Origin of the sequence: Nonomuraea antimicrobica (genome assembly GCF_039536965.1) — a bacterium.
Taxonomy (GTDB): domain Bacteria; phylum Actinomycetota; class Actinomycetes; order Streptosporangiales; family Streptosporangiaceae; genus Nonomuraea; species Nonomuraea antimicrobica.
Genome location: NZ_BAAAZP010000124.1, coordinates 57,672 through 114,533 on the forward strand (window position 1 = coordinate 57,672; position 56,862 = coordinate 114,533).

A 56,862-nucleotide genomic window follows, 5' to 3' on the forward strand; every position below is an offset into this window, starting at 1 on the left:
TCGCCGTCGACGCGACGCAGCACTCGGTGGTGAGCCCGGTCACGGTGACCCGATCGACTCCGGCGCCTCGCAGCATCGACTCGAGCGGGGTGTCGATGAAGGCGCTGTACCTCTCCTTGCGGACCACGGTCTCTTCCGCGATCGGCTGGACCCGGTAGAGCTCGGCGAGCTCGGTGCCCTCCGCGCACGCGTCGAACCCGAACGCGGCAGGTGAACCCCGGAACTTCCTGTTCGCCTCCCACGGCGCATCGGGCCGGGTCGTGTTCCGGATCCAGTAGATCGGCACACCCACCGACCGCGCGTCGTCCACGAGACCGGCGATCTGCTCGACGGCCGCCTGAACGCAGGCCACGGCTTCCGCCGAGACGCCGTGACTCCTCAGAAACTCGGGCCGGGCGAAATAGTGCTGGACGTCGACGACGAGGAGAGCCTCGGCACTTGCCCGTGTCATGAGCCGTCTTTCTAATCGTTTAGATACGAGACTTCGGCACCATATCGCCGGCCGAGACCCTCGTCAACATGGACGTGCCGACCCGGTGCGGATGGCCGAAACTGCGGGAGTTCTGGACCGTTCGGGCCTGGGATGCGGCACGTTCACATGGCATTCAGCTCCGAACGTGACCATTTGCGACGTTTGCCCCACAAATCAACAGATGGGGTGATGATCCCCAAAAGGGGCCTCGAAGAGGGGAAGCACGTGTTCGGGGTGTGGCGAAGAAGCAGGAAGACCGGCCGGTTCAGGTTACCGGCCGCCCTGCTGAGTGTGATGGTGCTCACGGGCCTGGTGAGCGGGTTTCCCGCCCAGACCGCGCAGGCGGATCCGATTGGATCGCCGGGATACCGGGCGCTCGCCGGCGTGGGGTCGGCGACGACGGAATGGCTGATGAACGCGTTGGCGGACGCGGTGACGGTGAACGGGCAGAAGGTTCTGGGGTCGTACAACGCGGCCAGCCAGAGCGCGTCGCCCACGATCACGACCAAGGATCCCACGACGCATCCGGACTGCACCCTGAACCGCCCGGCGACCGACGCCGGGGGGCAGAGCGCGCTGCGGTACTCGATAGCGGCGGAGGACGGGTGTCTCGACTTCGCCCGGCTGGCGGGCGAGCCGAGCAGGTTGTCGATCTCTCCGGTCGACGGGGTGACCTACCTGCCGTACGCGCTGGACGGGATCACGTTCGTGACCAACCGGAGGGCCTCCCTGCTCGGGAAGAATCTGAGCTTCCTGCGCGAGGTGTACACCTGTGGCGCCGGTTCGGCGGGATGGCATCCCCTGCTGCCGGCGTCGGGGTCGCAACTGCGCGGTGAGTGGCTGGCGGCTCTCGACATCCGGGAAGACGACGTGCGCGGCGGGAAGTACCCGTGCGTCAAGGACGTCAACGCGGGCGTGCCGAACCGCGAGAACGACGTCTCGCTCGTGGCGGCGGACCCGAACGCGATCATGCCGGTCTCGATCGCGCAGTTCGTGCAGAACAGGTGGCCCGACATCCGGATGGGCCGCATCGTGCAGGCGCCGGAGGGGGACGGGCGGGGCCCTGTGGTGTCCAACACCGCGGCGTTCCCCGACGGGGTCAGCTACACCACCCATACCTTCTCGGACCTGCCGGACATGACCTCCGATGAGTTGAAGGACCTTTACCAGTGCCGGATCACGAGGGTCCGGGGGAGGCCGGCGACGCCGTTGCTGCCGGCGGCGAGTTCGGTACGGTCGGCGTGGCTGATGCGGGTGGGCATCACCGAGGCCGACCTGACCGCGGGCCGGTACCCGTGCATCCGCACCACCACCAGCGACGGCTCCCCGATTCCCGTCGATGACGGGCGGTCGCTGGGACTGACGGACGTCATCCCGCACTCCATCTCCGAGTACATGCGCCAGATGTTCGGGTCCAGCGGGGTGGCCGCCGACTACCGCGCCGGACGTGTGCTGGGCGGGCTCGCCCAGGACCAGCAGAGCAAGGTGGTGAAACGACCGTTCGTGTTCAACCCGGAGTACGGCAGGCCGCTGGTGCACAGGATGTACAACGTGCTCCCCGTGAACAAGCAGCGGACCAGCCCCTGGCGGGAGGTCTTCACCGGCCCCACCTCGCTGATCTGCCAGAACACCGCGATCATCGAGACCTACGGCTTCGCCCCGCTGGCCCAGGAAGCCTGTGGCGGCGGCGCTGAGCTGCTTTCCGACCCCGCACCGCCCAGCTACCGGATCCGCAACGTCAAGAGCGGCAAGTGCCTGTCGAACGGCACCGGCAGCGTCGCCGACGGCGCACAGCTCAGCCAGTGGACCTGTGGGTCCGGCGCCGAGCAGCAGTGGACCTGGACCGGGATCGACGGGCGGCAGCTCAAGAACTCCCTGAGCGGCAAATGCCTGGCGATCGGCGGTGGCAGCACCGCCAGCGGCGCGCAGGCCATCCAGTGGACCTGTGGGTCCGGCACCGAGCAGCGGTGGATCCTCGAGGCCGACCCGGCGGGCGAGAGCTACGTCAAGAACGCCAAGAGCAGTCATCGGCTGACCGTTTACGGCGGCGGCCTCACCGACGGCACCAAGGTGGTCCAGTCGACGGCGGCCGGCAACGCCGCAGAACAGCACTGGATCCTGGAGACCGCCACCACCGTCACGCCGGGCGACGACGTCCTGATGTCGACGGCACCCTCGGGCTTCAAGGCAGGAGCCCCGATGGACAAGGCTGCGGAGAAGGCGGCCACCCCCACGGCGGCGGGGAACGAGTGGGTCAACGTGATCTATCCGAAGCGGCTGGTCGACATCCGCAACGGCAGGTGCCGCATGCAGGGCTACTGGAACTCGAAAGCCCTCAGGCCGGGCAGCGAGCCCGTCGGTGGCGTCTTCTTCGACACCCGGGCCTATGTCGTCGGCCCCAAATGCGCGGTCACCATGCACCTGCAGATCATCGACTACGAGATGAGGGGTCTGGGGTTCTACATCGCCGACCACTACTACGACAGCAGCAAGCCGTCCAGCTCGGGCAAGAACGAGCGCTGGATGTTCTGGGGCCCCATCGCCGGCGGGAACTACCACATCAGGGTCGGCACTGTTCCCTATCTCCTCACCTACACCCTCAAGGACATGACCACCGGTGGTATGGCCTCGGTCGGGGCGATCTGGGGACCGAAGGCGAACTGGTGCGACGGCTGGAACCAGCCGGGCGCCTGCCCCACCACGACCTGAGGAGCCGGATGACGCCACCACGACGGGTGTCGCCGTCGTCGCCGGAGTCGCGATGCCCGGTTTCCCCGTCGTAGGGGCCTTCGTCGCGGTCTGCAACACGCCGCGGGGTGCCGGACACTTACCAAGGTGTCCGGCACCCTTCGCGAGGAGACTCTGTGACACCTCATGATCGCTTCGAGGCGATCTATGACTCGTACTATCCGGCCATCCATCAGTACGCCGCCCGCCGTACCGATTCGGCCGACGACACCGCCGACGTCATCTCCGAGACGTTCCTCACCGCCTGGCGACGCCTCCACGAGGTCCCCGACGGTGAGCGGGCGCTGCTGTGGCTGTACGGCGTGGCCCGCCGGGTGCTGGCCAACCAGCAACGCGGCGCCTCACGCCGAGCCGGGCTCGCCGACCGCCTCCGTGACGAACTGGCCGCCGACCGGCCCGTCACCCCGGTCGATCTGGAGCACGTCCGCGCCGCCTTCGAGGAGTTGCCCGAGGGTGATCGCGAGGTGCTGGCGCTGGCCTGCTGGGAGGGGCTGACCAGCGAGCAGATCGCCAAAGTCATGGAATGTACGGCTGTCGCCGCCCGCACCCGGCTGCACCGAGCGCGCAAGCGGCTGGCGGCGCGGCTCGATCGGCCGGCGGTCTCGACGATCTCGATGGGGGAAGCATGAGCGACGTCGACAACCTGATGAGAGCTATCGACCTTGTCCCGCACGCGCCCGAGCAGGGGCCGGGCGCGCGAGAGTTGCGCGCGGCCATCATGGCGACGCCGGTTCCGCGCCGTCGGCCGTTCCGGTGGCTCGGCGGAGGCGGAGCCCTCGGGCTGCGGCGTGCCCGCCGGCCTGTTCTGGCCTCGGCCGTCATCGCGGCGGCGGCAGCGGTCGCGATCGGCGTCGGCCTGCCCTCCGGCGGTCCGGCGACCGAGTACGCCAACGCGGCGGTCTCCATCAACAGGTCCGACGGCTATTTCGCCGTCACCATCACCGACCCCACGGCCGACCGCCGGCGCTTCGAGGAGGCGTTCGACGCGGTCGGGCTGAACGTCACGGTGAAGATCATCCCGGTGGCGCCGGACGACGTCGGCAAGCTGATCGGCCCGATCGTTCCCGAGGGCTTCAAGTGGCACGGAAGCATAGGGACGCAGACCCTGACACCTTGCGCGTCGGCGTTCTGCGGCAAGGTCTGGATGCCCTCGGACTTCCCCGGCCGCGTCGTCTTCGGGATCGGCCGCCCCGCCGAACCCGGCGAGCCCTACGCCGAGGACCCTGCCTACGACCCCACCGGGGAGGAGTCTCTGGAGGGCTACCAGGTTCACGGGAAGACGGTGCAGGCCGTGCGCGCCGAACTGCACCGGCGTGGCTTGAAGGTCGGCTATCGCCTGCTGTGGAACTTTCCCGACGGCGGCTTCTTCGATCATCCGGTCTCCGCGGACCGGATCAAGGACGACTGGATCGTCAGCGGATCCCGCGACCACAGCTCCGACACCATCGACCTCTACGTCCTCCCCGGTCCCGGCGCCGGCTCCGCCCCTGACCCGCTGACGGTCGCCACACCTCAGTGGTACGACGACCTCACCGACTGAGAACGGCCAGACTGATCACTGGGGGCTGTCAGACGACGCGCGGATCCGGCTGCCCCCACGGTGACCGCGCCAGGGTAGATCATCGTGGACTATGCTTTCGTCGCATGACGCGGTTCACGACAAATGAGCGTCAATCCGGCGTCGGCTTCCGGAGCGCTGTGAGGGGCGTGTAATGGCTCCGCGGAAGACATCGGCCGAGCCGGGGCTGCTGGCCACGGAGTTGCGTAGGTCACGGGAGCGGGCCCTGCTGACGCAGGAGGAGCTGGCGCGGCGTGCGGGGCTGAGCGTGGGCACCGTACGCGGTCTGGAGTCGGGCCGGATCCAGCGGCCCCGCCTCGGATCGGTGCGCGCGCTCGCCGACGCGCTGGCACTCCCAGAGCCCGCCCGTGCCGCGCTGATCGCTCTCGCCCGTGGCGAGCCCGTCAGTCGGCCCGACGGCGAGCCCGCTGCCGATGATGGCTCCGTTCCGCCCTCCCCTGTCACGCGGCCGGCGTACGCAGGGGTGCGCCCGGCCCAGCTCCCGGCGGGGGTGGCCGGTTTCGCCGGGCGCGTCGAGCCGCTCAGGATCCTCGACGAGACGGCCGGCAGGCCGTCCGCGACGATGGTGATCGCCGGCACGGCCGGCGTGGGGAAGACCACGTTGGCCGTGCACTGGGCGCAGCGGGCCCGCGACCGCTTTCCCGACGGTCAGTTGTACGTGAACCTGCGCGGCTTCCACCCGGCCGGATCGCCGCTGGACCCGGCGGTGGCGGTGCGCGGATTCCTGGACGCCCTTGAGGTGGCGCCGCAGCGGATCCCGGCGACCGAGGACGCGCAGGCCGCGCTCTACCGTAGCCTGCTCGCGGACCGGCGCCTGCTGGTGGTGCTCGACAACGCCCGCGATGCCGAGCAGGTCCGCCCGCTGCTGCCCGGCTCGCCCGGCTGCATGGTGCTGGTGACCAGCCGCGACCAGCTCTCCAGCCTGGTGGCCGTCGAGGGCGCCCAGGTGATCAATCTGGACGTGCTGTCCGCCGACGAGGCCCGCGACCTGCTCGGACGCCGACTGGGCGACGAACGCCTCACCGCCGAACCACAGGCCGCCGACGACCTCATCGCCGCCTGTGCGCGGTTGCCGTTGGCGCTGGCCGTCCTGGCCGCCCGCGCGGCGATCCGCCCCGACTTTCCCCTCGCCGCCCTGACCGACCAGCTCTCGCAGAGCCGTGGCCGGTTGGCGCCGTTGAGCGACGACAGCGCGTTCACGGACGTGCGGGTGGTGTTCTCCTGGTCCTACCGCACGCTCAGCGACGCGGCCGCCCGGCTGTTCCGCCTGCTCGGCGTGCACGCGGGCCCCGACATCGACGTCGAGGCCGCGGCCCGCCTGACGGCGATGTCACCGGCCCGCGTAGCTCCGGTGCTGGCCGAACTCGCCCGCGCCCACCTGATCGGCGAGCCCACACCCGGCAGGTACGCCTTCCACGACCTGCTCCGCGCCTACGCGACCGAACTCGCCGGCAGCACAGACTCCGACGAGGAGCGGCGCGAGGCGGTACGCCGCGTGCTCGACCACTACCTGCGCACCGCGCACAGTGCCGCGCTGCTGCTCCAACCGCACCGCAAGCAACTCGATCTGCCGCCACCGGTCACCGGGGACGACACTCCGTACGTCCTGGCCGACCTCGATCGGGCCATGTCCTGGCTGACCGCCGAACACGGCACCCTCATCGCCTCCGTCGAGCAGGCGTTCGACACGGGGTTCGACCGCCACGCCTGGCAGCTCGCCTGGAGCATGCGGGACTTTCTCCAGCGGCGGGGGCACTGGCACGACCTCACCACCGTGTCCGGCACCGCTCTACGGGCCGCGGACCGGCTGGGCGACCGGGCCTGTCAGGCGTACGCCTACCGGAGCCTGTCCCTCCCGCACGTCAAGATGCGCCGGTTCGACGAGGCGCGCGCGTACCTGCTGAAGGCCCTCGACGGGTTCGCCGCGGGCGGTGACCTCGTCGGGCAGGCCGACGTCTCCCGTACGCTCGGCTGGGTCCTGTGGTCGATGGACCGTCGCGAGGAGGGGCTCGGCTATGCCGAGCAGGCCCAGGAGCTCTACGCGCGAGCCGGGGACCGGGCGGGCCACGCGGACGGCCTGAACAATCTCGGCTGGCTGCACGTGCAGTTGGAGGATCACGATCGGGCACTCGTCCTGTGCCGGCGGGCGCTGGCCCTCCAGCAGGAAATGGGTGACCGCCGCAGCGAGACGGCCACCTTGCACACCCTCGGTTACATCCACCACCTGCTCGGCGAGCATCGGGAGGCGATCCCGTGCTACGAGCGCTCGGCTGAGCTGGCTCGCGCGTTCGACGACGGCGCTCGGGAGGCGGAGGCTCTCGCCCACCTCGGCGACGCCCATCACGCCTTGGGCGATCGCCGGGCCGCCGGGGAAACCTGGAGGCGGGCTCTGCGCATCTTCACCGAACTCGAAAGAAGCGAGGCCGCCGACGTCCGTGCCAAGCTCCGCGCCCTGGACGACGACGCACCGCCGCGTACCTGACCTCGGTGGAAAGGCGCATCAGCGCCCCAGAACACAAAGCGGCATTGACCCGTGGCGCGCCGTACCGCACAACGGCGAATAACTCACGTCAGACCATTTCAGGATTTTTTCACAGCCATTCAAGTGCCTCACTCCAAGATGGCCTTCCGCAAAACGAGGCGGACGCTCGGCAGCCGGCCATGGGACCGGTCCGCCACGAGACGTACGACCTCGTCGAGCCGTAAAGGAGTGCAGTGTCATTATTCAGCGGTAGGCCGCTTCGCCGGCGGGTCACGGGCGTTGTCGCCCTGGCCCTCGTTCCTCTGATGGTCGCGGTCGGTGTGGCCTGGGCCGAGGTCACCGACAACATGTTCCCCACCTCGAACACGAGCCCGTTCTGCGTGAAGGGGATGCACACGACTCCGTGTCAGACCGACAATCGCGACGTCTCCTACTACATGGACAGCAGCGGCGAATTCATGCTGGAGGCCACCGACCGGACCGACGTCCAGAACGTCATGGCGAACCAATACGCGCCGACCGATCTGGTCATCGCCTACGACTCGACTCCCGTGTTCTCGGGATCGGGAGAGACCGACATCGTCTACCAGGAGGGTTCCGCGGGGATCTCCGACAGCGCCGACGGAATGGCGTGGTGCGACGCCTTGGGCGGTGACATGGTCGACTGCGACCAGCAGGTGGTCCGCATCAGGGGCAACGGCTATTACACCCCTTCGCTGGTGTGCCATGAGACCGGTCATGCCGTCGGCCTCCAGCACGGCAACGTCGCCAGCCCGCAGATCAGCCGGACGGATCCGGCGCTGGGCTGCATGAAGACCCCGACGGGCGGCACCACGACCCTCGGCGCCAACAACCGCGGCCACATCAACAACACCTACTAGGGGGAACCGTGAGACGTCGATTCCTTGTCCTCGGTGCGGGAATGGTGGCCGCCGTCGTCACGGCCGCGATCGTCACCAGCGGAGCCCTGAGCGCCACCGCCGGCGGCGGCGCCCCGGCACAGCCGCGAGAGGTGGTCATGGCACACGCCGACGACCGCCTGCCCAGCATCACCGCCGCCGACTGGGTGACCTACGCCGACCACGTGGTCGTCGTCAACGCCGTGTCCGAACAGCGGCTGCCGCCGGCCCAGATCGAGATCGAACGCGGCGAAGGGCTGATCGGCCGCAGGGTCGACCTCCAGGTGAAGGAGGTGCTCTGGTCGCGCGACGGGGCACCCCATCCCGCGCCGCAGAGCTGGGCGTACAACGCCAGCGGGTTCACCTTCAACGACGGCGACACCAGCGCCCTGTCACCGGTCGCACTGGAGGGCCGGCCGCGCATAGAGGCGGGCCACCAGTACATCCTGGCGATCGTCTGGGAGGACGCCCGCTGCTCCGAGGGCGACGAGCCCGAGCCAGGCAGGTGGCTCGGTCTTGGGGAAGGCTCAGAACTCCCCTACGACGGCGATGTCATCGGCCAGGGCGAGCACGAAGGACGGCTCCAGACCGTCGAAGGCGCCCGCACGCTGGCCGGGGCGGCCGGACCGGACGTCGGGATAGAAGAAGAACTGGTCGGCCAGAACGCGGCGGCGCTGGCCGCCACGCTGAAGACGGCCACACCGGGCCAGAGACAGCAGCCCAAGGCCCCGGCCGAGAACAGTTGCCCATAGGAGTCGCCAACCGCCGGGACGCACCTCGTCCGCCCCAAGCGCCTTTGTCGGAATGGGAGTACTCCGTCCTGTCGTGCGCCTCAGCGCGCTGCGGGCTCTGAACGACCTTCCCGGTCACCCACTAGGCCAGGAGGGAGCCATAGGCGGTCGAGTGTTCCTGCCCGGACATGAAGGACAGGAACTGCCTGACGAAGGCGCTGCGTGAGTAGTTGTCGGCCTTGCCGGTCAGATCGCGGTGGAAGGCCGTACGGAACAACTTCTGGTATTCCTGGACGTCGATCGCCTGGTCGTCGTCGACGTCGGTGACATCGAACAGGACGTCGGCGACCTTGATCAGCCCGGAGCTGGGCAGGGAGGTGGACGCGGCGGCGTATTCCTGGCGGGTGACGCGTCCGTCGCCGTCGGAGTCGAGGTTGGCCTGCAGCTCCCGCCACCAGGCGGCGTAGGCGTTGTAGAGCCGCTCCTCGTCCTGTTCGTCCAGGTCGAGCCGGGTGGCGATCTCTCTCGCCATGGCCGCCAGGTCGGGCCAGGCGATGTGGCCGTCGCCGGTCTGGTCGAGCACCTCGGCGAAGAACCGGTCAGCCGAGTGGACGGCGCGGTCATCCTCGTCGGGGGCCGGGGTGACGAGCCTGATCAGGGCCGCGGCCTGGCCCGCCTTGCGGCGTACGCCCTGCCACAGCCCAGTCTCGCTGGAGTGGTCGGGATCCAGCAGGCTCATGAGGGATTCGACGCTCACCCAGTCGTTCGGCAGCAGGCGGGAGGCGACGCCGGTGCTCAGGTAGGCACCGTGCATGAGCGCCCGCGCGCCCGGGAAGTCGGGCAGTGCGAGGCGCCGGCAGAGCGGCTCGGGGAGCGACGCGATGGTGATCGCGGCGGCCACCGGGCCAGCCACGGCCCGACTCGCGGCCCACACCGCAGGGCTGCCGCGCAGCAGGGGCGGCGCGGGCACGTTGGCGAACAGCCGGTAGAGGATGACGCGCACCGCCTCGGTGTTCTCCAGGCGATGGTGGACTATGTCCTCGAAATAGGGCCAGAACTCCCGCACCGTCGGGGGAAGATGGTCGCTGTTGCCCTCCATCAGCGCCAGAACCGTGCGGAACTCGGCGTAGAGCTGCTCGGTCGCGGCCCGGTCGAGCGACTCGCCGCTCAGCCGGTACATCGTCACCGACGATTCGAACAGGGTCGCCGCCACCCAGGCACGCGCTTCGGCGTTCGCCGCGTCGTAGCGGAGTCCTTGCGGGTCGGTGCCGGCGATGCGGGCGTGCAGGCGGTTGAGGCGGGTCGCCTCCCTGCGGCGTACGTGCTGGTCCGGGTCGAGCAGCCGCTGCGTGCTCGTCAACGTGTTGCGCAGCCGCCGCCACGGGTGGGTCACGAACGTCGAGTTGCCGATCAGCGCCGCGCCGATCTGCGGATACGCGGCTTCCAGAACCGTGGCGCGGGCCACCGCGAGCCCCCATCGTGCCTCGTTGGTGAGGCGGCGCAGCATCGAGTCGGGCCCGAAGACGTCGAGGGTCTCCTCTGCGGTGGTGGGGGTCATCGAGATTCCTCTCCCGTGGTGGTGGTCGGCCGGCGGACGTCGCCGAACCGGCGCTGGCGCCATCGGTAGGCGTCAAGGCATTCCCAGAGGTGGGTCGCGCGGAAGTCGGGCCACAGCACCTGGGGGAAGACCCATTCGGCATAGGCCACTTGCCAGAGCATGAAGTTGGAGATGCGCTGCTCACCGGAGGTGCGGATGACCAGGTCGACATCCGGCGTGTCGGGATAGGGAAGGTGCTGGGCGAAGGACGCCTCGGTCACCTGTTCGGCGGGGGTGGCGGTGCGGATCAGTGAGCGGGCGGCTTCCACGATGTCACGGCGTCCTCCGTGGTCGAAGGCCACGGTGAGCGTCATCTGCCTGTTGTCGCCGGTGAGCGTCATCAGGTCGGTGATGTCCTGGACCAGGCGGGGTGGAATGCGCGGATCGGACACGCCCAGGAACCTGCACCGTACGCCGCGGGCGTGCAACGCCGGTGCGTGTTTACGGATGGCCCGGCGCACGAGGCGCATCAGGATGTCGACCTCGCCCGCCGGTCTCCGCCAGTTTTCGGTGGAGAAGGCGTAGAGGCTTAACCACTTGATGCCCGCGGAACGCGCCGCCTCGATGACGTCGATCACGGCGGCCTCTGCCGCCTCGTGTCCCGCGGTGCGGGGCAGGGATCGCTGCGCGGCCCACCGCCCGTTTCCGTCCATCACGCACGCCACGTGACGCGGCAATTCGCCAATGCTCTTCATAGCTGAACGTGACTATATCATTACCTTATGTATTGTCGAGCGTCACACGTCCTAGCCGTCAGCGCTGGGGTGGAGGGGGGCGCTGCCGCTCTCCGCCGTCGAGCCTCGCCGGAGAATGTCGAGCCCGACAGCCGCGACCGCGGCTGTCGGGCTGGATGGCGAACCCGGTCCGTTCGCCGTCGCGGGTATCCGCCGTCAGGACCGCCGCTTGGGGCTTGACGACTGGAGGGCCAGCGTGGCGAGGTGGCGGGCGATGCCGTTGGTGTCAGTGTCCTGCACGTTGCTGAGCACGACTACCACGATGTCGTCGTCGGGCAGGTACATGTTGCTCGCCGCGTAGCCCTGGAGCAGACCCGGGTGGTAGCGGAGCCGGTGCCCTTGGAGCCGGTCGACGAGCCAGCCGAAGGCGTACGCGCTCGACGGCAGGTTGAGGCAGCCGTCGGCGGGGCAGCGCGCCTGCGGCGTGAACGCCTCCCTGACGGTGGCGGGTGGCGCGACCCGGTATGCGCCGAACGACCGGTCCCAGCGGGCGATGTCGTCGACGGTGGCGTAGATGCCGGTGGCGGAGAACGCCTGGGAGCCGTTGATGGGCGCCGCCGGTTGGCCGAGCGTGAGATATCCCTTGGCGTATCCCGGGGGCGGGTTCCCCCTGCTGTAGCCGGTGTGCTGGAGGTGCAGCGGGCCGGTGATCTCCCTCTCCAGCACGGCCCCGTACGGCCTGCGCGTCACTGCCTGGATGACCGCCCCGGCCAGGACGTAGCCGGAGTTGCTGTACTCCCAACTGGTGCCGGGCTTGAAGTCCAGCGGCAAGTTGACGAACCGCTGGATGAGCTGCCGGGTCGTGGTCGGTAGCGAGAGCTTGCGGTAGAAGTCGGGCAGTCCCTGGATGTCGGGGATGCCGGAGGTGTGCGTGAGGATCTCGCGGATCGTGATGGGCCGCCACGCCGTCGGGCAGGCGCTGATGTACTCCGGGACGAGATACGGGCAGACCCGGTCGTCCAGGCCGAGCAGCCCTTGGTCGCGCAGCTTCAGCACGATCATCGAGGTGAACTGCTTGGTGACCGAGGCGATGCGGAAGACCGTGTCCGGCCGGTTGGGGATGCGCCTCGCCTCGTCGGCCGCCCCGGCGGCGGTGCGTACCAGCACCTCTCCACGCCGCACCACCAGCGCCGTGCCGGTGAACTTCTTCCTCGCGGCCAGGTCCCGCAGGTAGGCCCGCATCGCCTCGGCGGTCCGAGTGTCCGGCCGGGCCGGTGAGGCGACCGGCCGGGCCGATTTCGGGGTGGGATGGCTCGCGACGGCGGATGCGGCGACGGCAGGGGTGGCCACGGGCATGACCCCACCGGTCAGCGCGGCGGCCATCGCAAGATGCCATACCACATTAGGACGTTTGGGCATTTTCTCCCCCTGAAATATGCCGCCATCCCCGAAATATGGACATTTCTCCAAATCGGGTTAATTTCGCTGAAGAATGGCTGGCAGATCATTCTCCCCGGAAGCTTGGTGTCCGTTCGCCGGAGCGGCAAACGGCGGTCGAAGCCTTCTTTCCTTCCTCATATCCCGCCTGTTAGGACTACTCGATGCTCCCTCGCCGGTAAAACCACATTTCCGCCCCGCCCGTGCAGCCCGCCGGCACTGTCGATCAGGCCCGGTCGGTGGCGGACCTGATCGAGCTCGCTGGGTGGAGCCGAAGCTCGAGGCGGTTGAGGCGGAGTTTCCGCCCGCGGCGGGGGTGTTTCCGGCACGGGCCGGGCGAGGATCTCCACGGAGTTTGGAGATCACGGTAGAACGTCCGGTACGGGCCCTACACTCGCTGCATGGCCGGGGCGCGGGTCAGCGGCGCCACCAGCAGTCCCGCCGCGCCGAGAGCCGCGGCCACCCACAGCACGGAGGTGTACCCCAGCCCCGCCTCGATGGCCAGCCCTCCCAGGAACGGCCCGGCGGCGTTGCCCACGTTGAAGGCCGACACATTCGCCGCCGAGGCCAGGTCGCGCGCGCCGTCCGCCATGGACAGGACCCGCGCCTGGAACGGCGGGATGGTCGCCGCGCCCGCCATCCCGAACAGCGCGAGCGCGACAACCGCCGTCACCGGGCTCTGCACGGCGGGAACCAGCAGGACGGAGACCAGCGTGACGGCGGCCAACACCGCGTAGACGGTCGGCATGAGGGCCTGGTCGGCGAGCCGGCCGCCGAGCGGGCTCCCGGCCAGCATGCCCACGCCGACGAGCACCAGCACGAACGGCACGGCGGAGGCGTCCAGACCGGTCACCTCGGTGAGCAGCGGGACGATGTAGGTCACGACCGCCAGGAACGGCGCCCAGCCCAGCGCGGTCACCAGCAGCGCCAGCCACAGCCGCCCGTTGCGGAAGGCCGCCAGCCCGAGGCCACCGTGCTGGTTCTCCCGGCGTGTCCGGTGCGGCACGAAGGCGGCCAGCCCGGCCATGACGATCACCCCCACGGCGCTCACCATCCAGAACGCCGTTCGCCAGCCGAACTCCTGGCCGATGGCGGTGCCCGCGGGCACACCCAGCACGTTGGCCAGGCTGAGCCCCATGAAGACCTTCGCGATGGCCGCCGCCTTCTTCTCCGCCGGCACCAAGCCTGCGGCGACGACGCTGGCCACGCCCACGAACGCGCCTCCGGCCAGCGCGGACAGGACACGGGCGGTCATGAGCACGCCGTATGAGCCGGAGACCGCGCAGAGCAGGCTGCCGACGACGAGCAACGCCGCCAAGGCGAGCAGCATGGTCTTACGGGGAAGCCGGTTGCCCAGCACCGTCAGGGCGGGGGCGCCGACGACCATGCCGAGCGCGTACCCGGAGACCAGCAGGCCTGCGGCCGGGACGGACACGCCGAAGCCGGAGGCCACCTGGGGCAACAGCCCGGCGATGACGACCTCGGTGGTGCCGACGGCGAAGGCGCCCAGAGCCAGGGCGGCCAGAGCGAGAGGGTTCTTCTCGGAATTCACATGGAAAGTCTCAGACCGCCATGATCGGAGATCAGCGACTGTTCCGGGACGAATCGGTTAGCAGGAGTTACCGATCGCCTGGGTCTCCGCGCAGGCGCGTACGAACGCCCTGACCCGCTCCGTCTCACCCGACGCCCGCCAGACCGGCGCGTAGGTGATCGGATGCGCGTCCTCGAACGGCACGTACGTCACACCGGGCCGGGGGTGGAAACGGCTGACGTCCTCACCCACCGACGCAACGCCACGCCCAGCCGCCACCAGGGCCAGCGTCTCCTGGATCGTGGCCGCCGTGTCGCCGCGCTCGATCGGCCAGCCCGCGGGGGTCGTCCGCGGGTTGTTGTTGGCCGTCACCCAGTACTCCGGCAACGATCCCCCGCAGGCGAACACCTTGGCGCGGGCGAGATCCTCCACCCTCACCGCCTCGCGCCGCGCCAACTGGTGGCGCGAGGAGACGGCCAGCACCGCGGGCACGGTCAGCACGACCGGCCCGGTCACCAGGTCGGGCTCGACGACGGGCAACTGGGCCATCAACACGTCCACCCTGCTCTCGCGCAGGGGTTCGACGAAGTCGCCCAACTGCGTCTCGTGGATGTGCACCGCCGTAGCCGGGTGCCGCCTGGCGAACAGGTCGAGTACGCCCATGAGCAGTTCGCCGGTCGCGGCACCGACGAAGCCCACGTGCAGCTCGCCCTCCATCCCCATCGCCGCCGACTTGGCCCTGGCCAGGCCGTCGCGGATGCACGCGTACGCCGGGGCCAGGTCGTCGTGCAGATGCTTGCCCAGAGGCGTCAGGCGGACCCGGCGGCTGGTGCGTTCGAACAGCGGGGCCCCGACCTGACGTTCCAGTTTCGCGATCGTCTGGCTTACCCGGGCCCGTGTCACCATGAGACGCTCCGCCGTCCGCCCGAAGTGCAGCTCTTCGGCCAGGATCAGGAAGCTCTCGAGTTCGAGACGCTCCATCCCCTCAGCCTAACGCCCGCCCTGCCGACGCCTGCTGCCTGGCCCGGCGCCATACGCCGGCGGTGCCGTCGATGCGTCTCGGTGTAGGTGTCGCCGGGCAGGTAGCCCAGGTCGCGACGTCGAAAGCCTTGCGGGTGAGGCGGTCTCCCGGCGGGAACCCGGTGTCGTGGTTGATGCCCTTGTTCATGACGTGTCCCCTCGTGGCTGGGCGGACGGGTCAGCGGAACAGGTGGGCGTGCTCGGCCGCCCAGTCGTCAAAGCCACGCAGCGGGCGGCCGATGATCTCGCGCACGGACGGCCGCTGGTCGAGCGTCCACCGGGTGAGCTCGGCGAGCCGTTCGCCGTACTCCCGCAGGGCGTACAGCGTCACCTCGATGCCGCCATCGGGCCAGCCGCGACGCCGCCAGTTCGCACGGCTGTCATCGGGGGTCACCTCGACGGCGGCGAGGTCGTGGCCGATGGCCGCGGCGATGCTCGCCACCCGTGACCGGGTGCTGATCGGCAGTCCGACCGCTTCGACAACGGCGCCGACATGATCGCCGGTACGCAGCGCCGCCACCGCGACGGCGGCCAGGTCGTCCTCGTGGATGAAGGGGTAGTGACCGTCCTCCAGGAATGCCTCGCGTACGATGCGCTCGCCTCTGACCGTGTCCGGCCAGTCCGACCCCGTGGCGGGATAGGTGCCCTCGATCATCGCGCCCATCACCGCCGACGGGCGAATGTGCGTCCACTCCATGCCCGAGCGTTCGACCGCTCGCTCGACGGCAAGCCAGAACCACGTCTCCGGCGGGTACGCCTCCTCGTACTCCGGCCCGTGCGAGGACAGCACGGCGATCCGCCGTACACCGGCATCCCGGGCAGCCACCAGCGCATCCTCTACCGTCGCCGGCACGGCTCCGGCGAGAAAGACGCCGTCCACGCCGGCGAAGGCCCCGGCGTGCTCCAGCGGCCTGGTGATGGACCCCTCGACGACCTCGACCCCGTCGGGCCAGCCGTCCACCTGGCCGGGCTCGGCGAGAACGCGTACCCGATCACCGGCATCCAGCAGCCGGCGCGCCAGGCTCCGCCCGACGATCCCCGTGGGGCTGCTGCCCGCGTCCTTCCTGGCACAGACCGCAGTCAGCAGGAACAGAGCGGGCTGCGAGGCATTCGTGAAGTGCTTGATTCCACCCATGGCAAGACCCTCCAACGCGAAATGGAGATCTTGCGCCACCCAGTGACAATGGGAGGTTGCGGATCCGAGGCCGCCAACACTACCAGCCCCCACGCATCGACCGCGGCCACGTGCCCGGCCAGGCCGGTTACCCGCCGATGAGCGCACCACGACGGTCGCGGGAATCGACAAGGTCAGCCCGCAGCCGGTCCGGCAGGAGAGCAACAGCCCGCTGACCCGATCTGGCGACCCAGGCTCGCCGAGCCGGCGGCAGGCTGTTCAGAACTGCGTTGACCGGAGTCTCCGGACGCACCGGACCCCTCGCGACCCTGAGCCGCAGCCAACGGCCTGGCAGAGCGTCTTCCACTTCCACCTCCCCGTGGTGCTCCGCTTCGAGCCCACCGACCTCACGCCGCCTTGGACGGAGGTCGATCGGGCAGACGGTCCCTGCCGTGCCGTCTGCCCGAGCCCTCGTCGCGCCGTCTACTCCACGATCGGCGCGCTGTCGACGACGCTCACCTTCAACTGGGCGCTCGACGACACCACGCTCCCCACCGGGGCGTCGGCCAGCTTCGCGTCCACGACCACCCCCCGGCGGCCGAGATAGTCGTAGGTCCTCGGGTCGAAGATGTACTCCTCCCTGACCCCGAGGGGCGACACCATCGCCGCGGCTATGCCCTTGCGCCCCGCGGCATCCTGCGCCTCCTTCACCGTCACCACCCCGGGAATCGTGGCCGCCGCGCGGAAGAGCGCGGCCCGCTGCGCGGCGGGCAGATAGGACTCCGTGAGCAGCCCGCCGACCCGGTTCCACGCCTCATAGTCCTGCAACCCGTCGAAGGGCACCTGCGTGTAGAGGTGCTTGCGCATGCCCTCGGTGTCCGTCGGCAGCTTGCTGACGTAGGCGTAGTCGTTGCGCAGGAACTCGGCGCGGTAATCGAAGTCGGCCGCCCGCCCCGGACGGCCGGGCTTGCCCACCTGTGCCTGCTCCGCTCGTGCGGCCGGCGGGAGCGTGTGCCCGGGATACGGCAGCGGTCCCAGGCTCTCCTCCTGCAGGACTCCCTTGACCGCGCTGCCCTCGACCGGCAGCCAGATCGTGCGCTTGGAGCGCGACAGCCAGATCCCCGCGTCCCCTCCGACCGTGTCCATGCTCTGCGACTCGTAGACGAGGAACTGTCCGGGCCTGGGATGCAGCTCCGGACGGCTGCCGGCGTGCTCGGCCGCCCGCAACAGCAGCTCCACGGCCGCGACCGTACGGATCAGCGGCGGGGGCGGCGCCGGGGCGGGCCGGCTCTGGACGAGGAACACCGCCACTCCCACCGCGGCCGCCAGACCTCCTGCCAGTGCGGCGCGCAGTCCGAGGCGGCGAACGTCGAGGCGGACCGGCGCCGACATGCCGGCCATCAGGCGCTCCGACTCGGCGCGCAGGTCTTCCTGCACGGGGACCTCGGAGCGGAAGTTGTTGAGCTGGGCCAGCTCATCCATGGCGAACCTCCTCGATGACGAGTGCTGTGGGGTCGGTCCCGCCCAGTTCCTCGCGGATCTTGGCGCGGGCGCGGTTGACGCGTGAGCGGACCGTTCCGGTGCGGATGCCGAGCGCCTCGGCGGCTTCGGTGTAGCTGAGGCCGCCCCAGGTCACCAGGAGCAGCACGTCGCGGTGCCCGGCGGGCAGCGCGACAAGCGCGGCGGCCAGGCGCCGCTGTACGGCCTGGGCGCTCAGCCGCTCGTCGCTGCGTGGGGTGAAGGGTTCGGTGACCGGGTCCACGCCGGTGCGGGCCAGGAGGTTCAGCTGCCTGGCCTCGGTACGCTTGTGGCGGCCGATGAGGTTGGTGGCGATGCCGTACAACCAGGGCAGGGCGTTGTGCCTGGCCAGGTCGTAGCGGCCGCGCTGGTGGAAGGCGGCGAGAAAGGTCTCCGCCACCACGTCCTCGGCGACGTCGGGCCCGAGGCGGCGGATGACGAATCTCTTGATCTCGGCCGCGTGCCTGCGGAAGATCTCCCCGAACATCTCGGGCTCCTGCCGGGACCGCGCGATGACGGCGGAATCGGCGGGGCTCGTTTCTGACATGCTCTGGCCTCTCGGCTCACGGATGGAACACCCCTACTTGCCCGCCCGCAGCCGACCGGTTCCCTCCATCAGGTCCAGACCCGGCCCGAGAGAATGTCGCAGACCTTGACGCCCAGCGTAGCCAGCTCGTCCCCGACCCGATCGACGGGCGGCGAGGCCATGACCTCGCGCCGTGCGGCCGCCCACCGAACAGGACGCGGTAGCCCAACTGAGCGAGCTCTATGCTGTCGCATGCCCAGGCCGCCGGTCAGTGAAGGGTGACGGTTCGGTGTGGGTCAGCCCGGCGGGACGGGATGGATCCGCGCCTTCCGGGGGAGGACCTTGATGAATGTCACACTACGGGTCAACGGGACGCCGTCCGCCTCCGCTCTCTTCCTGCGCCCTTGGCGTGATGGCGACGTCGAACCGCTGGTCAGGGTGTATCGCGATCCGGTATTGCGTCGTTGGACGAGCCTTCCCGTAGAGAGCGTCGAGGACGCGGTGGCGTGGCTGGAGCTTCAGCGACGCGGCTGGGAGACCGGCGAACGGCTGAGCTTCGCCGTACATGAAGACCAGTCCGGCACCGGCGAGGGCCGGTTGGTCGGCAACGTGGTCATGAAGCGGACCGGTCCCCGCCAGGAATCCGCAGAGGTCGGCTACTGGACGGCAGCGCACGCCCGAGGCCGAGGCGTGGCCCCTCGCGCCCTCGAAGCTCTCACCAAGTGGGCCTTCGACGTCTTCGCGGTCGAAGGTCTGGAACGTCTCGACCTGCTCCACCAAGTGGACAATCTTGCCTCGTGCCGGGTTGCGGAGAAGGCGGGATACCGTTTTCACCAGGTCCTTCCGGCCCAGCCGCCGTTCCCTGGGGACGGCCACCTGCATATACGACAGGCCGGCACTCCGGCCTGATGGCGCCGCGCTGCCTGAGGAACACCGCGTTGCCGCCGACGCCCTTTCAGCCGGCGCGGGCTGATCGTCACAGGCCGGGGGCGGACACGGTTCGCTCGAGCTCCACGAGGGCGACCGGAGGGCCCTCGCCGAAGTCGTGGTCGTGTCGCCTGCCGGTCTCGCCGAAGCCGTTCTTGGCGTAGAAACGGCGCGCCTGGGCTGAGTCCCGAAGCGTCCACAGATGCACGCGGTCATAGCCGGCCTCCCGCAGCCGGTCCAGGGTGGCGGCCAGCAAGGCCGCCGCGAGGCCGCGGCCCCAGACCTCTGGGTGGGCGAAGAAGGTGTGGATCTCCGCGAGGCCGGGGCGGGAGGAGGAGGCCCCGAAGCGGGCGAAGGCGCCCGGACGATCGTCCAGGAGTGCGAGCAGAGGTGTGTCCTCGCCCTCGGCCAGGATGGCGGCCCACTTGGTGCGCCGCTCCTCGATACCGGCGGCGGCGACCTTCGGCGTGCACAACGGGCCGTGCGAGATGCCCCAGGAGATTGCGTGGATCTCGCCGAGGACGTCCCCGTCGCCGGGCCCCGCCTCGCGGATCGCGATCACGCCTCGCATGGAGGAGACTCTACGCGGGGGCGTCGAGGGATGGGTTCGCGGGTTCGCACCTCGCCCCTGTCGGAGGTGGGGATCGGTTCCGGCACCGGGATCCGCGCCGTGGTGCACGCGACGCGCGAGGAGGGCGGCGCGTCCCTGGAAGAGGTCGCTGACCCCGTTTCCTGACCCGTGGGAAGACGATTCAGGTCTGCGGCGAAGGATGGGTGATCGTGACCGCCGACCGGAAGGCCCACCTTATGCCGGAGACAAGAACGTGAGCGCCGAAGTGAGCGAACAGGAGACCGACGCCGAACTCGTCACCCGGTACCGGCGCGACCCCAGCCTGTTCACCGCCGTCCACGACCGCTACTACCGCGACATCTACCTGTACGTCGCCGGCCGCCTGGACACGCAGATCGCCGAGGACATCACCGCCGAGACGTTCCTGCTGGCCTTCGACCGGCGCGACCGGTACGACCCGGAACGCGGAGACCTGCGGCCCTGGCTGTTCGGCATCGCCACCAATCTGATCGCCCGGCACCGCCGCAAGGAGACCCGCCACTACAAGGCGCTGGCCAAGCTGGGGCCCGAGCCCGTCGTGGAAGGCCACGAGGACCGGGTCGTCACCTCCGTCACCGCGGAACGCATGCAGCCGCACCTGGCCAAGGCGCTCGCCGCCCTGTCCGGCGGCGAGCGCGACGCACTGCTGCTCGTGGCCCTGGGCCAGCTCAGCTACGAAGAGGCGGCCCAGGCGCTCGGCATCGCCGTCGGCACCGTGGGCTCCCGGCTCAGCCGGGCCCGCAGCAAGATCCTCGCCCTCATTGACAAGGAGAACGCTCATGGATGACCTGAACGCCGTCGCGACCCTGCTGACCAAGCCCGAACCGTCCGCCGAGGCGATCATCCGCAGCAGGGGACGTCTCCAGGACAGGATGACGCGGGGCCGCGCCCTCCGGCGCCGCGGCCGGCTCCTGCCGGTGCTGGGCATGGCGGTCGCCGGCGCAGCGGCCGTCGCCGTGATCGCCACCAGCGTGGCCCCGCCCGCCGGCGCACCGGTCTCGGGCAGGGAGGTCCTGCTCATGGCCGCGGCCAGCGCCGAGCAGATTCCCCAGGGCACGGGGACCTATTGGCACGTCACGCGTACGTTCGAGGGCCCGGACGGGCCTCAGGCGCAGGAGAGCTGGACCACCCGCGACGGCGACCGCTGGTCCAGGAACAAGCCGAACGTCACTCCCGACGCCGTGGTCGAAACCCCGGCCCCGTTCAGGCTCATGGGCGCCGAGATCGGTCTCGAGGAGCTCGAAGGGCTTCCGTCGGATCCGGAGGAGCTGAAGGAGCGCATCGCCGGGCTTCCGCGGCAGGACAGCGCCATGATCCTTGCCGATCAGCAGGGCGAGCCCGTCTCTCCGCTGATCACCCTGATCACGGAGCTGCCGACGCCCGCGCAGGTCCGTTCGGCGGCGTTCGAGGCCCTGGCCGCGACGCCCGGGGTCAAGAACGCGGGGCCGGTCGAGGGCGGGCAGGAACTGCTGATCCCGCTCACCGGGGACCTGGAGATCAGGATGGTCGTCGATCCCGAGACCGCCCGGGTGACGCGCGCCAACGTCTTGCTGACCGCCGAGGGGGGCGCGGCGATGAGCTCCTCGTACATCTCGGTGACCACCGAGTGGACGGACGAACTTCCGCGGTGAAAACCCGTTGGGCGGGCCGGCGCGAACGGTTCCAGTCGGTCGTGACCCGCCCGCCTCCCCGCTGAGCACCTGTGGAACCCCCTGGCCACGCGCCAGGGGGTTCCACCTTTTTCAAGGTCGTTCGAGACGCTCTTCCGGTCACAGGCCGGACGAGCCAGGCCTGAACCCCCGCCGCGGTCAACCCCGGGGGAACGGCGGGAGACCGCCGAGTGATCTCCCGGAGGCCGTCACGAGCGAGAGATGGTCCGCCGAACGTGGTTCTTGGCTGGTTCGCGTGCGGTCCCTTCTTCGTTCATTCGCTTCGAGCAGATTCGCTCTCGACAGCGCCGACACGACCGGATCTGCGGGAGTTGTCGGATTCTGGCGCTCATTCCGCCTGGGCTGTGCTAGCAGTGATTCACCAACACAAATGATCACCACATATCAATGGTTTTGGGAGAAGTGATGGGTAGCCACGGCAACACCCCACCTCAGCTTGGAGCCAAGGGGAGAACGGGCGTGATCCCGCGACGCCGGGCGTCGTTGTGGATGGAGAGGGGGGCGGCCGTTCTGCTGGTGCTGGGCGTATCGGGCCTGGCCGGCCCCGTCGCATCGGCGACCGCGCGGCCGACGCAGAGCGCGCAGGACTGCTCGGTCCCCGTAAACGGTGTGCAGGCGTCCGGATACCAGGTAGAGCAGCTCGTACCGCGAAATCCGCTCCCCGCGTCCAACGGTCTGGCAGTCGACCCACAGGGGCGGCTCGTCGTCGCACAGGCGTTTTTCAACAGCATCTCGCGTGTCGACCCGGTGACCCGTCAGGTCGTCAACATCGCGAACGGATCCCAGCCTGCCGCCGACCAGGTCCAGACGCCGGACGACCTCACCTTCGGCCCGGACGGCAACCTGTACGTGGCGAGCGTCTTTTCGAAGTCGATCCTCCGCGTGAGCCCGAACGGGGGCACCCCCGTGACCGTGGGCCCCGGTATCACCGACGGGAACACGGGGCCGAACGGGATCGCCTTCCGCGGCAACAGGCTTTTCGCCAGCGACCTCGCGTTCGTACCGGGTTCGAAGGGTTCGATCTGGGAGGTCGACCCGTCCGGGACGAAGCCGCCCGTTCAGGTGGCTAGGGATCTTGAGGTTCCGGAAGGATTCGACTTCGCGTCGAACGGCTTGGCCTACGTCCCCGAGATGTACGCGGCGCGCATCGCGAAGGTGAACGTCGACACCGGCCAGGTCAGCCGCCTCGGTGTGCGGTTCGACAGTCCGATCACCGCGCTCAAGGTGGTTCCGCGGAACATCGATTCGACAGAGCCGCTGATCGTGCTGGAGGCGGGCACCGGCAAGGTCTGGAAGGTCGGCCGGACGTCTGGGAGCAAGACGCTGCTCGCCCAGGGCGAGCCGGGGCTGGACAACCTCCAGATCACGAAGGGCGGCGCCGTCTACGTGTCGAACTTCGTACGCGGCAACGTGCGGCAGGTGGATGCGAGAACCAAGAAACTCGTCCCTGTCCTGCCGGACGGTCCGCTGTCGGCGCCGGTCTCGCTGAACCCCACCGCCGATGGCGGATTCGTCGCCGCCGACCTGACGTCGGTGGTCAAGATCCAGGCTGACGGCGGGGTCGACCGCGTCTCGCGGTTCGCTCTGGACGACGTTCAGATGATCTCCTCGGGAGCCCTGCAGATCGGCCGCGACGTCTACCTGACCGACTGGCTCGCCGGCGGGAAGATCTCCAAGCTGGGCCTGGACACGGGCACCCGTTCGACCGTGGCCGACGGTTTCGTGGCTCCCGTACATCTGCGTCAAGGCCCGCAGGGCACGCTGCTGGTGGGCGACCAGGGCCTCGGTTCGGTGTTCTCGGTGCCGGTCGACGGCTCGGGTTCCCCGGCGCCGCTGCTGACCGGACTCGGATCCGTCGGGGGTCTCGCCTTCGACGCCGCGCGCGACGTGGTGTACGCGTCGGGAAGCGACAACGGAACCGTGGTGAGCGTTCCGGTGTCCGGTGGGACGCCGACGGTCGTGGCGACGGGGCTGGCCGGCCCTGAGGGGATCGCCGTGCGCCGGGACGGAAGCCTGCTCGTGGCCGAAGCGGCCACCGGTTGCATCACGCGCATCGATCCGTCCAGCGGCGCGAGAACGGCCGTCGCCGGCGGGTTCAAGATGAACATCCGCGGCATCAGCCTGCTGCCCTTCGTCAACTACACGGCGGACGTCGCCGCGCTCGACAACGGCGACATCGTGGTGAGCAACCCGGCGGACGGGAGCGTGACGACGCTGGTCCCCAGGTAGTCCGTTCGCGGCAGGGCATGGCCTGCCGCCACGGCCGCGGAGCACGTCGCGCTGCCCGAACCCGCCGCTAGGCGCGGTGGCAGGCGGCCGGTGCCCCCGATGACCGACCCACCTCGGCCCTCCGGTCCCCCGACCGGAGGGCCGATCGCGTGGGCGGACCGGCCGGCCCGCCCACGCATGGAGAGGTGTTCACGAGTGGGTTCCCTGCGCCATGAGGCGCTGACGGACAGAGCGGCGCGACCGTTGGCGGGCTCGCCGGCCGGATCCCTTTGAGCTGGGCGAATCGGCGGCCTCAACACGAAGAGTCGACATGTTCTTCCATTCGCGTTGACAGACGCCCCGATCCAGCCGATGCTTGATCACGCCCGCTATTTGACTGCAGCGCCCACTATTTGGGCATTCAGGAGACGTTAACGTCGTGTTCGCGCATTGTCGCGTGCAATTCGAGGTAGGGACTGCCCGCAGTGGCAGCGTGCCCCTGGCATCCTTCGCCGACGGCAGGCCGGCAATGGCCGCGCGGCATGGCGGTGACAATTCCACGCGCTGTTCATCGCCTATCTTGATGAGCGGGCTATGAGCGCCGTCGGCGGCCTCGCGGACCGGCAGGTCTCCGGTTGGCGCGACCTCCCGCCCTCTCCGATCGCGCCGTCCATCGCCCGCCGCTGGGTGACGGCGATGTGCGCGTCATGGGAGCTTCGCCTCTCCGCCGCCGACAAGGCGACGATCATCGAGCTGACCAGCGAGCTGGTCACGAACGCCGTTCAGCACGCGGCCCCGGCCGTTCGCGGCGTCCCGGAGATCAGGATCAACGTGCGAGCGGGGTTCGCCGTCTTCTGGCTGGCGGTCTGCGACCCCGATCCGGCTCTGCCCCAGGTGCGGACCCCCGATTTCCTGGCCGAGAGCGGCCGGGGCCTCTTCCTCGTGGAGGCGCAGGCCGACCGATGGGGCGCCGTCCGGCACGGGGCCGGGAAGTTCGTCTGGTTCAGCCTGGAATGCCGAGGGAACGCCCAGCACGCGAGCGACGCGTCGCTCGCCCGTCCATTCACCGACCGCACCATGTTCGACACCACGAAGTTCGACACCACGAAGGAGAACGTGCCATGCCTCCCGTCGCCCTTCCCCACGACGTTCACGGCTCCGGGCCGCACCGCGTGATCGCCCTGCACGGCTGGCTGGGTGACCGTACCTCCTTCCAGAAGATCCAGCCCTATCTGGACGGCGACGCCTTCACCTACGCCTTCCCCGACTACCGGGGGTACGGCGAGGCCATGGACCTCAGCGGCGAGTACACCCTCGCCGAGATCGCCGCGGACGTGATCGCGCTCGCCGACAAGCTCGGCTGGGACACCTTCTCCCTGATCGGTCACTCGATGGGCGGTACGGCGATGCAGCGGGTGATGCTGGACGCGCCCGGCCGGGTCCGCAAGCTCGTCGGCATCTCCCCGGTGCCCGCCAGCGGTGTCCCGTTCGACGAGCAGACCTGGGGGCTGTTCTCCGGCTCCGCCGAGGAGCCCGCCAACCGCCGGACGATCATCGACCTCACCACGGGCAACAGGCTTCCGGGTCGCTGGCTCGACGAAATGGTCGGCAACTCGCTGCGGAACTCCACGGTGGCCTCGTACCGGGCCTACCTGGACGCGTGGGCCCGCACCGACTTCCACACGGAGGTCACCGGCAGCGCCACGCCGGTCCTCCTCATCGTCGGCGAGCACGATCCTGCCCTCTCCGCCGAGGTCATGCGGGGCACGTGGCTGCAGTGGTACCAGAAGACCGAGTTGACGACGCTGTCCGAGGCCGGCCACTACGCGACGGAGGAGACGCCGCTGGCTCTCGTATCCGCCATCGAACGGTTCCTGGCCGCCTGACGGCCCGCAGAGGGGATGCCCATGATCGACGTGTTCGACCCGCGTATTTACTCGCAGGGCATCCCACACGAGCGATACCGCCTGCTACGTGACGAACACCCCGTGTACTGGCAGGAGGAGCACGAGGTCGGCGACTGGCCGGCCGGACCCGGTTTCTGGGCCGTGACCCGCCACGCGGACGTCGTACGGGTGCTGCGCACGCCGACCGGATACAGCTCGTGGATCGGCGCCACGCAGATCCGCGATCCGGACCCGGCCGACCTGTCGTTCATCCGCCGGATGATGCTCAACCTCGATCCGCCCGACCACGGCAGGCTCAGGCGGATCGTCTCCGGCGCGTTCACCCCCGGTCGCGTCGAGCGGTTCGCCGCCGGGATCGCGGCACGGGCACGGTCGCTCGTGGACGAGATCGCCGAACGGGGCGAGTGCGACCTGCCGGTGGACGTGACCGACGACTACCCGATCCAGAACCTCGCGGATCTCCTCGGCATCCCCAGCGCCGATCGCGGTCAGATCCTGGAGTGGACCAACCGGGTCGTCGGCTACCAGGATCCCGATCACGCGCTCGCCGTCCGGAGCCCGGGTGGGAAGCCGGTCAACCCGCGCTCTCCGGCCATGCTCAGCGACATGTTCGCGTACGCCCGCGACCTGTCCGTCTACAAGCGCCGCAATCCCGCGGACGACATCATGACCACGCTCGCCACGGCGGAGGTGGACGGACGGCGGCTCACCGAAGCCGAACTGTCGATGTTCTTCTTCCTCCTGGTCATCGCGGGCAACGACACCGTACGCTCTGCCCTGCCCGGCGGGTTGATCGCGCTGCTCGACCACCCGGCGGAGCACCGCCGCCTGCTGGCGCATCCGGAACTGCTCGACTCGGCGATCGAGGAGATGTTGCGCTGGCATCCGCCCGTCCTCAGTTTCCGTCGCACCGCCGTGCACGACACCGTACTCGCCGGGCAGCCCATCGCGGCGGGAGACAAGGTCGTCGTCTTTCACGGTGCCGCCAACTACGATGAGCGCGTGTTCGCCGACCCGATGCGCTTCGACATCACGCGGCAGCTCAACGACCACGTCTCGTTCGGCGACGGACCGCACGTGTGCCTCGGCGCCCGGTTCGCCCGCCTGCAACTCCGTGCGCTCTACCGCGAGCTGCTCTGGCGGCTGCCGGACATGGAACTCGCCGGTCCACCCGACCGGCTGGTGTCGAACTTCATCGCCGGTGTCAAGCACCTGCCCATCCGTTACACACCCGTTCCCCGGTCAGGTGACGCATGACCCCCTCCGCCGACGCCGAACCGGACTCGTCTCGCGGCGCGGGTTCCAAGACCATCGACACGGGCCTGCGGCTCCTGGAGATCCTCAGGGACCATCCCGACGGACTGATGATCACCGAACTCGCCCAGGTGGCCGGGATCCATCGCAACGCGGTCTCCCGCCATCTGGCCGCGCTCGGCAACCACCGGCTGGTCGCCCGCGTCGGCAGCCGCTTCACCCTCGGTCTCGGCATCGTCGAGCTCAACGCCGCGGTCCAGCACCGGCTGCGCAGCGCGGCGCTCTCCGCCCTGCAGGTGCTGGCCGACAGTTGCAACGCCACGGCGTTCATCACCGTGCTCGACAGCGACGAGAACGAGGCCGTCGTCCTCACGGTGGTCGAGCCGCGCGCTTCGCAGTTTCACGCCGCCTACCGCGCCGGCACGCGGCACCCCGCGAACCGCGGCGCCTCCGGGATCGCCATACTCGCCGGGCGTCCGCCCAGAGCCGGAGAGCGTCCGGCGATCACGGAGGCCCGCGCCGTCGGCTATTCCGTCACCGCCGGTGAGCTGCAGCCCGGCGCCTGGGGCGTCGCCGCGCCGATCATCTCGGCCGGCCGCCCGGCCGAGGCCAGCATCGGCGTGGTGACCATCGGCCGGCGCGACGAGGAGGCCATCGCCTCGCTGGTCCTCACCACCGCGACCCAGATCTCGCAGTTCCTCTGACCCGACCCGCGCCCCGTGGCCACGCCCTCCTACGCGGGCAGCGGCAGGCGCAGGACGAAGCGCGCTCCGCCGGCCGGGGACCTCCGCACGCCCATGCGGCCGTGGTGGGCCCGGGCGATTTCGCGGGCGATCGCCAGCCCGAGACCGGCGCCCTCCTCGCAGAGATAGCGCGTGTCCAGCCGGGTGAGGCACTCGAAGATCCAATTCCGATCCGTTTCGTCTGCCTCGTCCGCTTCCTCACCGTCGTCGGCGACGACCAGCTCGGCCTGGCCGTCGCGGCAGTGCACCCCGACCTCGACCGACCGGCCGGCATGCCGCTGGGCGTTGTCCAGCAGGATCGCAAGAGCACGAACGAGCTGGACGCGCACCGCGTGAACGGTGACGCCGGAGGTCAGCCGGAGCCGCACGGGGGCACGATTAGATCGGCGAAGGACCTCGTGCCGCACCAGGTCCGCCAGGTCGAGGTCCTCCCAGCGGTCCGACGCGCCGGCACCCAGCTTGGCCAGATGGAGCAGGCCCGCCACGATGGCCTCCAGGCGATCGACGTTCTTCAACGCCCGCTGGAGCAACTCGTCGAGGTCGGTCTCCTCGGGGTGCATCACGGCCTCTTCAAGCTCCACGCGCAGGCCGGTCACCGGGGTCCGCAACTCGTGAGAGGCGTCGGCGACGAACTGGAGCTGCCGGGCCAGCACCTCCTGCCCGGCCGCGGCGACACAGGCCCGCGGGAGCGTCGGAGAGTCACCGAGTCCCTCGCCGATCGCGCAACGATCGGCGACACTTGTCGAACAACGTTCGAACTGAGTCTGAGTAGTCATCCCGAGCATCCCGCCGTAGTCCGCTGTCCTTACCCGAACGACGGTACGGAGAGGCGCTGACGGTTTACTGACACCCCGCCGTCAGCCGCGCCAGGTTCACGGCTTCCTGCCAGGTCAGGCGTGCCCCCTGCCGGTAACACTCCGCGAACGCCTCCTCGCCCAGGGTGGCCGTCGCCGCTGCCGTGATCCGGTCCACGTCACCCCGCTCGGCGGGAGGCAGCGGAGCCCCCACACCGCGGCGGGTCGCATCCGCCGCACCGAGCAGCCGGGCCGCGCGTCCGGCTCGGCGCGGGTCCTTCGACAGCGCCGCCGCGCCCGCCAGTCCTTCGAACGTGAGGGCCATCGCCCGCGGCTCTTCCATGGAACATGCGAGCTCCAGGGCGCGGAGATGGCGCTCCGTCGCCAGGGCTTCGTCACCGCGGAGTTCGGCGGTGAAGCCCAGCTCCGCCCAGAGCAGATGATCACCCACCTCTGAGGAGGGATAATGGTCGAACAGGCACGCGAGGTACGTCTCCGCCGCGTCAAGGTCTCCGGAGCGGCGAGCCCCGAGCGCGAACCCTATTACCGCGAGACACTGCACGTAGACGTTGCCCTGTTCGCTTGCCAGCCGTCGCGCCCGCTCGTGCAGCTCATGACCCCGCTCCCAGTCACGGGCGAGCAATGCCAGCCGCCCCAGACCGCAGTAGCTAATGGCGAGGTCAGCCGCCAGGCCCAGCTTCTCCGCGATGCGCAGCCCTTCCTCCCGGAGGCGTTCTGCCTCCGCGTAATCGCCCCTGATCTCGGCCAGCCCGCTCAGCGGGACCGTGGCCTGCAACTCGCCCCAACGATCTCCAAGCTCGCGGAAGATCTCCGCACTTCTCCCGATCTCCCGCTCGACACCGGCGAGATCTCCCTGGAGCAGCGCGTGCATGGACCGCAGGCCGGTCGCGGCGGCGATGCCCCACAAGTCGTCGGCGGCGGTGAAGAGGCTGAGCGCACGAGCGTTGGTCGCCCTGCTGCCGGCCATCTCACCGAGGTAGTACAGCCCGTAGGCGTAGAGCCACACAGCGCGTCCGCTCCGCAGCGTGTCCACGACGGGCGGGTCGGCTGTGGGCGGCGACTCCGGCCGGGTGCCGTTCAGCAGCGTGAACGCGTCTCGCAGCACGTGGAGCTCGGCGGCTTCGCCGACGACGGCGAGCACCGCCGACATGGCGCGGCAGCCCTCGCTCAACCGCCCGCGCAGCAGCCACCACCAGGACAGGGCGGTGGCCAGCCGCACGGCTTCGCAACCGCCCGCGCCCACCCGCGCGCGACGCTTCGCCTCCTCGAGCGCGGCGCGCAGATTGGCCGCCTCGGCGTCCAACCGGGCGAGCCACGCCTGCTGCTCCCCGTCACGCAGATGGGGTTCGGCCTGTTCGGCGAGGTCGAGGTAGTAACGCAGGTGCCGGTCCCGGGTGGCGGCGAGATCCGCCATCTCGATCAGCCGCTCCAACGCGTACGCGGCCACGGACTCCAGCAGCCGGTACCGGGTGCCGTCGGGCCCGTCGGTCACGACGACCATGGAACGATCCACCAGCCGTGTCACCAGGTCGAGGACTTCCTCACGGGACACGCCGTCACCCGAGCACACCGCTTCCGTGGCGTCCAGGGTGCAGCCGTCGGAGTACACGGCAAGGCGGCACAGCATGATCTGCTCCGGTGCGCTGAGCAGCTCCCAACTCCAGTCGATCATGGCCCACAAGGTCCGCTGGCGCGCCGGCGCCCCCCGCTGCCCTGACGTGAGCAGCCGGAACCGGTTCTCCAGGCGGGCCGCCAACTCTCGCACGCCGAGCCCGCGAACCCGGGTCGCCGCCAGCTCAAGAGCGAGCGGAATGCCGTCAAGACGGCGGCAGATCTCCGCCACGGCCTCGTGCGTTTCCTGGGTGGCCCCGTCGAGGGAGAAGCCCGGGGCCGAGGCCGCGGCCCGCTCCGTGAACAGGCGTATCGCGTCGGCCGGCAGCAGCGGCTCGACGAGGAACACCGTCTCACCGGTCAGGCCGAGCGGCTCGCGACTGGTGGCCAGAACGCGCAGATCGGGTGCGGCGGCCAGCAACTGCCCGGCGAGTTCGGCCGCCGCCGCGATGACATGTTCGCAGTTGTCCAGAACGAGCAGGATCCTGCGTTCGCGCAGAGCGACCGCGAGCCGGTCGATCAGCGCCGACGGCCCACCCCATCCAGGCGTCCCCGAGGGCGCGTCGTCCCTGATCCCGAGTACGGTGGCGACCACCTGCATGAGGTCGGCCAGACCTCCATGTTGCGGAGCGAACTCGACCAGCCACGCTTCGTCGAGCATCCCCCCGTCAGCTTCCTGGGCGAACCGCGTCGCGGCCGCCACCGCGAGCCGGGTCTTGCCCACTCCCCCGGGCCCCGTGAGCGTGACGAGACGTGCGCGGTCAAGGAGATCACCGACCTCGTTGAGTGACTGTTCGCGGCCGATCAGCGCACTCAGCGTCGCGGGCAGGTTCGATCGTGGGCAGACGATCCGGCCGGCGGCCGTTGCCGCCTCGGCGGGCGCCTCCGGACCCGATGGTCCTGCGGGGGTCTCAGCCTGCTGGACCAGCGCGAGCGACGCGTCCTGACGCAGGATCGCACCCTGCAGCGCGGCCAGCTCAGGGCTCGGATCGAGGCCGAGCTCGTCGGTCAGGAGTTCCCGCAGCTCCGCATACGACGCCAGCGCCTCGCTCTGACGACCGGCCAGGTACAGGGCGCGAAGCTGAATGGCCCGCAGCCGTTCCCGCAGCGGGTACCGGGCCACGAGGTCGGCCAGCTCCCCGATGAGCAGGATGTGGTCGCCCAGCTCCAACCGGCACTCGGCCTGCTCCTCCAGGACCGCCAGACGTTGTTCGGTGAGGCGCTGTGCCGCCGCGCGCGCGAACTCCTCGTCCTCGACGTCGGCGTACGCGGGCCCGCGCCACAATCCGAGCGCCTGGGTGAGCAGCTCGGCCCGTGCCCGCGCGTCGCCGGCGGACCGGGCCTCGGTCACCAGGGACTGGAAGCGCTCCGCGTCGACCTCGTCGGTGGGCTGGTCGAGGCGCAACCGGTAACCGGCCGACTCGTGCACCACCCGATCACGGCCGAGAGCGCGGCGTAGCTGGGAGATCTTGACCTGAAGGGTGTTGGCGGGGTTGCCGGGCAGGTCCTCGCCCCACAGGTCATCGATGAGCCGGTCCGCGGTGACCGGCCGGCCCTCGTGCACGAGCAGATCGGTGAGCAGGGCCCGGACCTTGGCCTCTGGGACCCGTACCGGATTTCCCTCGCTGTCCCACACCATGACGGGGCCCAGCACTCCGAACCGCACAAGAACACGCTACACACCGCCGAACGGTCGGCCGTCAGCGAACCATCAGGTTTCCCAAAGCACGGCAATGCACAGTTATTGCTGGAGAAGTCACACATGCCGGGCGGGCGCGGATCGCGTCGGCCGGGTCACGCGCGTGCCCTGGAAAGCCCGTTCCCGTCGGACCGGAGCGTCATGCGAAGCCAAAACTTCGCCCATTTTCACGTGCGCACGACCGGACACGACAGGGCTGGTGTCGTCCGCGATCGCGGTACCCCGGCGAAGGCCCGTACTGCGCTCGCAGCAGGCGCGAACCCCTTCTGGGGTCCACCGCGGGTTGAGGCTTTCCGCCTGCCGTTCCCTCACAGGAGGTGTGACGGGGGACGAAAGTCTCCGGGACTTGTTCAACGACAGCCTTGAAGTCATGAGTGTTTGTGACTACGAGCGACTCGGCGCGGAGCCTGCCGTCGAGACCTGCGGCTCGCGGCCGCGTTCCCGGCCGATCGGGCTGCCGGACGGCGCTCCGGCCCCGGTGGGCGCATCCTGCTCCGCGAGGCGCACCGTGCCCGGCGAGCTGACGGGGGTGGCCGCGTGAGCGCCGCCGAGGTTCCCGCCGCGGCCTCGTGGCGGGAACTGCTGAGCCCGGAGCATGCCGGCGCGGCGATCGTGCTGGCCGTCGGGGTGCTCGTCGGTGCGGTCAACATCTACCTGGCCTCGAGCCTGCTGCCGACCGCGGTGGCCGAGATCGGCGGCGCCGGCTTCTACGCGTGGAACATGACGATCTACCTCGTCGCGATGGTGATCGCGACGATGCTGGTCAGCCGCCTCCTGGCGCGGTGGGGCGGTGTCGGCGCCTACCTGCTCGGCTTCGGCGTGTTCCTGGCGGGCTCGCTGGCCTGCGCGGTGAGCCCGGCGATGCCGGTGCTGCTGACCGGCCGCGGCATCCAGGGGCTGGGCGCGGGGTTGCTGTCCGGGCTGGGCTTCGCCGCCGTCCGATCGGCCCTGCCGCGGCGGTTGTGGACGCGCGGCAACGCGCTGATGTCGGCGATGTACGGCGTCGGCAACTTCGTCGGTCCCGCGCTCGGCGGGCTGTTCGCCCAGTTCGGCGGATGGCGGCCGGCGTTCGTGACGATGGCGGTGATCGCGGCGGTGTGCGGCCTCCTCGTGCCCCGGGTGCTGCCGCGCGGCGAGCGCGGCGGATCGCGGGCGCCGGTCCCGGTGGTGTCGCTGCTGCTGGTCACGGCGGCCACCGCCGCGGTCAGCGTGGCCGGGGTGCTGTCCGGCGCCGCGGCCATGGCGTCCGGCGTCGTGGTGGCGCTGCTGCTGGTGGCCGCCTTCGTCGCCCATGAGCGGCGTAGTGAGCTGCGGGTCTTTCCGCGTTCCACCTACAGGCCGGGTTCGCCGCTGAAGTGGCTGTACCTGACGCTGGCGCTGCTGGCGTTCGGCGTCGCGGTGGAGTCGTTCCTGCCGCTGTTCGGACAGCGGCTGGGCGGGCTGGCCCCGGCGGTGGCCGGGTTCTTCGGCGCGGCCATCTCGCTGGGCTGGTCGGCGACCCAGCTCGTCAGCTCCTCGGCGGTCGAAGAGCGCACGATCGGCCGGTTGCGCGTTCTCGGCCCGTTGCTGCTGGGGCTCGGCTTCCTCGTCCAGGGGCTGCTGCAGCGGCCGGACGCGCCGGGCTGGCTGGTCCTGGTGTGGGTGCCGGTGATGTTCGTCGCCGGCGCCGGCATCGGGCTGGCCTATCCGCACCTGGCGGTGGCGGTGATGTCCAGCACTCAGGACCCGGAGGAGGGCGGGCGGGCAGCCGCCGCGATCGCCACGGTGACGAGCCTGTCGATCGCGTTCGGTACGGCGGTCGCCGGTGTCCTGGTCAACCTGGGCGGCGCCTCGATGCTGGACGCGGCCCGCTACATGCTGTTCGGGTTCGCGATCATCTGCGCGGCCGGCGCCGTCACCGCCCGTGCGGCGGCTCGTACGAGCCGGTCGGCGCCGGCCGCCCAGCTCGGTTCGTAACCGTCACCCCCACCCCACGCATCCCACCGCCTGCCCTGCTCCCTGCCCGAGTTCGACATGACCGGGTGCGATTCGAAGGAGATGCCATGAGCGATCCCCTGACACAGACACCGATGTTCCCGATGGCCCGAACGGCGGGATGTCCCTTCGACCCGCCGCCGGAGCTGAGCCGCCGCAGCGAGCAGGCGCCGGTGTCGCGCGTGCGGCTCTGGGACGGCAGCACCGCGTGGCTGGTCACCCGCCATGCCGACGTGCGCACGCTGCTCGCCGATCCGCGTGTCAGCGTCGACGTCGCTCAGCCGGGCTTCCCGCACACCAACGCGGTGAGCAAGGCGCGCGATGCGCAGATGAAGACACTGATGCAGATGGACGCGCCGGAGCACATCACCCACCGGCGCCGGCTGACGTCGGATTTCACGGTCAAGAAGATGGAGGCGCTGCGGCCCGCGATTCAGCGGATCGTCGACGGTCTCATCGATGACCTGCTCGCCGGGCCGAAACCGGTCGACCTGGTGGAGACGTTCGCGCTGCCGGTTCCCTCGCTGGTGATCTGTGAGCTGCTGGGCGTGCCGTACGCGGACCGCGCCTTCTTCCAGCGGGTGGCCGGTGAGCTGGTCATGGACGAGAGTGATCCCGCCGACGCCATGGCCGCCAGCCAGGAACTGAACACCTACCTGGAGAACCTGGTAGAGGAGAAGAACGCCGAGCCTGGCGATGACGTGTTCAGCAGGATGGCCGTCGAGCAGTACCGCACCGGCGCGATGACCCGGCGCGAGATCGCCACGATGGGCCAGCTCCTGCTGGTGGCCGGGCACGACACCACCGCGAACATGATCGCTCTGAGCACGATCGCGCTGCTGACGAATCCGGAACAGCTCGGCGCGATCCGCGACGGCGCCGATCCCGCGCTGGTGGCAGGCGCGGTCGAGGAACTCCTGCGCTACCTGTCCATCACCCACACCGAAGCCCGCCGCGTCGCAGCGGAGGATCTCGTCGTCGGCGGGCAGCTCATCCGCCGGGGCGAGGGCATCATCGCGGTCAAGAGCACCGCCAACCGCGACCCCGCCGCCTTCCCTGACCCCGACGTGCTCGACGTCCGCCGAAACGCCCGCCACCATGTCGCCTTCGGCTACGGCGCCCACCAGTGTCTGGGCCAGTCGCTGGCCCGGGTGGAACTCCAGGTCGTGTTCAGCACCCTGTTCCGGCGCGTTCCCACGCTGGCCCTGGCCGTGGCGCGGCAGGACCTGGCGTTCAAACCCGACGCGGTCTTCTACGGCGTCCACGACCTGCCCGTCACCTGGTAGCACACGAAGGAGAACGCGGATGAAGGTCACCGTCGACCAGGGCGCCTGCGCCGGTGCCGAATCGGACCGGCCGCACTGGTGGACGGTGACCTTCACCACCCGGGTCAGGTGGACTTGGGCGTGGCGCGCATGCCGACGTACACGCAGGCGGAGCCGTTGGACAGGGTGGAGAAGACGACGGGCATGTAGTCCTCGCTGAAGGAGGGGCCGGCGCCTGAGGCGGCGAAGACCGTCTCGGTGACCGGCTCCAGGTCCATGTCCAGCGGCGGGGAGAGGTCCTTCATGCCGTCGACGAACTCGTAGCGCATGTGCGCGTTCCCGTGGTCGTCGCGGGTGACGGTGATGACGACGCCTTCCCGCCGGTACGTGCCCAGCAGCGGCGTGACGTCCACCGCCGGAGGCTGGGCGGGCGGGCCGAAGGGGGCGGGCATGGTGACGCCGGCGAGCTGGGCGAGGAGGTCACGGAACAGGTCGGCGTACAGCAGGCGGGCGCTGCCGCCGTTGGTCATCAGGGCCACGGCCACCCCCGCGTGCGGCACGACGCGCAGGTAGGCGTACTGGCCGATGGCGGCGCCGTCGTGGCCGTAGCCGGCGATGCCGTTCCAGTCGTACAGGGTCCAGCCCAGGCCCCACCCGTCGGCGCTGACCGTCCACTTGTCCGGCACGTCCACCTCGCGCCGCTGCATCTCCGCCACCGCCTGCGGCGACAGCACCTGCATGCCGCCCTCAAGGTGCATCCGGGCGAAGCGGGCCATGTCCCCGGCGGACACCAGGACCCGACCGGCCGGGCCGGACGAGCGGGGCATCATGTCCCAGACCGGGGCGGGGTCGGGGTCGGCGCCCGCCTCGCCCAGGTGGCTCATGGCCACGGGGAAGCGCAGGGCCTCCTCCGGCAGCGTCATCGACCGTTCGAGACCGAGCGGGGTGAACAGCAGGTCCTTCAGCGCCTGGTCCCAGGTGGTGCCGGTGACCACCTCGATGACGCGGCCGAGCACGATGTAGCCGAGGCCGCCGTAGGAGATCGCGGTGCCCGGCGGGCAGTCCAGCGCCACGTTCCTGGCCGCCTCGACGTACTTGGCCAGGCAGTCGTCGCCACGGCCTGAGTCGTGGTTGAAGTCGTTGGTCACCCCACCGGTGTGCGACAGCAACTGCCGGATGGTGATGGTCCTGGTGGCCTCGGGGTCGGGGGTGGCGAACTCCGGCAGGACATCGACCACCGGCGCGTCCAGGTCCAGCCTGCCCTCGTCGACCAGCCGCATCACCAGCGTGGCGGTGTAGATCTTGGCCACCGACCCCGAGTGGAAGATCGAGCCGTTGGTCACCTCGACCCCGGTGCCCCGGTGCAGGACGCCGCTGGCCAGCTCGTACACCCGCCCGCCGACCAGCACGGCCAGCGACGCGCCCGGCACGTGGTGGGCGGCGCGCAGTTCGTCCAGCCGCGCCTGCCAGCGGGCGAGCTCGAAGCGCGGGCCGTGGGAGCTGTCCGCTCCCCATGCGCCCGTGGCCGTCCAGTCGCCGTCAGTGTCCCAGGTGAGGTTGTCAGACATGTGGTTGTCTCCTTGATAGGTGCGGCTTGATAGGTCTTGATAGGTACGGTCAGTGGTTTCCGGCCGGGACGGGCTCGCTCGGCGTCTGGGCGGTGTCGTTCCTGCGGTCGCGGATGACCAGCAGAGCCAGTACGGCTGCCGCCAGGACGCCGGCCGCGCTGATGACGAAGGCGTCGGACATGGCGGCGGTGAAGGCGTCGCGGGCGGTCCTGGCGATGGTGGCGTCGCCGAGAGCGAGCGCGTCGCCGATGGACCGCCTGGCCGCAGCAGGTGCGGTGGCGGGGATCGCGCCGGTGTAGCCGCTGGACAGGATGCTGCCCAGCACGGCGATGCCGAGCGCGGCGCCTGCCTGCTGGATGGTGTCGTTCAGCGCGGAGCCGACACCGGCGTGCTCGGGCGGGACGGTGCCCATCAGGGCCGCGATGGCCGCGGGCATCGCCAGCCCGCCGCCGGCGCCCAGGACGAACAGCGCGACCGCGGTCATGACGAGCCCGGAGCCGGTGGACAGGGAGGCCAGCAGGCCGAACCCGGCGGCCATCACGACCAGCCCGGTCGCGATCATCGGGCGGTTGCCGATCTTCGCGCCGAGGGTGGCGCCGAGGCCGTTGCAGAGCAGCGAGGCCAGCGCCATGGGGATGAAGGCGAGGCCGGCCTGGGTGGGGGTGTAGCCGAGCACGTACTGCAGGTACTGGGTGAGCACCAGCAGCAGGCCGCCGTTGCCGATCTGGACCAGGGTGAGGGAGAAGCTGGCGCCGCTGAAGGTGCGGTTGCGGAAGAGGCCGAGCGGGACCATCGGATACGGCGTGCGCAGTTCCCAGACCACGAAGGCGGCGAGAGCGAGGACGGCCACGGCCAGCGCGGGCACGGACAGGCCGTGCGGCAGCTCGATGATCGTCCAGACCAGCGCGATCATGCCGACCGCCGACAGCACCGCGCCCAGCGGGTCGGGCCTGGTCTGCGGGCCCGTGGACTCGGGCATCAGGATGAGCGCGGCGATGATGGCCAGGACGGCGATGGGCACGTTGATCAGGAAGACGGCGCCCCACCAGAACCAGGCGATCAGCACACCGCCCAGGACGGGGCCACCGATCAGGCCGAGCATGGCGACCGCGCTCCAGGCGGCCATGGCCTTGCGGCGCTCCTCCTCGTCGAAGACGGTGATGAGGATGGACAGGGTGCTCGGCATGATCAGCGCGCCGCCGACCCCCATCGCCGCGCGGGCGGCGATGAGCAGTTCCGGGCTGGTGGCGTAGGTGGCGGCCAGCGAGGCGACGCCGAACAACGCCAACCCGATGATCATGACTTTCCTGCGGCCGAACCGGTCGGACAGGCTGCCCGCGGTCAGCAGCAGCCCGGCGAAGACCAGGATGTAGGAGTCCAGGATCCACTGGATTTCCTGGGCGTCGGCGCCGAGGTCGGCGGCCAGCGGCGGGATCGCCACGGTGAGCACCATGTTGTCGATGACCAGCACCAACGTGCTCAGGCACAACACGACCAGGATCAGCCACCGCCGCGGATCACGCTGTGTCACTTCCATCGGACGTTCCCTTCACAGAGTGCGCATGACGTGCGCTCGATGTGAACACTGTACGCACGACGGCTCAGCGTGCGCAAGTCGGTCAGCCAAGGGCCCGCCCATGCCGTACGCTTGATGCGCACGGCGTACGCCAGGATGAGCGCGAAGTGACAGAGGAGCCCGCATGCCAGCCGACAAGCAGCCCATTCCCTCGGTGTGGGCCCGCCCGCGCCCGAAGCGAGAGCAACCGGCGCTGAGCCGGGACCGGATCGTGTCCGAGGCCATCCAGCTCCTGGACACCGAGGGCATCGAGGCCCTGAGCATGCGCAGCCTCGGCACCCGGCTCGGCGCCGGAGCCACCTCCCTCTACCGGCACGTGGCCAACAAGGACGAGCTGATCGAACTGGTCGTGGACGAGGTCTACGGCGAGATGCGGGTGCCCGACGCCGGCGACCCGGCGCACTGGCGGGCGGCCGTCACCGACGCCGCCCGCAGTCTGCGCTCGATGGTGCTGCGGCATCCCTGGATCGTCTCCGTGCTCGGCCAGGTCGGCCTCGCCTATCTCGGGCCGAACCTGATGCGTCAGTCGGAGCGCCTGCTCGCTTTGTTCCAAGCGGCGGGCTTCGCCCCCGGCGAGGCCGACCAAGCCATGAAGGCCCTCATCGCCTACGTCATCGGGATGACCACCAGCGAGGCGGCCTACCTGTCGATGCTGGCCCGGAGCGGCCAGAACGAGCAGGACTGGCTGGAGAGCCTGCGACCGGCCGCCGAACAGGCCGCGCGGGACCACCCGCTGGTGCGCCACGGATACACCGAACAACTCGTCAAGGAGCCGGCGCAGATCCGCGAGGAGACCTTCGACTACGGGGTCGAGCGCATCCTGGACGGCCTGGAGACCAGACTCAGCCCCAAGGCCGCCACCCGCTGAGCCGGGGTCGGTGCGTACCGGCCACGCGCACGCCGCACTCGTACCCGACGACGACGGCCTCGCCCAGGGACTGCCGGGCCCAGGGCCGCTTGCTTTTCGGCGCGGTCAGGAAGGAGTTCCACGCGACGCGGCCGCCAGCGAGGCGGGCAGCTCACCACCGCCGGCCATGTGCTCGATCAGTTCGAGTACGGCAGTGGAGCCGCCGTTCGCCTGGAGCCACTGGCTCGCCCGGCACGCGGCCTTGGCATACATGTCCTGGTCGGCTTTCGCCGAGCGCAGCCAGTCGTCGAGCGTTCGCGGCAGCGCCTCCTGGGTGGACACCCGGCATCGGTCGCCGGTCGTCTCGGGCTTCAGGTAGCGCGGGTCGCCGGAGACCACGACGGCCAGTCCTTCGTCGAACCACTGCGGGATTAGCCCCGCGCCGGACCCGAGGCGGGCGTGCAGCTCGACGTGTGACATCTCGTGTGAGGCGATCACCGGGTCGATGCCGTTCGGCGACAGCATGACCGCGCGGTTCAGCACGGCGATCCCGCGCTCTCGGCCGCCGCCGATCTTCTGGTAGCACGTGGCGGTCAGGCAGGCCAGGATGTCGGGGTGGCTCTGGCGTCCGCCGTAGAAGTCCGCCACCCGGCGGTTTGCCGCATCGACCGCCTCGGCGACCTGCCGCTCCCAGGCGGCCGACCGGCCGGGCTCCAGATACAGGCCGGGCCTGACCTGTTCCATGCCGTAGCAGCCGGGGCAGGTCGTGGCGGCGACCGACGGGAAGGCCACCGCGACACCGGCCACCGTGGCCCCGGCCAGCCCCACGACGACTGCCGCCAGCCACCGCCACGTCCTGCGCCTTCGACTCATCACACCGCTCCACAAGTTGATGTTTCGTACCATCCTGTCCCGCGGAACGGCCCGCTGAGCGCCGGCTACTTTGCGCAGGTCCTGGTCACCGGATGCGGGCGAGGTCGATCAGATAGAGCTGGTCCCCGAGCGGGTAGCTGAGGAGCCGGCCGGTCGGATCCGTGGTGGGGATCGGGATGGGCTGACCGTCCGCACGGATGCCCAGGTCGCCAGACGCGCCGGTGTCCAGGTCGTAGAGTCCCACGCCGGCGGGCATGCCGTCGCCGTACGCCGAGGGGTAGAAGCGGTCCTGGGTCGGCGGATTCATCATGGCCACCTGGCCGGCAACGGCCTTGTACCCGGAGCCGTCCCGGTGCCGGAAGAAACCCTCGCCCTGTGCGGTCCTGCCGAGGCAGATGGTCACGCCACAGATCCTGACGTTCTCGCCGGGTTGGGTGACGGAGGTCCGGGTCTCGCCGGTCTCCACGTTCTGGATCCGCGCGTACGCGGTGCCGTGCGGCTCACCGCCCTGGCCAGGGGTGCCGATCCACGGCCAGGCGAGCAGGTGCATCCCGGCGCCCTTCTCGACCGGCGTCACCGTGCCGCCCGCGAGGGGGACGGTGAAGACTCCGCCGGTGTAGAGCGAGAACACGATCTGGTCGCCGGCTATGGCCAACTCGTCGATCCCGCTGCCGTCGCCCTCCTTGATGCTCTGGCTGCCGACCAGCTTCGGCTCTCCGCCGCTCACGGGCACGGTCCACAGCTTGGCGACGCGCTCCTTCGTCCCGCTCCACCAGGCCACGTGTCCGTTCCCCACGGTGAACCCGCCGGCGAAACCATGCCCGCTCTCAGGTTCCGGCATGGTGGCGATCTCGCGGTGTACGCCCTTGTCCAGGTCGTAGGCGTACACGGCCTCCGCCGTGCCGGCGTCCGCCGTCGAAGCGACCATCATCGCCGTGCGGTCGTCGATCAACGCGGCCGCACGCCACGGCCGGTCGCCGGGTCCCTTCGCCGGGATCTTCTCCACGGCCTGCGGCCAGACCTCCTCCACGGGCGCGGCCGGCTTGGCGGAGAACGACTGCGCGGCGGGCACGGCGGTGGTGGTGTCGCCGCCGCGTACCACCGCGACCGTCCCGCCTGCGATCAGCACAACCGCCGCTGTGGCCAGCGCCACCCTGGTCCGCCGCCTCCTGCGCCGGTGGACCCGTTCGAGCCGTTCCGGGAGCAGGGCGGGCAGGCGGGGCGCCTGGTCCGCCGCCTGGCCGAACGTCCTGCGCAGCGTCTCCTCTACCTCGTTCATCGTAGGTTCCCCCTCGGCATCGGCTCGGTCGGGATGGCGGTACGGAGTTTGTCCAGCGCGCGGGCGGCCTGGCTGCGTACGGTACCGCTGGAGATCCCGAGCACGGCGGCGATCTCCGCGTCGGCGAGTTGCTCGTAGTACCGCAGCACCAGTACGGCGCGCTGCTTGCGCGGCAGGCCGGCCACCGCCTGCCACATGCGCTGCTCGTCGCCGTCGGGCACCTGGTCGTGGTGTTCGAGTTCCGGCAGGTCCCAGACGAGTCGCTCGCGCCTGCGCAGCCGCCAGGCGGCGATGTGCAACCTGGCCATCGTGGTGCGCGCGTAACTCTCGGCGTTCTCCTTTCGCCGTAGCCGGGGCCAGGCGGCGCGTAACTTCAGCAACGCCTCCTGCACCAGGTCGGCCGCGTCGTGCGGATTGCCGGCCAGCACGTAGCCGTAGCGCAGTAGCGCGTCACCGCGTTCGGCGACGAACTCCGCGAAATGCGGATCAGGTTCCAACACTCCTCGCCCTTCGTCGTTCCTTCACGTCCCAGAGGAGCGAGGTGCGTAAATCGTTGCATGAGCGGCTCCGGCCGCGAGGTCAGCTCACCCGTGCCTGACACGCTACGGAGGGTGAGCGTGTCGTGCCCAGCGAGGACCAGGTCGCCCGCCCCGCCGATGAGTTTCCGCACGGTACGTCGTCTCAACCGGTGTGGGTCGACAGCCGACTCAGAACAGAGGGAGGACCGGAATGGCCGAGCTGATCTACGCCGCGATCGCGTCGCTCGACGGCTACATCGCCGACGACAAGGGGCGCTTCGACTGGGCCATGCCCGACGAGGAGGTGCACGCCTTCATCAACGACCTGGAGCGTCCGGTCGGCACCTACCTCTACGGGCGCGGGATGTACGAGACCATGGCTGGCTGGGAGACCATGGACACCGGTCCGGAGCAGTCCGCCATCATGCGCGACTTCGCCCTGCTGTGGCGGGCCGCGGACAAGGTGGTGTTCTCCCGGACGCTGCCGGAGGTGTCCACCGCCAGGACACGCCTCGAACGGCACTTCCGCCCCGACGCGATCAGGGAGCTGAAGGCGACGGCGGACCGCGCCATCTCCGTCAGCGGGCCCCACCTCGCCGTCCACGCGATGAACGCCGGCCTCGTGGACGAGTGCCATGTGTTCGTCGTGCCCGCCGTGGTGGGCGGCGGCAACCGGCTATTCCAGGACGGCGTCCGACTCACGCTGGACCTGCTGGAGGAGCACCGGTTCGGCGGCGGGATGGTCTACCTGCGGTACCGCGTCGGTGGCTGACCGCGGCGCGGGGCGGCGGCAGGCCGTACCGTTTCGAGAGGGACCGGTGAGACGAGGAAGGGAGCGGCCGGTGGGCGCGGATGACGACGCGCGGGTCGTCGCCGCCGCACGGGCCGGAGACGAGGCCGCGTTCGCCAGGCTTGTCCTGGGCCATCGGACCGAGCTGCGGGTGCACTGCTACCGGATGCTGGGCTCGCTCGACGAGGCGGAGGATCTGGTTCAGGAGACGTTCCTGCGCGCGTGGAACGGCCTGGGCGGATTCGAGGGGCGCTCCACGGCGCGCGCCTGGCTGTACCGGATCGCGACCAACGCCTGCCTCGACTTCCTCCGCCGCCGGAAGCGCCGGGTTCTCCCCCACCACCTGGCCGGGCCGTCCGACCCGAGCACCGGGTTGCCGCCCCGCGACGACATCCCCTGGCTGCAGCCGTTCCCAGACCGGCTGCTGGAGCCGGACGCGCCCGGCGGCGCCGAACCCGGCGCGGCGGCCGTCGCGAAGGAGACGGTCGAGCTGGCGTTCCTGGCCGCGATCCAGCATCTGCCGCCGCGCCAGCGCGCGGTGCTGATCCTCCGCGACGTGCTCGACTGGCCGGCCAAGGACACCGCGGCGCTGCTGGAGTGCAGCGTGGCGTCGGTCAACAGCGCGTCGCAGCGGGCCAGGGCGACGATGCGCAAGCACCTTCCCGAGCGCCGCCTCGACTGGGCGCCGACGGAGACCACCGAACGGGAGCGGGCCGTGCTGCGGCGGTACATGGACGCGATGGGACGCGCCGACCTCGCCGCGGTCGCCGAACTGCTGGCCGAGGACGTGCGGACGATGATGCCGCCCTGGCCGATGTGGTTCCGCGGACGCGACTCGGTCGTGGCGGCACTGGCGGCGAGCTGGGACGCCCCGTCGCCCGGCTTCGTGGGCCGGTTCCTGATGGTCCCCACGGCGGCCAACCGGCAGCCGGCCGTGGCCACCTACGTGCGGACCGGCGACTGCGGGCCGTACCGCGCCTTCGCGATCTCCGTACTGCGGATCGAGGACGACCTGGTCGCGGAGGCCACCGCCTTCCACGACCTGGGCCTGTTCCCCGTGTTCGCCCTGCCCATGACGTTGCCGCCGACCCGCTGACGGCGCCGCTACTCCAGCACCGCGCGGAAGGTCGCCGGTGCCGGTGTCGCCGCTGCCGTCGAGGCAGGTGGTGGTGTCGAAGCCTGGGCCGGTTACCTGTCCGCGAAGGCCCTGCCGGCGCTGATGATCCCCGTCAGCGCCGATCGTACGTCGTGCAGTTCGGCGATCTGAGTGTCGATGCGCCGCCGTTCCCGCTCGAACTCGGCGATGAGGTCCTCGCATCCCGGCGCGAGAAACTCTCCGTCGTTGACCATGCAGGGCAGCATCTCACTGACCATGTCGGTGTTGAGGCCCGCCGCGAGCAGGATCCGGATGCGCCGCACCGTTTCAACGTGTTCGTCGGTGTAGTCGCGGTATCCGCCGGACGTCCGCCCGGGAGTCAACAGCCCCTTCTCCTCGTAATAGCGCAGCGCGCGAGGGCTCACCCCTGCGCGCCGTGCCAGAGCACCGATCTGCACCTGTCGCCGCCTCTCAGGCTTGACCTTCACGTCAACGTGAACCTTTAGCGTAACGGACACGCGCCGGGACCCCGGCGTCCCCCGAACGACGGGAGAACACAACAGTGACCAAGCAGCTCTCGCCCGCGCCGGTGACCGTGCTGGGGCTAGGGCCCATGGGACGCGCCATCGCCGCGGCGTTCCTCGTCGCCGGTCACCCGACCACGGTGTGGAACCGGACCGCCGGCAAAGCCGACGAGCTTCTCGCCCGTGGCGCCGTCTGGGCCGACAGTCCGTTGGCCGCGCTCGACGCCGCCGAGGTGGTCATCGTCTGCGTCATCGACGCGAACGCGGTGGACGCCATCCTCGACCGGGCGCTGGCGGAGTCGGGTCGGTCACGGCTGCCCGCCACCACGCTGGTGAATCTCACCTCCGAAGGGCCGGGACGCACGCGCGAGCTGGCCGCCAGGGCGGACGAGCTGGGCGTGCCCTACCTCGACGGCTCGATCATGACTCCGGCGGCGGCCATCGGTACGGAGGCGACCCGCGTTCTCTACAGCGGGCCCGTCGCCCTCTTCGAGCGCCACCGCCGCACGCTGGCGGCGCTGGGCGGCGCGGCGGTCCATCTCGGGGACGACCCCGGGAGGGCGGCGAGCTTCGACGTCGCTCTGCTGAACCTGTTCTGGACGTCGATCGCCGGTCTGATGCACTCCTTCGCGCTCGCGGCGCGGCAGAACGTGCCCGCCACCGCGCTGGCGCCACACGCCCAGCAGATGGCGGAACTGGTCGCCAACCTGCTCCCAGGACTCGCGGCCGATATCGACGCCGGGCGTTTCTCAGGGGCGGAGTCGGCCTCGCTGACCTCGGTCACCGCGAGCCTGGACCATATCGTTCACGCGTTGGAGGAGGCCGGGATCTCCCCGGCGGTCACCCTGGCCGCCAAGAACGCCGTCGACGCCGCGGTGTCGGCCGGCCACGGAGGCGACTCCGCCACCCGCCTCGCCGAGTTCCTCAGCCGCGACCACACGGACGGAGGGCCCGCAGCCACCACACACGACGGCTGATCGGCCCGGTCGATCGGCACACACCTCCATACCGAGCTGATCACCTCAGCGTGGTGGGGGTGTCCAGGCGAGGACCAGGTCGAGCAGCCCGGGGAAGCGGGCGTCGAGGTCGGCCCGTCGTACGTGACCGCGGCGTTCCAGGCCGTACTGGTCGCCGCCGTGCCCACCGGATCCGTCCCGGCCCTGGTCGCCGCCGCGCTGCTGACCGGCGCCGGGCAGGGTATGGGCCAGCTCGGCGGGCTGTCCTTGCTGAACTCCAGCGTCCCTCCCGAACGGCCGGCCGAGGCGAACGCGGCACTCGACGTGGGCGGTTACCTGCTCGCCGGTGTCCTGCCGGTCAGCGCCGGCTACCTCAGCGACGCCATCGGCCTGACCGGCGCCGCCACCGTCTTCGCCGTCACGCTGACCGTCCTGGCCGTCGCAGGCGGCGGCGTCGTCCTCACCGCTCGCAGATGACTTGCGTCTAAAGGTGATTCAGAAGCATCCGCGGGTCGCACCTATGAGCCGTCGGCGGTGGTGTCGAGCGCGGTGCCCACCTGGTCGGCGAGGGTGACCGCGACCAGGCGGGCCTGTAGGGTCGGGATGGTCCCTGGCGTTGGATCGAGCATGAACCGGCCGTAGAAACGTCCGTTGCCGAACGTGCGTAGCTCGACTTCCTCACCGGGCAGGCCCAGGCGGTCGACGTTCCAGCGTTTGCGGCCCCAGACCACGGTGCCGTCCTGTTCGAGGCGCGGTGGATGGCCGGTCAGGTTTCCGTACTCGAAGCGGCATCCGCGCAGGTTCAGCAGTCGGGTGAGCTGGACCGTCACGTGATCGACCACCGTGTCGGGCGACCTGGCGGTCTGGGCCAGCGTGGCGGTGTCGTGGATCTGTTCCAGGTAGACGGCATCCCTGATGGCGACGACCTGGAGTTGCCGGGCGCGCGCGGCCAGTTGTGAGACCGCCAGGCCGACGACGAGCAGCAGGACGTCGGTCTCGATGTCCGCGGATTTGGAGATGGCGAAGCGCTGGTAGGGCTCGGTGAAGAAGAAGTCGAACCACACGGCGGCCGAAATCGCCGACAGAGCGCCGGCCAGGCGGTTCCCGGCGGAGGCGACCGCCACCACGATCACGACCAGGATCAGGGCGACGCTCGTGTTCGACAGGCTGTCGCGAAGCGGCAGAAGCGCTGCCGCGACGGCCGGCGGCGCCACCAGCGCGGCCACGAGTGCGATGCGATCTCTGTCCAGATAGCGGGCCACCGCTGCCGCGCCTCCCGCCCTTCACGTCATATTTGCCGAGGTCAACGCCCTACTCCTACCCAGCCGTACGCGATCGGCCACACCCCGCACATGCGCCGATCGAGGAGTGGTCGCTGGACGGCACGGCTCGATCGCGAGGCCGTGGCACCCCCTGGGATTCGGTCAGATACGACTCCCCTTCGCGGCGGCTCATCGCCTATCGCATGACACCGGTCGCGCCTTTTGTCATTTGGCGACAAACAGGAAGTAATAATCTGCGCCGGGATCAAGTGGAATGGGATCGGCGACGCTTCGCGGGTACAGATCCAACGTCGCCCAGGTTCGAACAGCGGGAGCCGGCCCTGCCGGCCGGCAGAAGAGAGAGGTGGGTCGCAAATTGATTCTTCCCACTGTCGGACACGTCGGTCTGACCACCGGCATTCGGCGGCTGATGCTGGTCACGCTTGCGACCGTACTTGTGGCGATCGTCGTGCTGTCGGCGGCGGATTCGAATGCGCTGGCGGCGGTCCGGCAAGGCTCCCGGACGATCGCGGTCTCCGACGATGGCGGCCCTCTCGTCTGGGGAGACGGAAAGCACAACAAGAATTATGTGGCGGTGAAGAGCCCCACCATCATGAACGGCGCCCAGGATATATCGGTCTCCATCACCGAGAAGACCAAAACCCAGTCCGGCTTCTGCAAGAGAAGAGCCTGGACCTGCCGGATCTCGCAGTGGATGGGCTACTGACGCTCGTGGCCCGACTTGCCCGCATCGCGTCTCTCGCGGCAATGGTTCGGTAATAATTCGATCCTGGAGTGCCGAGATCGCGATGAGCGAGTCGATGGCCATTATGTTGACAAGTGACTCCGTACCGATCGAGGGGCGTCCCTGTCATTGATGCTCCTCCGATGAGTAGAGAGTGACAAAGGATGACTTGTCGGCATCATGGCGGCAGGCTCGGCTCCAAGAGCTTTGCCGTTCCCTTTCTGGTGCTCGCATCCGCTTCGGCGATATCCATCGGGTGCATCCCACCGCTCTCGGCGGAGGCGGCCACGTCGAGAGTGCAACCGGGGCCCACGGCGAGGAGCCTCGACGCCGATCCCGAGCCTGATGGGGAGTCCGGCAGTTCCCAGAACGGTGCCGTCAACAGCAAGACGATCTCCGTGGAAAGCCCCACGAACAACAACGGCTTCCAGCACACGTCGACCAGCACCCCGGGCGGGTCGACCAGCATCCAGAACGCCCTCTGCAGGCGCACCCCGGTCTGCAACATAACCCAGAAGGTCATCGTGGTCTCTCCCGGGAAGGCGAAGGACCCGACGACGGAGAGCACCAGCACGCCACAAGAGGCCGACGCCCTGGCGTCGGGAGACGCCGAAACATCCACTCCAGAAAAGGCCGCGTCCGCTCGCGAAGAGGATGAGATCCTCTCTTGGGAGGATGCCATTTCGCCTGCCCTCGAAATGGACCGGCTGCTTCGGGTGATCGAGGACGGGGCGCTGGCGCACCGAAAGTAACTGCGCCCAGCCTGGACGATTTCATCTTCGCAACCGACCGATCACTTCGAACTCCGGCGAAGAACCAGTTCGTCCAGCCCTCCTGGCCTGAGACCCTCTGACAGCCCACTGCCGGACAAGCTCAACGCCGTCCAAGTAGACGCTCGTGCGGGCATCATCCAATCGGATGATGCCGGGCATCCAACCTGTCCGGGGCCTCAGTGGTAGGCGACAGGCTGGTCCGGGTCAGTTCAGGCGGGTGCGCCGTTCAGGATCTCGACCTCGCCCGTGTCCAGGGAGTAGTACGCGCTGACCACGGCCAGGGCTCCCTTGGTCACCAGCGGTGCGAGGTCCTGATTGCCGCGCAGGGCGTCCGCGGTCAGCTTCACCTGGGCTTTGGCCATCGCCTCTGCGGGGTCGGCGGGACTCTCCCGTACGGCCTGTTCGTACGCCGGACGCAGAGCCTCCGTGATCGCCTGGAGGTTGCCCGGCAGCGGCTCGCCTTCCCGCAGGGCCTTGTACACGGCGGAAACCGCGCCGCACCGCTGGTGGCCAAGAACGACGATCAACGGGGTTCCGCTGGTCATCGGCCCGTACTCGATGGAGCCGGTGATCACGGGCCCCACCGCCGCCCCGCCGCTGCGCATGACGTACAGATCGCCCAGGCCGGTGTCGAAGACGAGCTCGGGTGGCACCCGGGAGTCGATGCATGACAGCACCGCTCCATAGGGCTGCTGGCTGGTGGCCAGCAACTGACGGCGGGTGGGATCGCGATCCGGATGCCGGAGCGCGTTGGTCACCCAGCGTCCGTTGCCCGCCATCAGCCGTTCGTATGCAGCCTTCGGCGTGCCGGGAGACGGCCCCACGGAAGGTGTTGACCCCGCCCTGCGCGTCTCCTTGATCGCCCCGGCCGAGGAGCAGCCGACCAAGCAGGCCGCTGCCAGGGACGCAGTCCCGGTGAGCAGCGTTCGCCGCCCCGGACCATCAGCTTGAACGCTCATGACCTGCCGTCTCCAAGGGTCGCGCTGACGGCATGCGAGCCGCCAGAGGGCTGGAAGGGCCAAGCCGCAGCTCACCGGCCATCAGGCCGCCGAACGGGGCGAAGTTCAGCACACGATGAATGGCAACCGTGCGTAAGGTTAATGCAACGCTACGTATTCGATCAAGTCCTTTCCCCACTCCAGGCAACGTCTGGCAGCCAGACCTTCCGAGGCGTCCCGGTTGATCACGGTCCGGTGTGATGTGTCGGCTCGCCGAGATCAAGCTCAGGTAGCCTGACCACGCTAAATCCGCTTTACCCGTCCAAACGGGGTAAGCCCGCTGTCGTCAATGTGTGAAGGTGACACCGATGTTGGACTACGGCCTTGACGTGTCCGGTGTAGAGCGCGAACTTGCTCTGCCCGACCTGGTGGCCGAAGGGGATGAGCTCGACGCGCTGGTATCAGCGCAGGCCGATTGGTCGAAGCCCACGCCGGCAGCGGGGTGGACGATCGCCCACCAGATCGCTCACCTTGCCTCGGCTGACGCGAACGTTCTCATCGCCATACGGACTCCGGAGGCGTTCGACGCCGTGCTGACGCAGGCGGAGGCCGAAGGCAGCCAATACGCCGATCTCGACGCCGCCGCGGGGGCAGCCAAACCGCGATCGGCGCTGCTGGAACAGTGGCGCGCCGGTCGAGCCGAGGTGGCGGCGGAGCTGCGTGACGTTCCACTGGACCAGGGGTTTCCGTGGTACGGCTCTCAGTTGACCGCAGCGCTCATGGTGCCGCTTCGACTGATGGAAACGTGGGCTCACGGGCAGGACGTTTTCGATGCACTGGGTGTCTCACGCCATCCGACGGGTCGGCTCCAGCATGTGGCCTCGCTCGGAGTCATCGGACGAGAGCTGTCGTTCTATGCCGCCCAATTGCCTGCTCCGGCAGAGCCGTTCCGTGTCGAGCTGACTGGTCCCGACGGGCAATCCTGGGTCTGGGGCCAGGAAGATGCCGCGCAACGGGTTCAGGGCAGCGCCCTCGACTTCTGCCTTCGAGTCACCCAACGCAGGTCCCGCGCCGAGACCGACCTCACGGCAGTCGGCGAGGACGCGGACAGGTGGCTGGACATCGCTCGCGTTTTCCTCTGATGGGGCAAGGAGCAGGTGGGTGTGCTCCGCGCGGGCATGGTCATGCGCCCGTGGTGACGGGCATGGCCGCAGGCCGGTAGACCAGGCCGTCGGTCCAGGTCACCGCTTCGGGTGAGACTGCCAGCCGAAGGGTGGGCCGTTGGATCGCCAGTGCTCTGATCGCCTCGGTGAGCTCGACCCTGGCAAGGCTGGCCGCCAGGCACCGGTGTGCTCCGTAACCGAAGGCCAGATGCGGGTTGGGCGGCTGGTCGGTGAACCGGTGAATGTCGAAGCGGCCGGGGTCGGGGAACGCCCTTGGGTCGTGGTTGGCCGCGTTCAGGTTCGGCATGACGACCGTCCCGGCGGGCAGCGAGCCGCTGGGCAGGTCGGTGTCCTTGGTCATCCGGCGCATGAAGGCGCTGGCGGGTGGCCCGTCGAAGCGCAGGATCTCCTCGATCGCCGTGGGCGCCAGGTCCGGGTCAGCGGCCAGTTCGGCCCACTGGGCGGGATGCAGGAGCAGCCGGAAGACACCGCGGGCGATCATCGAGGCCGTCGTCTCGAAGCCGGCCGTGATGAGCGCGAACACGGTCTGGACCAGTTCGCCCTCGGACAGCCGGTCCTGCTCGTCCCTGGCCTGGATCAGCAGGTCGATCAGGTCCTCGCCCGGCTTCGCGCGGTGCTGGGCGACCAACTCGGCGGCATAGGCCAGGAACTCGGCCTGGCCCTGGTAGCGGGCCTCCGCGGTCGTCGTGGACGTGCTCAGGAACATGTCCGCCCAGCGGACGAAGCGGCCGTAGTCGTCTGTCGGCACGCCGAGCATCTCGCAGATGACGTGGCTGGGTAGGCGCAGCGCGTACCCCTGGACCAGGTCGAAATCGTCGCCGAGTCCGTCGAGGAGGTCTCGGGCGATCTCCGCGACGCGGGGGCGCCACGGCTCTGTCCGGCGTGGGGTGAAGGTGCCGTGCATGATCCGGCGGTAGCGCGTGTGCTCCGGCGGGTCCTGGTTGACCAGCGCGTCCGGGTCGTCGTCGATGCCGACGCCGCTCACCAGCCGCGGCAACCCCGGCAGGCGCAGGTTACGGCTGGAGGCGGGCGAGCCCAGCACGGCGCGGACGTCCTCGTACCTGACGACCAGTGGGACGCGGTCGCCGCTGGGCATGGTCGCCGGTGCCAGCGGCGCCGACTCGTGTCTGCGGGCGAACTCCGGGGGCGGGGCGGCAAGCGGACCGGGCACGATCTCCGGATATGTCCCGTTCGCGTCCAGTTCGGAGGTCATCGCAACCCCTTCCGGTCGGGGGCGCCCGGGAGACGGCCCACGCGCAACGTACGAAATCGCGGGTCCTCGGTCAACAGCCGGATACAGCGCGAGGCAGGCCGCACAGTTCGGCTGCCGTGTGCCAGAGTGCGTTCTCCCGGCGGCGGTCGTAGGACTCGGACGCGGAGTCGAGAGTTGCGCCACGGCTGATGTAGCTGCCGCGGCACGGGTGACCTGGCGGCCGCGGTCGTCGGCGACACCACGTTGCCCGTCACCTGGTGACGTGCCCGCAGATCACCGCGCCATCCCGAGTTAAGCGGGAGTTCCGCCCGAATGGATCTAGAGTTCGTGGCCGTCACCTAGCGTCGAACCTCGCTGATCGCATTCGCCGTACGGCTTGCCGGGCGGGCTGTGAGGGGGCTATCGATGACCGAGGAAACGCGGACTTCAACGGGGCCGATGTTCACGCGACGCCGCCTGCTCGGGGCGGGCGCGGCCGCAGGCGGCGCGGCGTTGGGGATGCTGGCGCCCAATCTCCAGAAGGCACTGGCCTCCCCTCCGTCCGGCAAGCGTCCGTCGCTGAACGACATCGAGCATGTCGTGCTCCTCATGCAGGAGAACCGGAGTTTCGATCACTACTTCGGGACCATGTCGGGTGTGGCGGGTTTCTCGGATCCGGACGCGATCCGGTTGCCGACGGGCCGCAGCGTGTTCTACCAGCCCACGGACGAGAACCCCGACGGTTACGTGCTTCCGTTCCACCTCGACAGCCGCAAGACGGCGGCGCAGGGGATGCCGACGGCCGGTGACTACGCCTGGGACCCGTCCCACATGGCGTGGAACGGCGGCAAGATGGACATGTGGCTGCCCGCCAGCTACCGCTACATCAAGGGCGACCAGTCGCGCATCCCGCTGCTCATGGGGTACTTCGACGAGCAGGACCTGCCGTTCCACCGGGCGCTGGCCGACGCGTTCACCATCTGCGACCACTACTTCTGTTCGGTGCTCGGGTCCACCACCCCGAACCGGCTCATGTGGGAGACCGGCACGATCGACCCCAACGGAGTCGCCGGCGGCCCCATTCTCATCAACAACATGAAGATCAACACCTGGCGGACCTACGCGGAGGACCTCACCGACGCCGGAGTGAGCTGGAAGTTCTATTGGGAGCAGGGGGGAATGCGGAGCCAGACCTACCCGTATTTCCCGGCGTACCGGGACGCGCCGGAGACCTCGCCCCTGTACACGAACACCCGGGCGCCCTCCGCTCCCGGCCAGTTCGAGTACGACGCGCTCAACGACCGGCTGCCGACCGTGAGCTGGCTGTTCCCTCCGAGCGGAGCGAACGAGCACCCCAATCAGTCGATGCCCGCCGCCGGAGCGCAGTACATCGCCTCGAAGATCGACGCGATCGCCGCGAACCCGGACGTGTGGGCCAAGACTGTGTTCATCCTGGTCTGGGATGAGAACGGCGGCATGTTCGACCACGTCCCGCCGCCGACCCCGCCGGCCGGCACGCCCGACGAGTTCGTGACCGCCACCTCCCCGGGCGGCGTCAACGGCGGCGGACTTCCCGTCGGCGCGGGCTTCCGCGTTGGCTGCATCATCGTCTCGCCGTGGACGGCCGGGGGCTGGGTGTGTAGCGAGCCGTTCGAGCACACCTCGAACCTGCGGTTCCTGGAGCGGGTGACGGGCGTGGAGTGCTCCACCATCAGCGCCTGGCGGAGGGAGACCTTCGGCGACCTCACCTCGGCCTTCCGCTTCCGCGGCAAACCGGCGGGCCCGCCCACGATGCCCAGCACGGCCGGGAACCTGGCGCTGGCCCAGTACGAGGTGGCGCACCTGCCTGCACCGGTCCCCCCGACCGGCCCGCAGGTCCCCCCGGCCCAGGCCCCGGGGCGCCGGCCCGTCGTTCCGCCCCGCCACGGCGACTGACGCCGGCCGAATGCGGCGGTCACGATTCCTCCGCGCGTCCCGTGGGTAACGCTCCGGCGAGCCAGAGCCGCTGTCGCCGGCGGGAGGCACGGTAGCCGGTTACGGGGGTCAGTCTGCCGTAGTACAGTCCCGGCTCGTGATCAATGCTTCGCGCCGCGCTGCTGCCATAGGCAGGTTCACCGGCAGGGAGCTCGACGGTGAATGGCTCAACGGCCGGCACACCAGATGTGTCATTCCCGTTCCGGCGGAGCCGGGCGCGTAAGGAATGAAACGACGCCTGCTGGTGTGCTGGACGGGTGCCGTTCTGCTGTCACTCCTTCCGCACTGGCAGTTGCTGGATGCGGACTCCGGCCTCCAGATCTGCGCCTACCCGGACACCGAAGGCGACCATGGCCTGCTGGGTTTGGGCTTCGCCGGCATGGCCACGCTCCTGCCTGTCGCCCTACTGTCCTTCGGGCTCGCAGGGGCTCACATTCGTGCTTCCGCTCTACGCGGGCATAGCCGTAGTTCTTGTCGTTGCCGGTCGAGAATGACGCCATGGGGTTCCGGGGCTCCGCATCTCATCGGCATCGAGCCGATCCACTACCGCCTCCGGTCGGTCGGCCCGTGGCCAGTCTCCGTCAGCTACGCGATCAGGGCCAGAGCCGCCGACGGGACCAGGCAGGTCCGGTGCGCTGGTACTGCAGGCGAGTGTGACGGCGGTCGTGATCGGCCTGCCAGAACTCGACTTCCTGGGCCGTGACGGCGTACAGGGTCCAGGCCGGGGCGATCAGGCCGGGGTCGGCGGTGATTCTCGCCTGAGCCTGCTCGAAAGCGTCGTCGAGATCGGCCGGGTCGTCGAGGATCTCGGACTGGCGGCCGATGAGCGCCTCGGCGCGCGAGCCCACCGGGCGAGCCAGGAAGTCGGCGGCGCCGGCCGCCGCGCCGATGGGTGCGGCGGCTCCGCGGATGCGGATCTGACGGCCCACCTGGGGCCAGTAGAACGTCAGGGCAGCGTTCGGGTTGGCGGCCAGTTGGCGGCCCTTGGCGCTGGTCGCCGACGATGCGAAGTGCCAACTGCCCGTCTCGTCGACGTCCTTGCAGATGAGGACGCGCGAGGCCGGTCGGCCGTCCGCGTCGGTCGTCGAGACGGTCATGGAGTGCGGCGCAGGAACCTTCTCGTCTATGGCCTCCCGCAACCACTGGACGAACAGGGTGACCGGGTCGTCCGGTGCCGCTGAGGCATCGAATCGGGACAGTTGCTCGGGGAAGACCGGAAGGGACCTGAACAGGTCTCGCAAGCTCTCCGCCATCAGGCCGATTTCTCCTTGTCGAACTTGTCGAACTTGCCGAACTTGTCGAACTTGTCGAACTTATCGAACGTGCGCCGGCGCAACCTGCCAGAGGCGAACGGACTGACGGAGCTATCGACCACCTGACCATCATCCCGGAGCTCAATCGCCGATGTTCTCCGGCCCCCTCACCACCGCCCGGCCCGTCAGGTGACCGTCGTCTATCGGGCCGAAGTGGACACCGGATCGCGGCTCCGTCACGGCGACCGCCATCAGCGGAGACCTCGTCGAGGTGGCGACCCGGGGTCGTCGTCCTCCCCCGCGCCGGTCGCCCGTCCGGGGCTCCGGTGCTCGTCCAGGACGAACAGGCCCAGCGCCACGAGCAGCACGCCGGCCGCCACCCAGATCGTACGCGGCCCCGCGTGCAGCACCAGCCAGCCGCCGGCCACTCCACCGGCCAGGAAGCCGACGATGATCACGGCGAAGTGCCGCGCCTTGCGGCCGGCCTCCCGGTCGCGGTCCACGACGGCCAGATAGAGCGCCTGCGACGCCGAACGGATGTTGCCGGTCATCATCGTGGTGTTGTACGACCAGGTGACCAGCGTACGGAAGGTGGACACCTGGATCGACGCCACGAAGGCGATGACCATCACCTTCGCGACGTCCGGCACACCCGCCGACAGGAGGCCGACCACGACCAGCACCGCGATCTCCACCACCAGCGCGGCCCTGGCCGGCCGCCTGACCACGGCCGCGACTCGCGGGCGGCGGAGCGTCTCCGCCACCGCCACCCCGGCCACGAACGCGACGATCGGCGGGACGTGCCCGGCCGCCTGCGCCCAGTGCCCGCGCGCGGCCTCGACGCCGAGCAGCACGACGTTGCCGGTCTGGGCGTTGGCGAACACGCCGCCCAGTCCCATCACGGAGTAACCGTCGAGGAACCCGCCCACGACCGCGAGCAGCACGCCGAGTTCGACCGACACCATGGTCGGCCGCCGTGGCGTGGTGTCCTCGGTCGCAGGTCGCACACCGGTCCCCTACCCAGCGAGGAGCGACCGCCGCACGACCGTCCCCGGCCCTGCCGGTGTGAGGGCAGCGTTACTGCCGGGGAACTGCCGGGACACGTGGGAGCAACAAATCGAGGCTACTTATCTGTCAATCGACAGAAATTGCCCCGGGGAGAGCCCATGACGCCTTCACCCTCCGCCGACGAGAGCGTTCTCGAAAGGTTCGGCTACCGGCAGGAACTGCACCGCAGCATGGGCCGCTACGCCTCGTTCGCGGCCGGTTTCTCCTTCATCTCGGTCCTCACCACGGTCTTCCAGTTCTTCGGTCTCGGCTTCTCCTTCGGCGGTCCCGCGTTCTTCTGGACCTGGCCTCTGGTGCTGGCCGGGCAGCTCATGGTCGCGCTCTGCTTCGCGGAGCTGGCCGCGCGCTATCCGATCTCGGGGGCGATCTACCAGTGGTCCAGCCGCATGGGCAACGCGACGTTCGGCTGGTTCGCGGGCTGGATCATGGTGCTCGGCCAGGTCGTGGTGATCGCCGCCGCGGCGCTGGCCCTCCAGGTCGTGCTCCCGGCCATCTGGCCGGGCTTCCAGCTCATCGGCACCGACCCCTCTCCGGTGTCGGCGGACGGCGCGGCCAACGCCGCGTTGTTCGGTGTGATCCTGCTCGCCGCCACCACCACGGTCAACCTGCTCGACAACAAGATCATGGCCCGGATCAACGTCATCGGCGTCACCGCCGAGATCATCGGCGCGGTCCTCATCGTCGTCCTGCTGCTCACCCACGCCGACCGCGAGCCCACCATCACCTTCGAGACGGGCCTGCCAGGCAGCGCCTTCGCCGCCCTGCTGGTGGCGGCCTTCGCCGCGTCGTACGTACTGATCGGGTTCGACAGCGCGGGCGAGTTGAGCGAGGAGACGCGCAAGGCGTCCGCGGTCGCGCCACGCACGATCATCAGCGCGCTGGGCGTGGCGGGGCTGCTCGCCTGCCTGATCGTCTTCGCCGCGTTGCTGGCCGCGCCCAGCCTCACCGACGGCCGCCTGGCCGCCGAAGGACTCTCCTACGTGCTGACCAGCACCCTCGGCGACGGCGTGGGCAAGCTGCTGCTGGCCGACGTCGTCGTGGCGATCTGCGTGGCGACGCTGGCGATCCAGACCTCCGCGACCCGCATGCTCTTCTCGATGGCACGCGACGGCGTCCTGCCCTTCGCCTCGCGTCTGGCCCGGGTCTCGCCCCGCACCGGCATGCCGACCGGCCCCGCTCTGGTGACCGGGGTCCTGGCGGCCCTCATCGTGGCGATCAACTTCGTCTCGCCCGATGCCTTCCTGGCGATCGGCACCACCTGCATCGTGGCCCTGTACCTCGCCTACGCGATGGTGACCGGGCCGCTGCTGTGGCAGCGGCTGCGCGGGTCGTGGCAGGGCGGGGCCCCGGAGGGTACGGACGAGAGCGGCAGGCCGCTGTTCTCCCTGGGCCGTTGGGGGTTGCCGGTCAACGTGCTGGCCGTGGTCTACGGGGT

General features: G+C 69.8%; 53 protein-coding genes (2 of these 53 running past the window's edge). 27 read left to right on the forward strand and 26 right to left on the reverse strand.

The genetic code is table 11. From position 1 onward, the window contains the following. On the reverse strand, positions 1-451 hold the 5' portion of the coding sequence (locus ABD844_RS33830) for a cysteine hydrolase family protein (protein WP_344887021.1). 167 nt of this gene lie to the left of the window's left edge; 451 of the gene's 618 nt are visible here — the first part of the coding sequence; its start codon is at positions 449-451; its stop codon lies beyond the left edge, outside the window. Positions 452-661: 210 nt separating this feature from the next. Here ABD844_RS33830 and ABD844_RS33835 point away from each other — a divergent pair, with 210 nt between their 5' ends. The 6 genes from ABD844_RS33835 to ABD844_RS33860 all read left to right on the forward strand — a co-directional run bounded on the left by ABD844_RS33835 (position 662) and on the right by ABD844_RS33860 (position 8,932). Continuing rightward, positions 662-3,181, forward strand: coding sequence for an RICIN domain-containing protein (locus ABD844_RS33835; protein WP_344887023.1), 2,520 nt, complete (start codon positions 662-664; stop codon positions 3,179-3,181). 155 nt (positions 3,182-3,336) lie between these two features. Further along, the gene (locus ABD844_RS33840; RefSeq protein ID WP_344887025.1) at positions 3,337-3,849 is read left to right on the forward strand and encodes an RNA polymerase sigma factor; all 513 of its coding nucleotides are present in this window, start codon (positions 3,337-3,339) and stop codon (positions 3,847-3,849) included. Continuing rightward, positions 3,846-4,760: a hypothetical protein gene (locus ABD844_RS33845; protein ID WP_344887027.1), complete on the forward strand. Its 915-nt coding sequence runs from the start codon at positions 3,846-3,848 to the stop codon at positions 4,758-4,760. Before ABD844_RS33840 ends, ABD844_RS33845 begins: the two co-directional genes overlap by 4 nt. 172 nt (positions 4,761-4,932) lie before the next feature. Then, positions 4,933-7,281, forward strand: a complete 2,349-nt coding sequence (locus ABD844_RS33850; RefSeq protein WP_344887029.1) for an ATP-binding protein — start codon at positions 4,933-4,935, stop codon at positions 7,279-7,281. 305 nt (positions 7,282-7,586) lie between these two features. Continuing rightward, positions 7,587-8,162: a zinc metalloprotease gene (locus ABD844_RS33855; RefSeq protein ID WP_344887031.1), complete on the forward strand. Its 576-nt coding sequence runs from the start codon at positions 7,587-7,589 to the stop codon at positions 8,160-8,162. Between the two features lie 8 nt (positions 8,163-8,170). Further along, the gene (locus ABD844_RS33860) at positions 8,171-8,932 is read left to right on the forward strand and encodes a hypothetical protein (protein WP_344887033.1); all 762 of its coding nucleotides are present in this window, start codon (positions 8,171-8,173) and stop codon (positions 8,930-8,932) included. A gap of 121 nt (positions 8,933-9,053) precedes the next feature. Here the strand turns inward: ABD844_RS33860 and ABD844_RS33865 are convergent, their stop codons facing one another. The 9 genes from ABD844_RS33865 to ABD844_RS33905 form a co-directional block, all read right to left on the reverse strand. Continuing rightward, on the reverse strand, positions 9,054-10,469 hold the full coding sequence (locus ABD844_RS33865; RefSeq protein ID WP_344887035.1) for an oxygenase MpaB family protein: 1,416 nt from the start codon (positions 10,467-10,469) through the stop codon (positions 9,054-9,056). Continuing rightward, a complete protein-coding gene (uppS, locus tag ABD844_RS33870; protein WP_344887038.1) occupies positions 10,466-11,203 on the reverse strand; it encodes a polyprenyl diphosphate synthase in 738 nt (245 codons plus the stop codon). Before uppS ends, ABD844_RS33865 begins: the two co-directional genes overlap by 4 nt. 195 nt (positions 11,204-11,398) lie before the next feature. After that, complete coding sequence (locus ABD844_RS33875) at positions 11,399-12,583, reverse strand: serine hydrolase domain-containing protein (protein WP_344887040.1); 1,185 nt, start codon at positions 12,581-12,583, stop codon at positions 11,399-11,401. A gap of 424 nt (positions 12,584-13,007) precedes the next feature. Continuing rightward, on the reverse strand, positions 13,008-14,171 hold the full coding sequence (locus ABD844_RS33880; RefSeq protein WP_344887042.1) for an MFS transporter: 1,164 nt from the start codon (positions 14,169-14,171) through the stop codon (positions 13,008-13,010). Positions 14,172-14,228: 57 nt separating this feature from the next. After that, positions 14,229-15,131 carry a LysR family transcriptional regulator gene (locus ABD844_RS33885; RefSeq protein ID WP_344887044.1) on the reverse strand — a complete coding sequence of 301 codons (903 nt, stop codon included), beginning with the start codon at positions 15,129-15,131 and terminating at the stop codon, positions 14,229-14,231. A 4-nt stretch (positions 15,132-15,135) separates the two neighbouring features. Then, positions 15,136-15,318, reverse strand: coding sequence for a hypothetical protein (locus tag ABD844_RS33890; protein ID WP_344887046.1), 183 nt, complete (start codon positions 15,316-15,318; stop codon positions 15,136-15,138). A 30-nt stretch (positions 15,319-15,348) separates the two neighbouring features. Further along, positions 15,349-16,305 (reverse strand): NAD(P)H-binding protein, encoded by a 957-nt coding sequence (locus ABD844_RS33895; RefSeq protein ID WP_344887048.1) that lies wholly within the window; start codon positions 16,303-16,305, stop codon positions 15,349-15,351. Positions 16,306-16,767: 462 nt separating this feature from the next. Beyond that, on the reverse strand, positions 16,768-17,766 hold the full coding sequence (locus tag ABD844_RS33900) for a CU044_5270 family protein (RefSeq protein ID WP_344887050.1): 999 nt from the start codon (positions 17,764-17,766) through the stop codon (positions 16,768-16,770). Next, positions 17,759-18,349 (reverse strand): RNA polymerase sigma factor, encoded by a 591-nt coding sequence (locus ABD844_RS33905; protein ID WP_344887052.1) that lies wholly within the window; start codon positions 18,347-18,349, stop codon positions 17,759-17,761. The genes ABD844_RS33900 and ABD844_RS33905 overlap by 8 nt, the downstream gene beginning before the upstream one ends. Positions 18,350-18,673: 324 nt before the next feature. Here ABD844_RS33905 and ABD844_RS33910 point away from each other — a divergent pair, with 324 nt between their 5' ends. After that, entirely contained in the window at positions 18,674-19,237 is a 564-nt protein-coding gene (locus ABD844_RS33910; protein WP_344887136.1) for a GNAT family N-acetyltransferase, read from the forward strand. A gap of 67 nt (positions 19,238-19,304) precedes the next feature. Here ABD844_RS33910 and ABD844_RS33915 read toward each other — a convergent pair whose 3' ends face one another. Then, a complete protein-coding gene (locus ABD844_RS33915; RefSeq protein WP_344887054.1) occupies positions 19,305-19,826 on the reverse strand; it encodes a GNAT family N-acetyltransferase in 522 nt (173 codons plus the stop codon). A 253-nt stretch (positions 19,827-20,079) separates the two neighbouring features. On the opposite strand from ABD844_RS33915, the gene ABD844_RS33920 reads away from it, so the two are divergent. The 7 genes from ABD844_RS33920 to ABD844_RS33950 all read left to right on the forward strand — a co-directional run bounded on the left by ABD844_RS33920 (position 20,080) and on the right by ABD844_RS33950 (position 27,608). Then, a complete protein-coding gene (locus ABD844_RS33920; RefSeq protein ID WP_344887056.1) occupies positions 20,080-20,652 on the forward strand; it encodes an RNA polymerase sigma factor in 573 nt (190 codons plus the stop codon). Then, complete coding sequence (locus tag ABD844_RS33925; RefSeq protein WP_344887058.1) at positions 20,645-21,496, forward strand: CU044_5270 family protein; 852 nt, start codon at positions 20,645-20,647, stop codon at positions 21,494-21,496. The genes ABD844_RS33920 and ABD844_RS33925 overlap by 8 nt, the downstream gene beginning before the upstream one ends. A gap of 498 nt (positions 21,497-21,994) precedes the next feature. Then, positions 21,995-23,764 carry a hypothetical protein gene (locus ABD844_RS33930; RefSeq protein WP_344887060.1) on the forward strand — a complete coding sequence of 590 codons (1,770 nt, stop codon included), beginning with the start codon at positions 21,995-21,997 and terminating at the stop codon, positions 23,762-23,764. 573 nt (positions 23,765-24,337) lie between these two features. Continuing rightward, a complete protein-coding gene (locus tag ABD844_RS33935; protein ID WP_344887062.1) occupies positions 24,338-24,919 on the forward strand; it encodes an ATP-binding protein in 582 nt (193 codons plus the stop codon). Next, positions 24,865-25,629: an alpha/beta fold hydrolase gene (locus ABD844_RS33940; protein WP_344887064.1), complete on the forward strand. Its 765-nt coding sequence runs from the start codon at positions 24,865-24,867 to the stop codon at positions 25,627-25,629. Before ABD844_RS33935 ends, ABD844_RS33940 begins: the two co-directional genes overlap by 55 nt. 21 nt (positions 25,630-25,650) lie before the next feature. Continuing rightward, the gene (locus ABD844_RS33945) at positions 25,651-26,907 is read left to right on the forward strand and encodes a cytochrome P450 (protein WP_344887066.1); all 1,257 of its coding nucleotides are present in this window, start codon (positions 25,651-25,653) and stop codon (positions 26,905-26,907) included. Then, positions 26,904-27,608, forward strand: coding sequence for an IclR family transcriptional regulator (locus tag ABD844_RS33950; RefSeq protein ID WP_344887068.1), 705 nt, complete (start codon positions 26,904-26,906; stop codon positions 27,606-27,608). Before ABD844_RS33945 ends, ABD844_RS33950 begins: the two co-directional genes overlap by 4 nt. A 29-nt stretch (positions 27,609-27,637) precedes the next feature. Here the strand turns inward: ABD844_RS33950 and ABD844_RS33955 are convergent, their stop codons facing one another. Beyond that, positions 27,638-28,423: a sensor histidine kinase gene (locus ABD844_RS33955; RefSeq protein WP_344887070.1), complete on the reverse strand. Its 786-nt coding sequence runs from the start codon at positions 28,421-28,423 to the stop codon at positions 27,638-27,640. A 64-nt stretch (positions 28,424-28,487) separates the two neighbouring features. Next, positions 28,488-31,739 (reverse strand): AfsR/SARP family transcriptional regulator, encoded by a 3,252-nt coding sequence (locus ABD844_RS33960; RefSeq protein ID WP_344887072.1) that lies wholly within the window; start codon positions 31,737-31,739, stop codon positions 28,488-28,490. Positions 31,740-32,142: 403 nt separating this feature from the next. Here ABD844_RS33960 and ABD844_RS33965 point away from each other — a divergent pair, with 403 nt between their 5' ends. From ABD844_RS33965 to ABD844_RS33975, 3 genes are all read left to right on the forward strand, one after another. Continuing rightward, entirely contained in the window at positions 32,143-32,313 is a 171-nt protein-coding gene (locus ABD844_RS33965; RefSeq protein ID WP_344887074.1) for a hypothetical protein, read from the forward strand. Further along, the gene (locus ABD844_RS33970; protein ID WP_344887076.1) at positions 32,310-33,728 is read left to right on the forward strand and encodes an MFS transporter; all 1,419 of its coding nucleotides are present in this window, start codon (positions 32,310-32,312) and stop codon (positions 33,726-33,728) included. Before ABD844_RS33965 ends, ABD844_RS33970 begins: the two co-directional genes overlap by 4 nt. Positions 33,729-33,814: 86 nt before the next feature. Beyond that, positions 33,815-35,032 carry a cytochrome P450 gene (locus tag ABD844_RS33975; RefSeq protein ID WP_344887078.1) on the forward strand — a complete coding sequence of 406 codons (1,218 nt, stop codon included), beginning with the start codon at positions 33,815-33,817 and terminating at the stop codon, positions 35,030-35,032. A 104-nt stretch (positions 35,033-35,136) separates the two neighbouring features. Here ABD844_RS33975 and ABD844_RS33980 read toward each other — a convergent pair whose 3' ends face one another. After that, a complete protein-coding gene (locus ABD844_RS33980) occupies positions 35,137-36,579 on the reverse strand; it encodes a serine hydrolase domain-containing protein (protein ID WP_344887080.1) in 1,443 nt (480 codons plus the stop codon). 49 nt (positions 36,580-36,628) lie between these two features. Beyond that, the gene (locus ABD844_RS33985; RefSeq protein WP_344887082.1) at positions 36,629-38,116 is read right to left on the reverse strand and encodes an MFS transporter; all 1,488 of its coding nucleotides are present in this window, start codon (positions 38,114-38,116) and stop codon (positions 36,629-36,631) included. Positions 38,117-38,279: 163 nt separating this feature from the next. Between ABD844_RS33985 and ABD844_RS33990 the strand changes: the two genes are divergently transcribed. Then, positions 38,280-39,023: a TetR/AcrR family transcriptional regulator gene (locus ABD844_RS33990; RefSeq protein ID WP_344887084.1), complete on the forward strand. Its 744-nt coding sequence runs from the start codon at positions 38,280-38,282 to the stop codon at positions 39,021-39,023. Positions 39,024-39,128: 105 nt separating this feature from the next. On the opposite strand, the gene ABD844_RS33995 is transcribed toward ABD844_RS33990, so the two are convergent. From ABD844_RS33995 to ABD844_RS34005, 3 genes are all read right to left on the reverse strand, one after another. Further along, a complete protein-coding gene (locus ABD844_RS33995) occupies positions 39,129-39,875 on the reverse strand; it encodes a hypothetical protein (protein WP_344887085.1) in 747 nt (248 codons plus the stop codon). A gap of 85 nt (positions 39,876-39,960) precedes the next feature. After that, entirely contained in the window at positions 39,961-41,154 is a 1,194-nt protein-coding gene (locus ABD844_RS34000; protein ID WP_344887087.1) for a TolB-like translocation protein, read from the reverse strand. After that, positions 41,151-41,651: a SigE family RNA polymerase sigma factor gene (locus tag ABD844_RS34005; RefSeq protein WP_344887089.1), complete on the reverse strand. Its 501-nt coding sequence runs from the start codon at positions 41,649-41,651 to the stop codon at positions 41,151-41,153. Before ABD844_RS34005 ends, ABD844_RS34000 begins: the two co-directional genes overlap by 4 nt. Positions 41,652-41,883: 232 nt before the next feature. Between ABD844_RS34005 and ABD844_RS34010 the strand changes: the two genes are divergently transcribed. Together ABD844_RS34010 and ABD844_RS34015 are read left to right on the forward strand one after the other, a co-directional pair. After that, the gene (locus ABD844_RS34010; protein WP_344887091.1) at positions 41,884-42,444 is read left to right on the forward strand and encodes a dihydrofolate reductase family protein; all 561 of its coding nucleotides are present in this window, start codon (positions 41,884-41,886) and stop codon (positions 42,442-42,444) included. A gap of 70 nt (positions 42,445-42,514) precedes the next feature. Next, entirely contained in the window at positions 42,515-43,558 is a 1,044-nt protein-coding gene (locus ABD844_RS34015; protein ID WP_344887093.1) for a sigma-70 family RNA polymerase sigma factor, read from the forward strand. Between the two features lie 92 nt (positions 43,559-43,650). Here the strand turns inward: ABD844_RS34015 and ABD844_RS34020 are convergent, their stop codons facing one another. Then, positions 43,651-44,046: a MerR family transcriptional regulator gene (locus ABD844_RS34020; protein ID WP_344887095.1), complete on the reverse strand. Its 396-nt coding sequence runs from the start codon at positions 44,044-44,046 to the stop codon at positions 43,651-43,653. 74 nt (positions 44,047-44,120) lie between these two features. Here ABD844_RS34020 and ABD844_RS34025 point away from each other — a divergent pair, with 74 nt between their 5' ends. Both ABD844_RS34025 and ABD844_RS34030 read left to right on the forward strand, forming a co-directional pair. Beyond that, positions 44,121-45,059 carry an NAD(P)-dependent oxidoreductase gene (locus ABD844_RS34025; protein ID WP_344887097.1) on the forward strand — a complete coding sequence of 313 codons (939 nt, stop codon included), beginning with the start codon at positions 44,121-44,123 and terminating at the stop codon, positions 45,057-45,059. Positions 45,060-45,182: 123 nt separating this feature from the next. Then, complete coding sequence (locus tag ABD844_RS34030) at positions 45,183-45,515, forward strand: hypothetical protein (RefSeq protein ID WP_344887099.1); 333 nt, start codon at positions 45,183-45,185, stop codon at positions 45,513-45,515. A gap of 41 nt (positions 45,516-45,556) precedes the next feature. Here ABD844_RS34030 and ABD844_RS34035 read toward each other — a convergent pair whose 3' ends face one another. Continuing rightward, positions 45,557-46,300 (reverse strand): DUF4118 domain-containing protein, encoded by a 744-nt coding sequence (locus tag ABD844_RS34035; RefSeq protein WP_344887101.1) that lies wholly within the window; start codon positions 46,298-46,300, stop codon positions 45,557-45,559. Positions 46,301-46,664: 364 nt separating this feature from the next. On the opposite strand from ABD844_RS34035, the gene ABD844_RS34040 reads away from it, so the two are divergent. Continuing rightward, positions 46,665-47,027: a hypothetical protein gene (locus ABD844_RS34040; protein WP_344887103.1), complete on the forward strand. Its 363-nt coding sequence runs from the start codon at positions 46,665-46,667 to the stop codon at positions 47,025-47,027. Between the two features lie 196 nt (positions 47,028-47,223). On the opposite strand, the gene ABD844_RS34045 is transcribed toward ABD844_RS34040, so the two are convergent. After that, positions 47,224-47,568 (reverse strand): hypothetical protein, encoded by a 345-nt coding sequence (locus ABD844_RS34045; protein ID WP_344887105.1) that lies wholly within the window; start codon positions 47,566-47,568, stop codon positions 47,224-47,226. 1 nt (position 47,569) lies between these two features. Between ABD844_RS34045 and ABD844_RS34050 the strand changes: the two genes are divergently transcribed. Continuing rightward, positions 47,570-47,797, forward strand: coding sequence for a hypothetical protein (locus tag ABD844_RS34050; protein ID WP_344887107.1), 228 nt, complete (start codon positions 47,570-47,572; stop codon positions 47,795-47,797). 230 nt (positions 47,798-48,027) lie between these two features. Here ABD844_RS34050 and ABD844_RS34055 read toward each other — a convergent pair whose 3' ends face one another. Beyond that, entirely contained in the window at positions 48,028-48,597 is a 570-nt protein-coding gene (locus ABD844_RS34055; protein ID WP_344887109.1) for a carbonic anhydrase, read from the reverse strand. Positions 48,598-49,124: 527 nt separating this feature from the next. On the opposite strand from ABD844_RS34055, the gene ABD844_RS34060 reads away from it, so the two are divergent. After that, a complete protein-coding gene (locus ABD844_RS34060) occupies positions 49,125-49,898 on the forward strand; it encodes a TIGR03084 family metal-binding protein (protein WP_344887111.1) in 774 nt (257 codons plus the stop codon). A gap of 40 nt (positions 49,899-49,938) precedes the next feature. On the opposite strand, the gene ABD844_RS34065 is transcribed toward ABD844_RS34060, so the two are convergent. Beyond that, positions 49,939-51,153: a cytochrome P450 gene (locus ABD844_RS34065; RefSeq protein WP_344887113.1), complete on the reverse strand. Its 1,215-nt coding sequence runs from the start codon at positions 51,151-51,153 to the stop codon at positions 49,939-49,941. A gap of 438 nt (positions 51,154-51,591) precedes the next feature. Between ABD844_RS34065 and ABD844_RS34070 the strand changes: the two genes are divergently transcribed. After that, positions 51,592-53,067 carry an alkaline phosphatase family protein gene (locus ABD844_RS34070; protein ID WP_344887115.1) on the forward strand — a complete coding sequence of 492 codons (1,476 nt, stop codon included), beginning with the start codon at positions 51,592-51,594 and terminating at the stop codon, positions 53,065-53,067. A 632-nt stretch (positions 53,068-53,699) separates the two neighbouring features. Here the strand turns inward: ABD844_RS34070 and ABD844_RS34075 are convergent. The 3 genes from ABD844_RS34075 to ABD844_RS34085 all read right to left on the reverse strand — a co-directional run bounded on the left by ABD844_RS34075 (position 53,700) and on the right by ABD844_RS34085 (position 55,366). Then, positions 53,700-54,359 (reverse strand): pyridoxine/pyridoxamine 5'-phosphate oxidase, encoded by a 660-nt coding sequence (locus tag ABD844_RS34075; RefSeq protein ID WP_344887118.1) that lies wholly within the window; start codon positions 54,357-54,359, stop codon positions 53,700-53,702. Beyond that, positions 54,359-54,481, reverse strand: coding sequence for a hypothetical protein (locus ABD844_RS34080; protein ID WP_344887120.1), 123 nt, complete (start codon positions 54,479-54,481; stop codon positions 54,359-54,361). The genes ABD844_RS34075 and ABD844_RS34080 overlap by 1 nt, the downstream gene beginning before the upstream one ends. A gap of 129 nt (positions 54,482-54,610) precedes the next feature. Further along, positions 54,611-55,366, reverse strand: a complete 756-nt coding sequence (locus tag ABD844_RS34085; RefSeq protein WP_344887122.1) for a YoaK family protein — start codon at positions 55,364-55,366, stop codon at positions 54,611-54,613. A gap of 159 nt (positions 55,367-55,525) precedes the next feature. Here ABD844_RS34085 and ABD844_RS34090 point away from each other — a divergent pair, with 159 nt between their 5' ends. Continuing rightward, a protein-coding gene (locus ABD844_RS34090) for an amino acid permease (protein ID WP_344887124.1) crosses the window boundary here: on the forward strand, positions 55,526-56,862 show its 5' portion. It continues 208 nt past the right edge of the window; 1,337 of the gene's 1,545 nt are visible here — the first part of the coding sequence; its start codon is at positions 55,526-55,528; its stop codon lies off the right edge, out of view.

What these genes read in the sequence shown, in the direction of transcription:
- uppS (WP_344887038.1), bottom strand. Translation starts at nt 11,203, where the DNA reads ATGAAGAGCATTGGCGAATTGCCGCGTCACGTGGCGTGCGTGATGGAC.
- ABD844_RS33890 (WP_344887046.1), bottom strand. Translation starts at nt 15,318, where the DNA reads ATGAACAAGGGCATCAACCACGACACCGGGTTCCCGCCGGGAGACCGC.
- ABD844_RS33945 (WP_344887066.1), top strand. Translation starts at nt 25,651, where the DNA reads ATGATCGACGTGTTCGACCCGCGTATTTACTCGCAGGGCATCCCACAC.
- ABD844_RS33895 (WP_344887048.1), bottom strand. Translation starts at nt 16,305, where the DNA reads ATGGGTGGAATCAAGCACTTCACGAATGCCTCGCAGCCCGCTCTGTTC.
- ABD844_RS34065 (WP_344887113.1), bottom strand. Translation starts at nt 51,153, where the DNA reads ATGACCTCCGAACTGGACGCGAACGGGACATATCCGGAGATCGTGCCC.
- ABD844_RS33980 (WP_344887080.1), bottom strand. Translation starts at nt 36,579, where the DNA reads ATGTCTGACAACCTCACCTGGGACACTGACGGCGACTGGACGGCCACG.
- ABD844_RS33940 (WP_344887064.1), top strand. Translation starts at nt 24,865, where the DNA reads ATGCCTCCCGTCGCCCTTCCCCACGACGTTCACGGCTCCGGGCCGCAC.
- ABD844_RS33910 (WP_344887136.1), top strand. Translation starts at nt 18,674, where the DNA reads ATGAATGTCACACTACGGGTCAACGGGACGCCGTCCGCCTCCGCTCTC.
- ABD844_RS33950 (WP_344887068.1), top strand. Translation starts at nt 26,904, where the DNA reads ATGACCCCCTCCGCCGACGCCGAACCGGACTCGTCTCGCGGCGCGGGT.
- ABD844_RS34000 (WP_344887087.1), bottom strand. Translation starts at nt 41,154, where the DNA reads ATGAACGAGGTAGAGGAGACGCTGCGCAGGACGTTCGGCCAGGCGGCG.
- ABD844_RS33990 (WP_344887084.1), top strand. Translation starts at nt 38,280, where the DNA reads ATGCCAGCCGACAAGCAGCCCATTCCCTCGGTGTGGGCCCGCCCGCGC.
- ABD844_RS33985 (WP_344887082.1), bottom strand. Translation starts at nt 38,116, where the DNA reads ATGGAAGTGACACAGCGTGATCCGCGGCGGTGGCTGATCCTGGTCGTG.
- ABD844_RS33925 (WP_344887058.1), top strand. Translation starts at nt 20,645, where the DNA reads ATGGATGACCTGAACGCCGTCGCGACCCTGCTGACCAAGCCCGAACCG.
- ABD844_RS34070 (WP_344887115.1), top strand. Translation starts at nt 51,592, where the DNA reads ATGTTCACGCGACGCCGCCTGCTCGGGGCGGGCGCGGCCGCAGGCGGC.
- ABD844_RS33855 (WP_344887031.1), top strand. Translation starts at nt 7,587, where the DNA reads ATGGTCGCGGTCGGTGTGGCCTGGGCCGAGGTCACCGACAACATGTTC.
- ABD844_RS33955 (WP_344887070.1), bottom strand. Translation starts at nt 28,423, where the DNA reads ATGACTACTCAGACTCAGTTCGAACGTTGTTCGACAAGTGTCGCCGAT.
- ABD844_RS33900 (WP_344887050.1), bottom strand. Translation starts at nt 17,766, where the DNA reads ATGGATGAGCTGGCCCAGCTCAACAACTTCCGCTCCGAGGTCCCCGTG.
- ABD844_RS33995 (WP_344887085.1), bottom strand. Translation starts at nt 39,875, where the DNA reads ATGAGTCGAAGGCGCAGGACGTGGCGGTGGCTGGCGGCAGTCGTCGTG.
- ABD844_RS33845 (WP_344887027.1), top strand. Translation starts at nt 3,846, where the DNA reads ATGAGCGACGTCGACAACCTGATGAGAGCTATCGACCTTGTCCCGCAC.
- ABD844_RS33975 (WP_344887078.1), top strand. Translation starts at nt 33,815, where the DNA reads ATGAGCGATCCCCTGACACAGACACCGATGTTCCCGATGGCCCGAACG.
- ABD844_RS33915 (WP_344887054.1), bottom strand. Translation starts at nt 19,826, where the DNA reads ATGCGAGGCGTGATCGCGATCCGCGAGGCGGGGCCCGGCGACGGGGAC.
- ABD844_RS33850 (WP_344887029.1), top strand. Translation starts at nt 4,933, where the DNA reads ATGGCTCCGCGGAAGACATCGGCCGAGCCGGGGCTGCTGGCCACGGAG.
- ABD844_RS34060 (WP_344887111.1), top strand. Translation starts at nt 49,125, where the DNA reads ATGTTGGACTACGGCCTTGACGTGTCCGGTGTAGAGCGCGAACTTGCT.
- ABD844_RS33865 (WP_344887035.1), bottom strand. Translation starts at nt 10,469, where the DNA reads ATGACCCCCACCACCGCAGAGGAGACCCTCGACGTCTTCGGGCCCGAC.
- ABD844_RS34055 (WP_344887109.1), bottom strand. Translation starts at nt 48,597, where the DNA reads ATGGCGGGCAACGGACGCTGGGTGACCAACGCGCTCCGGCATCCGGAT.
- ABD844_RS33935 (WP_344887062.1), top strand. Translation starts at nt 24,338, where the DNA reads ATGAGCGCCGTCGGCGGCCTCGCGGACCGGCAGGTCTCCGGTTGGCGC.
- ABD844_RS34075 (WP_344887118.1), bottom strand. Translation starts at nt 54,359, where the DNA reads ATGGCGGAGAGCTTGCGAGACCTGTTCAGGTCCCTTCCGGTCTTCCCC.
- ABD844_RS34010 (WP_344887091.1), top strand. Translation starts at nt 41,884, where the DNA reads ATGGCCGAGCTGATCTACGCCGCGATCGCGTCGCTCGACGGCTACATC.
- ABD844_RS33885 (WP_344887044.1), bottom strand. Translation starts at nt 15,131, where the DNA reads ATGGAGCGTCTCGAACTCGAGAGCTTCCTGATCCTGGCCGAAGAGCTG.
- ABD844_RS33905 (WP_344887052.1), bottom strand. Translation starts at nt 18,349, where the DNA reads ATGTCAGAAACGAGCCCCGCCGATTCCGCCGTCATCGCGCGGTCCCGG.
- ABD844_RS34045 (WP_344887105.1), bottom strand. Translation starts at nt 47,568, where the DNA reads ATGACCTTCTGGGTTATGTTGCAGACCGGGGTGCGCCTGCAGAGGGCG.
- ABD844_RS33965 (WP_344887074.1), top strand. Translation starts at nt 32,143, where the DNA reads ATGAGTGTTTGTGACTACGAGCGACTCGGCGCGGAGCCTGCCGTCGAG.
- ABD844_RS33835 (WP_344887023.1), top strand. Translation starts at nt 662, where the DNA reads ATGATCCCCAAAAGGGGCCTCGAAGAGGGGAAGCACGTGTTCGGGGTG.